We start from the raw sequence: 57,671 nt of genomic DNA on the forward strand, positions 1-57,671 counted from the left end.
AGAAATATAGGATTTAAAATGCGCTAAGAAGAATACATAACATATCACAATTTGACACATAGCGTTATGTCAATTTAAAAAAAGGAAACGCCTTTTTATGAAGAAAAGGAAAGCGAGATTGATAAAAGAATACATCCTATAAAACCTAAAAGTAACTGTAAAAAGTCATAAAACGTAACGCTATAAATCTGCTTAATCTGCGTGCTAAAAATTCAACACATAGAAATATAGGATTTAAAATGCGCTAAGAAGAATACATAACATATCACAATTTGACACATAGCGTTATGTCAATTTAAAAAAAGGAAACGCCTTTTTATGAAGAAAAGGAAAGCGAGATTGATAAAATAATACATCCCGGTCCTGCAAGGTCTTTTTCTGATCTTGTAGGTTTTAGGAATTTAAACGCATACCTACACGGTTTTAAAAACCTTGCAGGAATAAAAATACACCATGATAAAAGAAGTATACATCACTGCAACCAATTGTATCACCCCATTAGGATTTGATGTCGAATCGAACATTGATGCGCTGGTGAATGGTAAAACGGGTATTCAACAGCACGAAGATTCTTCTTTGATGCCTGTCCCCTTTTATGCTTCTATCATAAATAATGAAAAACTAAACAGCGCTTTTGAAAAAATTAGTGCTGACAAAAAATATTCCCGCTTAGAAAAAATGATGATTTTGGCTTTAGAACCCATCATCAAAAATTCAGGCGTTGAACTAAATTCAAAAACAGCTTTTATCCTTTCTACCACAAAAGGAAATGTTACCGCATTAAAAGAGGATTCTGAAACCAGCTTTCAAAACGCACATTTAGATGTTTTAGCCCAAAATGTTGCTGATTTCTACGGATTTAAAACACAACCCATCGTGGTTTCAAACGCCTGTGTTTCTGGAATTTTAGCTGTTTCCGTTGCCAAAAGATTAATTCAATCAGAGCTTTACGATACTATTTTTATCGTAGCGGGCGACGAAGTTTCTGAATTTGTTTTGTCCGGTTTTAATGCTTTTCAGGCCATGAGTGATGCGCCTTGCAAACCGTATTCTAAAAATAGAACCGGAGTAAGTTTAGGGGAAGCTACTGCAGCTGTTTTACTTTCGACGCAAAATAAAAATGCTAAAATAAAAGTTCTTGGAGACAGTTCAATAAACGATGCCAATCACATTTCCGGACCATCAAGAACCGGGGAAGGTTTGTTTAGAAGTATCCAAAATGCGATAAAAGAAGCACAAATAGATCCTGAAAAATTAGATTATATTTCAGCACATGGAACCGCAACTCCGTTTAACGATGAGATGGAAGCCATTGCATTGAACCGTTTAGGTCTGCAGAATGTTCCTGTAAATAGTTTAAAAGGTTTTTACGGGCATACGCTGGGTGCGTCGGGATTATTAGAAACGGTAATTGCTATTGAATCTGCCAATCAAAACATGCTCTTTGAATCGAAAGGGTATGATGAATTGGGTGTAAGCGAATCCATCAATATCATTGCAAAAAATGAAAAAGCCAACATTGATTACTTTCTAAAAACCGCTTCGGGTTTTGGAGGTTGTAATACAGCTGTAATTTTTGAAAAAGTGAGTTAAAATGGACAAAAAAATTAAACTATTAAATGAATTAATCCGCGAAGAACTGATCTCCTTTTAATTCTTTTTCTTTTAAAATGATAGCTACAATTTTTACAATCTTAGTCTTTGGAATTTGCTGGTTTTCTAAAGCCATTGTAGAAAACACAATACTTGTAAGCTTTCTTGACAAGAAGCTTTTATCTTTTAGTTGCGGATATTTTTCGTAGAATTTCATACCTTGGCTAAGATACAAAAAATTAAACCCAGCGCGTATTTCTAATGTATATTAAGATTGTAGTAATAAATTAGGAAATACAACGAATAAGACTGCAAAAACAAAAAATGACTCAAACCAAAACCTACATACACGATTATTGCACCATCGAAAACAACGAAATTGTTCTCAACGGCACTACTGTTTTCAAAACAGAGCCGACCTCTTTTGGTGATTTCTCTAAACAGGCTTATCGCAATTCTGATATGCAATACCCTAAGTTTTTCAAAATGGATGCTTTGAGCAAATTGGCTTTTTTGGGAGCTGAATTGCTTTTAAGTCCAATAACTTCACCGGAGACAGAAAACAATATTGCCTTGGTTTTGGCCAATAAATCCTCGAGTTTAGACACCGATGTAAAATATCAGGAATCGATTTCAGACCAGGAAAACTACTTTCCGAGTCCCGCGGTTTTCGTTTATACACTACCAAATATCTGTCTGGGCGAAATAAGTATCCGTCATCAGCTGAAAAGTGAAAATTCTTTCTTTATATTTGATGCCTTTAATCCTGATTTTATGTCGAATTATGCGAACATTCTTCTACAGTCAAACAAAGCCGATTTGGTACTTTGTGGCTGGGTTGAATACTTTAATGAGACTTACAAAGCATTTCTTTGTACCATAGGCACGCAGGAAAACACAAAATATACAAACGAAACGATCAATACATTATACAATAAATAATCATGGAAGCATTAAAAGCAGAATTAAAAAACAAAATCATTACTACCTTAAACCTTGAAGATATCGCAGTGGAAGATATTGCTGATAACGATACTTTATTTGGAGACGGTTTAGGATTAGACTCGATTGATGCGCTTGAATTAATCGTGATTTTAGACAAGGACTACGGTATTAAATTGGTTGATCCAAAAGAAGGAAAAACTATTTTTCAATCGATCGAAACAATGGCTGCCTACATTCAGGCAAACAGAACAAAATAATTTTAGACAGCAGATCAAACAACTTGAAAGAATCTTCAGAGATCATCTGAATGCTTTTTTCATAGTTTCAATCTAAAATCTAAAATCATAAATCTAAAATTAGATGAAAGGTGTTGCAATAACAGGAATGGGAATTATCTCTTCGATTGGAAATTCAGTTGAGGAAAATTTCAATTCATTATTAAGTGAAAAATGTGCCATTACTCGTGTTGAGTATATTAAGACGGTTCATGCCGACACAAATAAGGTAGGAGAAATCAAGAAAACCAACTCGGAATTGATTGATGAACTAAATCTTCCTGCTGATAATAACTTTTCAAGAACCGCTATGATTGGTGCTTTTGCTGCCAAACAAGCTGTTGAAAATGCCGGAATTACATCCATCAACGAATTTAGAACAGGCCTTATTTCAGCCACCAGCGTTGGCGGAATGGACATGACGGAGAAATATTATTACGATTACTTCGAAAAACCCGAACTGGTCAAATACATTAGCTGTCATGATGGTGGCGATGTAGCGGATAAAATCGCAGAAGAATTAGGCTTAAAAGGAATGGTAACCACAATAAGCACCGCCTGCTCCTCGGCTGCAAACTCGATTATGTTGGGTGCCCGATTGATTAAAAGCGGTAAACTGGATCGTGTTATTGTTGGCGGATCTGATGCTTTGGCAAAATTCACCATCAACGGTTTTAAAACCCTGATGATTTTATCTGACGATTACAACAAACCTTTTGACAACAATCGTAAAGGTCTGAACTTGGGAGAAGCCGCCGCCTATTTGGTTTTAGAATCGGACGAAATTGTTGCCAAACAAAATAAAAAAGTCTTAGCCAGAGTTTCCGGTTACGGCAATGCCAATGATGCCTTTCATCAAACCGCTTCTTCAGAAAATGGAGATGGTGCCTATTTGGCAATGAAAAAAGCTTTTGAGGTTTCAGGTTTAAAACCTTCCGAAATAGATTATATCAATGTACACGGAACGGCAACTCCAAACAATGATTTGTCGGAAGGAAGGGCTTTACTTCGAATTTACGAAAACGAAAACGTGCCCGATTTTAGTTCAACAAAACCATTCACGGGACACACTTTGGCAGCCGCAGCGGCTATTGAAGCGGTTTACAGTGTTTTGGCTATTCAAAATGGTGTTGTTTATCCGAACTTGAATTTTGAAACTCCAATGGAAGAGTTTGATTTGAAACCGCACACAACTTTAAAAAATAAAAATATAGAACACGTTCTCTCTAATTCTTTTGGTTTTGGAGGAAATTGTTCCACTCTTATATTTTCAAAAAACAAATGAAAAAGAGAACTTATATAAACGGAGTAAGTTGTATTTCGACTCAAAAAACATTTGATACTGTTTTTTTAGAAGAGGCAGTGTACAATCAAAATGACACTGTTCTTAACGTTGTTTCCCCGGTTTACAAAGACTTTATTTCTCCCGCTGCCGCCAGAAGAATGGCAAAAGGAGTAAAAAACGGAATTGTAGCTTCGGCGCTTGCCATGAAGGATGCACATGTTGAAAATGTCGATGCTATTATCACCGGAACAGGATTGGGTTGTATTGAGGATTCAGAAAAATTCTTAAAAAACATCCTTGATAATAACGAAGAATTTTTAACCCCAACTTCTTTTATTCAATCTACTCACAATACGGTTGGCGCTCAAATTGCCCTGACAATCCAATGCAAAGGCTATAATTTTACCTATGTAAATGGAGCTGTTTCTTTTGAATCTGCTCTTTTAGATGCCAAAATGCAGTTGGAAGAAAATGAAGCAAATTCTATTTTAACAGGTGGTGTCGATGAAAATGGCGATTATACCATGTCTCTTTTCAAACTGGCAGGGCGTGTTAAACAAGAAAGCAATGAACCTTTCAATCTTCTAACGCCAACAACAACTGGAGCTGTTCATGGTGAAGGTGCTTGTTTTTTCGTTTTGGAAAATGAAAAAAAAGCCAATACTTATGCTGAAATTCTCGACGTTGAAATTAAAAACACGATCGCTGAAAATGAAATTGAGGCTGAAATAACGGCTTTCTTAAAGGCTAACCATCTGGAAATTTCAGATGTCGATGCAGTCGTTTTAGGTTTTAACGGGGATATGCAATTTGATTCTTATTATAAAATACTGGCTGAAAATGCCTTTTCAAATACGCCTCAGTTGTATTACAAACATCTGTGTGGCGAATACGATACCGCTGCTGCCTTTGGTTTATGGATGGCATCAAAAGTTTTGCAACTACAGGAAGTTCCTGAAATTATAAAAGTAAATTCAGTCGAAAAATCAGTTTACAATACGATTTTATTATACAATCAATTAAGCGGAAAAAACCATAGTTTTACGTTACTATCCAAATGATAACGCACAAAAACATCTCGTTTTTCTTTCTCTTTCTCTTGCTTTTACTGGTTCTTCTGAATCTTTATACGGCAATTAGTTTCTGGTGGTTTCCAGTGATTATTTTAATTTGGTTGGGAATTAATGCCATTCAGTCCTCCCGAATTTCTTCCAATTATCATGTAAAAGCGTACTGCAATAATCCGCTCGAAACAGCAAAAAAAATTGCTTTGACTTTTGACGATGGCCCAAGTTCTTATACCGTAGAAATTTTGGCTCTTTTGAAAAAATACAATGCAAAAGCAACATTCTTCTGCATTGGAAAAAACATAGAAACGCATCCTGAAATCCTGCAACAAATCATAGCCGAAGGTCATCTGATAGCCAATCATTCCTATAGTCATTCTCCCTTTTTTGATTTTTATAATGCAAAAAAAATTGCAGCAGAAATTCAGAGAACAGATGCGTTACTCGAAAAATTCACTTCAAAAAAAATAAACTTTTTCAGACCTCCCTATGGCGTAACCACTCCATCTATACGAAGAGCACTCCAAGTAACCGGACACAAGGTAATTGGCTGGAACATTCGTTCGCTCGATGGTGGTACCAAAAACCGGGAATTAATTTACAATCGAATTATAAAACGTGTTTCTCCCGGCGGAATCGTACTTTTGCACGATACTGCTCCCCACTCTGTTTTGGTATTGGAACAGTTTTTGCAATTTCTGCAACAAAATAAATATACCGTAATTTCAACGGAAGAACTTTTGAATCTTAAAGCATATGAAAGCTAAACTATATCTTTTCCTTTTACTGTTAAATATTGGCAACACCGCGTTTGCTCAGGAACAAAAAATGACGGACTCCGAAATTGCTTCTTTTAAGCAGGACGTAAATGTGGTCTCCAAAAAAATCAAAAGCTTAACTACGGATTTTATTCAATACAAACACCTAGATTTTTTATCGAAGGACATTGAAACTTCGGGAAAAATGAACTTTAAAGAACCTGGTTTATTGCAATGGCAATACAAAAAACCCTACAACTACAGTATTGTTTTTAAAAACGGGAAAATCCTGATCAACGACGAAGGAAAGAAAAGTGCCGTTGATATTGGAAACAGCAAGATTTTTGGCCGTATCAATAAATTAATTATCGGAAGCGTGAGCGGAAATATGTTTGATGACAAAGAGTTCTCCATTTCTTATTTCAAATCGAAAGGACAAAACATCGCCAAATTTATTCCGAAAGATGCTACTTTGAAAAAATACATCAAACAAATCGAACTTACTTTCGACAAAGAAGAAGCGACAGTTGTTCAGGTTAAACTACTGGAATCCTCTGAAGACTATACCCGAATTGTACTTAAAAATAAAGTAATCAATGCAAAAATCGACGATTCCATTTTTACTAATTAATTGCTTTTTGGCGGTTGCTATACTTTCTTGTAGCTCGGTCTCAAAAAAGTATAGTCCAAAAAAATTAGACAAAACGTCTTACCAGGCAACGTATTTTTCAGACTCAAAAACAGACTACGTTTACAAAACCAATATCACGGTTTACGGAAATGAACTGAGCGGAATTTTTATTGCCAAAAAAATAAATGACACTACACATCGCGTTGTTTTTACAACAGAATTTGGCAATAAATTATTGGATTTTGAAATTTCTGAAACCACTTTTAAAGTCAATGCTATTGTATCTGAATTAGATCGCAAAATCCTGATCAATACTTTAAAAGAAGATTTCAGATTACTGCTCAAAAAAGAATACCAGATTCAGGAGCAATTTGAAAACGAATCAGATAATATTTACAAATCTGCAGATGGAAAACGATTTAATTATTTGTTTCTCTCTAAAAAAGACCAAAAATTAGAGAAAGTGGTCCATGCCTCTAAAACAAAAGAAAAAATAACCCTGACATTTAGTTCAGAAAACAATATTTTTGCTGAAAAAATTCAGATAATTCATCAGAATATTAAATTAAAAATTGAATTAAATTACTTTAAATCAGAATAATAAATCAAAACAAACACTATTTCAAACAAATGAGAAAAACGGTAATCATCGCCTTAGTATTATTTATCACGACTATAACATCGCAAGCACAAGTAAAAGTAAGCCCGGGGCTTCGCGCAGGTACAAATTTTTCAACATTAAGCAATATTGAAGATGCCAGCTTTAAAACTGATTTTTATGTAGGTGCATTAGTCGCTATAAAATTTAATAAATATTTTACCCTTCAACCCGAATTAACCTACTCCAGACAAGGCTCTGAAGGAATTTCTTATGATCCTCAAAATCCATATATTAGAAGTTATAAAAAAGACTATGAATTAAATTATCTTTCGGTTGGCGCTGTTGCCAAATATCATTTTAACGGAAGTGGTTTTCATATCTTAGGCGGTCCTTCTGCTGATTTCAAAACAAGTGATAATTTCAAACAAAATGAGTTTGACCCGATTGACTTTGATCTTTCGATTATTGGGGGATTTGGTTATTCGTTACCAAACGGATTAACGTTTGAAGCCAGAATTAAACAGGGTCTTATTGACATTTATGGTTATAACGAATATCAATATAATAACAACAATAATAATAACCGTTATGACGATGCCATCTTAAATCAGGTTTTCCAGATTGGTGTGAGCTACACCTTCAAAATGAAATAAAAACAAATAAAACACAAATAGAAAATAAATAAAAAACCAAATGAACAACAGAAATCTAATAATTGCAATAGCCCTCTTTTTTACAGCCCTAAACCTGCAAGCACAAGTAACGTTCAGACCCGGAGTTCATGCCGGACTAAACATTTCAAAATTCACAGATTCGGATTTTGGAAACAAAACTGATTTCTATATTGGAGCATTTGGAGCTTTAAAACTTTCTAAAGTGTACACTTTACAACCGGAATTGACCTACTCCAGACAAGGAGCTAAAGGAAGTAACGTTCCGATGGGATATACCAGCATTTATAACCCGTCAACAAATACATACACTACGGTTTATAACGAAGGTAGTGTCGATATTTCTTTGCAATATCTTTCTGCCGTTACCATTAATAAATTCAATTTAACAAACGATTTCTATTTGTTAGTAGGTCCGTACTTTGATATTCTTGTTGGCGATGATGTTAAAGTTAATCCTAAAAGCAGAGAAAGAGATTTTAAAAAAGGAGAGGATGTTGACTTAGGAATTGTAGGTGGTCTTGGATACAGTTTAAAAAATGGAATTTCCTTTGAAGGAAGAATCAAAAAAGGGCTTACCAATTCTTTTACCAACTATTATAGCTACAATTATTCAGATGCAACCAATTTAGTATTTCAATTGGGTGCCACTTATACCTTTGGAAAAAAATAAAAAATGATGAGTCAAAAAAAAATAGTTTTCCTCCTGTTTGTTTTTTTTACAATACTACAAACACAAGCTCAGGTTAGTTTTAAACCCGGCTTAAGGGGAGGATTGAGTCTTTCTTCCATTTCTGAAATGCATGGTGATTACAAACCTGATTTTTATGTTGGTGGTTTTGGTGAAATTAATTTAACCAAACGTTATGCACTTCAACCGGAAATCACGTATACCAGACAGGGTTCTAATGACGTTGCCCGAGATTATTTTGAGGCAGGTACTTCAATAGAAAAAGAGGAACGCCTGGATTTAAAACTCGATTATCTGTCGTTAAGTTTACTTAATAAGTTTACTTTTGGACCTGGTATTCAAATCCAATTCGGTCCCTCATTAGATGTGTTGGTAGAGGATAATTTAGCGATCACAAAAAATAGAAATGATATCGCTTTTATTTCCGGAGTTGCTTATCGCTTCCCTTCAGGTCTGACAATTGAAGCCCGTTTTAAAAAAGGTTTTCTTGACGTATTGGACAGCAGTTATTATTCCAACAACTCCAATAATTATTACTGGTTAGGGGAATACAATGTAAATAACAGTTTTCAGTTTGGTGTTTCTTATATATTCGGAAAATAGATACTATGGTTTTAAAAGATTTTTACAAGATTCTTTCGGAGGAAAAAATATCCGATTCGAAATACAATATCACGATTTTGGTCAATGAAAAACACGAAATTTTCAAAGGTCATTTTCCGGGAAACCCAATTATGCCAGGTGTCTGCATGATTCAGATTATCAAAGAACTTACAGAATCAATTACTGCAAGTTCTTTGATGATTCAAACCCTTTCTAATGTAAAATTCATGGCGCTTATCAATCCAGAAGCGACTCCTGAATTACGTTTAGAATTGGATATTGCCACTACAGAAGAGCAGTTGGTTAAAGTAAAAAACACTACGTATTTTAATGATACTGTTGCTTTAAAATTAAGCAACACTTATAAAAAAATATAATTATGAAACTTTTACTCTCCTTACTTTTATGGTTCAGTTTTGTCGGTAATCCGGATTTGGCTTCCATTCGCAAAGCATATCCTGACGTTAATAAATCAGAAGCTAATGCTAAAAGTTTTGTAGAAAAGCTCTCCGGTGTTTCAAACAATGACGACAAAATCTTAGTAGCTTACAAAGCTGCTGCGATCTTATTGGATTCAAAATTTGAAAAAAAACTGAAAGAAAAAATGAATCGCTTCAAGGAAGGGGCAAAATTGCTGGAATCAACCATTGTAAGCGAACCAAACAATATTGAAATCCGGATGATTCGGTTGAGTATTCAGGAAAATGTACCGGGAATTACGGGTTACAAAAAAAACATTAAGGAAGACAAAAAGTATATTACCACCCATTACAGCGAGCAAAATACAGCTTTAAAAGAATACCTAAAAGATTTTGTTTTACAATCTAAGAGTTTCTCCGATAAAGAGAAACAATTCGTAAAGTAAACAAAGAAAAATCTCCCACATGAAACCTACTTTACCACAGCAGGACCTGATTAATTCGACGCATTTTTGTGTGCTTGTTCCCACGTACAACAACCACAAAACTTTAAGAAAAGTCTTAGATTCTGTTTTGGATTTCACTCCCAATATCATCATCATCAATGACGGTTCTACTGATGAAACCAGCACTATATTAAAAGACTATTCGCAATTAACTCAAATTCACCACGCCAAAAATTCAGGAAAAGGGATGGCTTTGAGAAATGGTTTCAAAAAAGCAATTGAACTGAATTTTGAGTATGCCATTACAATTGATTCTGATGGTCAGCATTTTGCTACCGATATTCCAAATTTTCTTGCCGAAATTCAAAAGCAACCCGATTCTTTATTGATCGGAAGCCGAAATATGACACAGGAAAATGTGCCTAAAAAAAGTAGTTTTGGTAATAAGTTTTCCAACTTTTGGTTTTGGTTCGAAACCGGAATTAAACTCGACGATACACAATCGGGTTTCCGACTGTATCCTTTACGTCTCATCCCGAAAAAATACTATACCAATAAATTTGAATTTGAAATTGAAGTTATTGTTCGCTCTGCCTGGAAAGGTATTTTGGTAAAAAATATCCCAATTCAAGTTTTGTATGACCCAACGGAACGGGTTTCACACTTTCGTCCTTTCAAAGATTTCACCCGAATCAGTATTTTAAATACCGTTTTAGTTCTCAATGCCCTTTTGTACATTAAGCCGCGGGACTTCGTTCGAAAAGCAAAAAAAAAAGGTTTTAAAAGATTCTTTCTTGAAGACATTTTAGAAAGCAGTGATTCTAATTTCAAAAAAGCAGCTGCAATTGCACTGGGAATTTTTATCGGAATTTCGCCTTTTTGGGGATTTCAAACCGTATTGCTTTTGTTTTTTGCTACTCTTTTTAAACTCAACAAAGTCATTGCTTATTTGTCATCCAATGTGAGTTTCCCTCCTTTTATTCCATTTGTAATTTATGGATCATTAAAAATGGGCAGCTATTTTGTGTCCACAGACACGCCTTTGGTTTTAGACAGTTCCGTGACGTTTGATGATATTCAAAAAAATGCAACACAATATATCGTCGGAAGTCTTATTTTAGCATCCGTTTTAGCGCTTTCAGTTGGTCTTATCAGTTATTTACTTTTGACTGCTTTTAGCTCTAAAAAAAATAAATAGCAAATAAAGGTTCGCCACAGATTAAGAAGATTAAAAGGATTTCAAATCTGTGATCATTCGCCACGAATTTCACAAATTAAACGAATTAATTGGTGTCAATTCGCGTAATTCACGGCAAAAAAAATCCGTTTAATCCGTTTAATCTGTGGCAAAAAAAATAATAAAAAAATAATTATGCATCACTATTTCTACGCCATTCACTTATTTGTAAACCGAAGAAAAACCCTATCGGTTGTACTGGCTGTTGCGATGCTTTTTGTGTTTGGATTTTTTGCTTCTCAAATTAAATTTGAAGAAGATATTACCAAAATTATTCCAACAAACGACAAATCAGATGTTACGGCAAAAGTGCTTAAACAGCTTAATTTTGCAGATAAAATTACCGTTATTTTCAAACTCGAAAAAAACGGAACCGAAGAAGATTTAACCCAAATGGCCACTGCTTTTTCCGACAGTGTTGCTGTATCCTGTAAACCCTATATCACCGGAATTCAAGGAAAAGTTGACGAAGAAAACATTCAGGAAACTATCGATTTTGTTTACCATAATCTGCCACTTTTTCTGGATACTAAAGATTATGCCGCCATCGGAAACAAGCTCCAAAAAGACAGTATTGCAGCGACCGTTCAAGGCAATTACAAAGCAATTATTTCGCCTTCAGGATTTGTGACCAAAGATTTTATTTTACAGGATCCGTTGGGAATTTCTTTTATTGCTTTAAAAAAATTACAACAACTAAATGTTGGGGATGATTTCACCCTCAATAATGGTTTTGTTATGACCAAAGACAAAAAGAAATTATTGCTTTTTATCACCTCTAATCTTCCATCGAGCGAAACCGAAAAGAATACTCTTTTTGCCGCCAAGCTTCAATCGATTCAGGACCATCTAAATCAGAAATTCAAAACCAAAACTTCGATCAGTTATTTTGGTTCGGCTTTAATTGCGGTTGCCAATGCCAATCAGATTAAAAGCGATATTATACTAACAACATCTATCGCGATGATCACTTTGATGTTGATTCTGATTTTGTTTTACCGAAAAATCCTGATCCCTTTAATTATCTTTCTACCAACGGTTTTTGGAGGTCTCTTTGCTGTGGCTTTTCTGTATTTTATAAAAGACCAGATTTCGGCCATCTCCCTAGGAATTGGTTCTATTTTATTGGGAATCACAATTGATTATTCCATTCATATCCTCACCCATTACAAACACAACAGCGATGTAAAAACGTTATACAAAGACATTACAATGCCTGTTATTATGAGCAGTTCAACAACTGCTGTGGCCTTCTTATGTTTGCTTTTTGTAAAATCTGATGCTTTGAATGATTTGGGAATTTTTGCAGCCGTGATTGTAATGTCTTCTGCTTTTTTCTCGCTTTTAATTGTTCCGCACTTGTACAAACCAAAAGAGCATACTCCTGAGCATAAGAAAAACGTGATCGATAAACTCGCTCATTTCTCCTTTCACAATAATAAATTCTTAATCGGATTTTGTGTTCTCATTACGATTGTTTGCTGCTTTACTTATAATGATGTTGGTTTCAACAATGACTTATCGCAATTAAATTTCGTTCCAAAAGAAATAAAAGCGGCCGAGAAAGACCTCGAAGAAAGCACTAGTCTGACTTCAAAAACCATTTATGTTGCTTCGTACGGGAAAAGTATGGAGGAAGTGCTGCAAAACAACAGCCGTCTTTTTGCTCATTTGGCTAAAGAAAAACAGCAACAGAAAATACTAAATTTCAGTTCTGTCGGCGGTATTATGCTTTCAGAATCTGCTCAAAAACAAAAAATAGATCAATGGAATTCGTTTTGGGATATCCATAAAAAACAACTTCTGCAATCCGAATTAGTTGCCGAAGGTTCCAAATTAGGTTTCAAACCCACAACTTATGCGACATTTTTTGAGCATTTAGATTACAATTTCAAACCCATTACACCAGCTGATTATCTAAAAATTCAGGCGTTACAATTGCATGAATTTGTAACAGAAAAGAAAGGCTTTTATACCATTTCGACCTTAGTAAAAGTGACTCCCGAACAACGTGATCCTTTTATAAAAGCAGCGGAAACTCAAAAAGACCTGATTGCAATTGACCGTCAACAGATGAATGAAACATTCTTTAGCACTTTAAAGACTGATTTTAATTCCCTTGTAAATTATTCTTTTGTGGCTGTAATTCTGATTTTATTCTTCTTTTTCAGAAGAATCGAATTGGTAATCGTAAGCTGTATTCCGATTGTTTTAACGGGAATTGTTACCGCGGGAATTATGGGGATTTTTGGCATTCAGCTGAATATTTTCAGTATGATTGTCTGTACCCTGATTTTTGGCCATGGAGTCGATTTTAGTATTTTCATGACCAGTGCACTTCAAAAAGAATATACAACCGGAAAAAACGAAATTGCCATCTACAGAACTTCCATTATTCTGGCAGTAATCACGACTATCTTAGGAATTGGCGCGATGATTTTTGCACATCATCCTGCGCTTAGATCTATTTCGTCTATCTCCCTAATTGGGGTTTTTGCCGCACTCATTATCACCTTTATTTTTTATCCGATACTGTTCAAACTGTTTTTATCGAATCGTCCTAAAAAAGGAAATGCTCCTTTTGAATTGCGCAGTTTTGTTCACGGTGTTTTGTCTTTTGCCTACTACGGACTTGGTGGTCTTTTAATGTCTCTTTTCAGTTTAATTGTGATGCCGATTATTCCGTTAAACGAAAAAACAAAAATGAAAGGCTTTCGATATGCGATTTCAAAATTTATGAAATCGGTGTTGTATACCAATCCTTATATTCATAAAAAAGTCATTAACAACTTTAATGAAAATTTTGAAAAACCGGCTATTATTATCGCCAATCATTCTTCTTTTCTTGATATTTTATTGGTGGGAATGCTCAGTCCAAAAATTATATTTTTAGTAAATGACTGGGTTTACAATTCGCCAATCTTTGGTGCGACCGTTCGAAAAGCAGGCTTCTATCCGGTATCTGAAGGACTCGAAGGCGGTGTTGAACATTTGCGTCAAAAAGTAAACGAAGGCTATTCGTTAATGATTTTCCCGGAAGGAACACGCTCAGAAAGCAATCAGATTAAACGTTTTCACAAAGGTGCTTTTTATCTTGCCGAAGCATTTAATTTAGACATTCTTCCTGTTTTGATTCATGGTGCTTCAGAAGCCATTCCGAAAGGCGATTTTGTAATTCACGACACCACACTTACCGTTTCGATTCTGGAAAGAATTACACCTGATAATCTTTTGTTTGGCAAAAATTACACCGAAAGAACAAAACAAATCAGTGCTTATTTTAAAGACGAATTTGCTAAAATCCGTCAAGAATTAGAAGGCCCGAAATATTTTAAAAAAATGCTTTTGCACAGTTACGATTACAAAGAAATTGAAATCGTAAACAGTGTGAAAAACGATCTGAAAGTCAACTTAGGAACGTATCACAATCTGAACCAACATCTTTCGACGAACGCTAAAATATTGCATTTATCAAAAGATTATGGGCAATTGGATGTTTTGTTGACGCTACAAGAGCCACAACGAAAAATAGATGCATATAATAAAGACGAAGAAAAATTGGCCGTTGCAAAAACCAATTACATCGTTTCAAAAAGAAAAATTACTTATCTGGACCATTTCGATCTGACTTTACAAGATCAATACGATGCTGTTTTAATTTCTGACGAAAACTATAAAAATGACCTTGAGAAAATTGTTGCTACAACTTCTGTCGTTATTTTAATTGATGCTTCCGATTTAAAAGACACTTTGACTAACTTTGGCTTTAATTCGGTTTTAGACAAAGACTCCATAATTATATTAAAGAAAAACTAGGATGAAAGAGCATTACGACGTCGTAATTGTAGGAAGCGGTTTAGGCGGTTTAGTTTCGTCTATAATCCTGGCGAAAGAAGGCTATAGCGTTTGTGTCCTGGAAAAAAACAATCAATATGGCGGAAATCTGCAGACTTTTGTGCGCGATAAAACCATTTTTGATACCGGAATTCATTATATCGGAGGTTTGAGTGAAGGGCAAAATCTGCACAAATATTTTAAATATCTAGGGATAATTGACCATTTGAAATTAAAAAAAATGGACGAAAATGGTTTTGATATGATCTCATTTGAAGACGATCAAAACGAATATCCACATGCTCAGGGGTATGATAATTTTGTAAAACAATTAGAACCTTATTTTCCCGAAGAGAAAACCAACATTGAAAATTATTGCGATAAACTAAGAACAATCTGCGATTCTTTCCCACTTTATAATCTGGAATGGGGAGGCAAATATGACAATGCCATTTTAGAACTAAATGCGAAGGCAACCATAGAAGAATTTACACAAAACGAAAAGCTAAGAGCCGTTTTGAGTGGTTCTAATTTTCTGTACGCCGGAATTGCAGACAAATCTCCTTTTTATGTGCACGCGCTCTCGGTAAACTCCTATATCCAAAGTTCCTGGCGCTGTATTAATGGTGGAAGTCAGATTACAAAGCAACTGCTGAAACAGTTAAAAAAACACGGTGGAGAGTTTTACAAACACAAGGAAGTAATTCATTTTCCTGTTGAAAACAATAAGGTCACATCGGTAAAAATGAAGGACGGAACGGAAGTTTCGGGTACCTATTTTATTTCGAACATTGAACCGAAAACTACCTTGAAAATGGTCGGGGAAGAAAATTTCAGAAAATCATTCTACAGCAGGATTCAAAGTCTGGAAGGTGTAATTTCTGCCTTTAGTCTTTATATTGTTTTCAAACCAAAAAGTTTCAAATACATCAACCATAATTATTATCATTTTAAGAACAGCCAGGAAGTCTGGACCGCTCATGAGTATGATGAAAATTCATGGCCAAAAGCCTATATGGCATCCATGAATGCCTCAGCAAAAGAAGAAGAATGGGCAGACGGGATGACTTTTATTACTTACATGAAATATGATGATGTTTCGCCATGGGTAGATACCCATAATACGATCGTGGACAAAAAGGATCGCGGCGAAAGTTATGAAGAATTTAAAACCCGAAAGGCTGCTGCTTTTTTAGATCAAATCGAAAAGAAATTTACAGGAATCAAAGACTGTATCCAATCCGTTCATACTTCTACGCCTCTTTCTTATCGCGACTATATTGGCGGTGATAAAGGCAATATGTACGGTTACGTCAAAGATTCAAATAGTCCGATGAAAACCCTGATTGCCTCCAAAACAAAATTAGACAATCTTTATCTCACAGGTCAAAGCATCAACATGCACGGTGTACTGGGGGTAACAATCGGAGCTGTAGTAACCTGCTCGGAAATTGTAGGCAAAGAATATCTGGTTGACAAAATAAATCAAGAATCTGAATAAGTAAGCATTATGAAAAGCAGAAGAATACTTCTTTTCTTTATCGGTATTTCGATGCTGCTAACTTCTTGTGGTATCTCAAAATCAAAACATCATTTACCTGATGTTGTCCGTTATAATGCAACAAAACCGGTAGTGACAAAACAATCGGACAGTGCTTTTGTATCCGGAAGAAATTCGTTTTTAAAAAATAAACAAGGTCTTTGGGAATTGTATGTGGAAGGAGATCCACTTGAAATCGGTCTTAGTACCGGTGCTTTAACAGATTCCCTTTTAAAAAAACAGGAGCAGATTTTTTTCTCCCGAATTGAAGATATTGTTCCCTCTAAATTCCAGCAAAACTTGCTTCGTAATTTTCTAAAATGGTACAATCGAAAATTATATCTCAATGTTCCGAACGAATATCAGGCCGAAATCTATGGAATTTCACAATATACATCGCATACTTTTGACAATCTGGCGCCACAATATCAACGCAATTTGTACCTGCATGGAGCACATGATATTGGCCATGCCCTACAAGATTTGGCCTTGGTCGGTTGTTCTTCTTTTGCGGCCTGGAATGAAAAATCGGAAGACGGAAATCTGATTCTGGGACGCAATTTTGATTTTTATGTCAATGAGGCTTTCGCAGAAAATAAAATAGTTGCCTTTATTAATCCAAAAGAAGGATATCCTTTTATGATGGTAACCTGGCCCGGAATGATTGGTGCCGTTTCGGGAATGAATAAAGAAGGACTGACCGTAACCATAAATGCCGGAAAATCGAAAATTCCTTTGAGTGCCAAAACACCAATTTCTATTCTAACCAGAGAGATTTTACAACACGCACAAAACATAGAGGAAGCCATTGCAATTGTCAAAAAGAGAAACGTATTTGTTTCAGAATCCATCATGGTTGGAAGTGCACACGATAACAAAGCTATTCTGATTGAAGTCTCACCGAAAAAGATGGATGTGTACGATGTTCCCAACAGCGATCAATTAATTTGTTCCAATCATTTTCAGAGTGACGCTTTTAAAAATGACGAACGTAATAAATTTCAAATTGCCAACAGTCACTCGGAATATCGTTTTGAAAGAATGCAGGAGCTCCTTAGTCAAAACACAAAAATTAACCCTCAAATTGCTTCCGAAATTCTCAGAAACAAAGAAGGTTTACAAAATAGTACCTTGGGTTATGGCAATGAAAAAGCACTAAATCAGTTGATGGCGCATCACGGAATTATTTTCAAACCGAAAGAAAAAACGGTTTGGATTTCAGCAAATCCCTATCAATTAGGCGAGTTTGTCTGTTACAATTTAGATTCTGTTTTTAAAGAACGGAAAACAAATCCTCTTCTTTCGTTTGAAGAAGAAAACCGGAACATCGCCAAAGATCCTTTTTTACAAACAACAGCCTTCAAAAACTATAAAAAGTTCAAAACTGAAGATCATAAAATAGATGTATACCTAAAAAATAAAACAAAAATTCCTTTTGATTTTATTCAACAATATCAATCATTAAACCCTGATTATTGGGTTGTGTATTATAAAGCAGGGTTGTATTTTTACCAAAAGAAATACTTTAGACTTGCGCAGGAAAACTTTGAGAAAGCATTGACCAAAGAAGTCACAACAGTTCCTCAAAAACTGGCAATTGAAAAATATTTAAAAAAACTCAAAAGAAAATGAACATGATTCCATCAATAGAAAAGGATTCTTTAGAACAAATTAAAATTTTTCAAGAGCAAAAATTAGCCGACCTTTTAGCCTATGTCAGTCAACATTCTCCCTTTTACAAAAGACTTTTTTCAGGACAGAATATTGACCTTTCAAAAGTAAAAACGCTTGAAGATTTACAACATTTACCCGTAACTACAAAAGAAGATTTACAGCAATACAATGATGATTTTTTATGTGTCCCACAACATAAAATTATCGATTACGCCTCAACTTCAGGGACTTTAGGTGATCCTGTAACTTTTGGTTTAACCGATTCGGACTTGGACCGATTGGCTTATAACGAAGCCATTTCGTTTGCCTGTGCCGGAATCGCAGAAGGAGATGTTGTGCAACTTATGACGACAATTGACCGTAAATTTATGGCTGGTTTAGCCTACTTTTTAGGACTGCGAAAACTAAAAGTGGGTGTCATTCGGGTAGGCGCAGGAATCCCGGAATTACAATGGGATTCTATTTTAAAATACAAGCCTTCTTACTTAATAACGGTTCCTTCTTTTTTATTGAAATTGATTGAATATGCCGAAATTCACGGAATAGATTATAACAACTCCAGCATAAAAGGCGCTATTTGCATTGGAGAATCGCTGAGAAATCAGGATTTTTCGATGAATACGTTATCCAAAAAAATAACAGATCAGTGGAATATTCAGTTGTTTTCGACTTATGCTTCTACAGAAATGAGTACCGCTTTTACAGAGTGCGAGCATGGAATCGGAGGGCATCACCATCCGGAACTAATCATTACGGAAGTTTTAGACGAAAATAACAATCCCGTAAAAAATGGCGAAGCAGGCGAATTGACCTTTACTACTTTGGGCATTGAAGCCATGCCATTGCTGCGCTTTAAAACCGGGGATATTGTACAGCTTCATGATGAACCTTGTGCTTGCGGAAGAAACACTTTTCGAGTAGGTCCGGTAATTGGTCGTAAAAAACAAATGATTAAATATAAAGGAACAACCCTTTATCCGCCGGCAATGAATGATGTGCTAAGCGATTTCGACAATATAGAAAATCACCTTATTGAGATCTCTACCAATGATTTGGGAACAGATGAAATCCTTATAAAAATAGCCGTAAAAAATCAGACTCCTGAGTTTTTACAGGAAATAAAAGACCATTTCAGAGCCAAATTAAGGGTTACACCAAAAATTGAATTTGCGTCAAAAGAAGTTTTAAACCCACTGGTTTTTAACCCAATGAGCAGAAAACCTATTCGCTTTTTTGATTTTAGGAAGACAACTGTTTAGTTTTTTTTAAACCATATAAGTGATGTAAGTTCATATAAACTGGGTGTTTTGCCTCGCTTAACTTGTATCACTTAGATGGTGAAGGTAACGTTTGTAGCTTTGCAACTCTGAACCTTTGCAACTCCCTTCTACTGCAATGAACTTACATCACTTATATGGTGAAACCAACCTACAGCTTTGCAACTCCCTTCTACTGCAATGAACTTACATCACTTATATGGTGAAACCAACCCACAGCTTTGCAACTCCCTTCTACTTCACTGAACTTATATCACTTATATGGTGAAACCAACCTACAGCTTTACCCCCTTTCTCCCTTTGCCCCTCTAAATAGCAATCAATTAAACTAAAAGTTGTAATTTTGCACAAAATATTGAAGATGGTCAAGATTGGCAACATAGAATTACCCGAATTTCCTTTATTACTAGCACCGATGGAAGACGTGAGCGATCCGCCGTTTCGCAGATTATGCAAAACGCATGGCGCTGACTTAATGTACTCTGAGTTTATTTCGTCGGAAGGATTGATTCGTGATGCTATTAAAAGTAGAATGAAGTTGGATATTTTTGATTACGAACGTCCGGTTGGTATTCAGATTTTTGGCGGTGATGAAGAAGCAATGGCCCTTTCGTCTAAAATTGTTTCTGCCGTAAAACCCGATTTAGTAGATATCAATTTTGGATGTCCTGTAAAAAAAGTAGTTTGTAAAGGTGCCGGTGCGGGAGTTTTAAAAGATGTTGACTTGATGGTGCGTTTGACCAAAGCTGTTATTCGCAGTACTGATTTACCGGTAACTGTAAAAACACGTTTAGGTTGGGATGACAACTCTATCAATATCGATGAAGTCGCCGAAAGGCTTCAGGATATTGGCGTTCAAGCTCTAACCATTCACGCCAGAACCCGTGCCCAAATGTATAAAGGTCATGCCGACTGGTCGCATATTGCACGTGTAAAAAACAACCCAAGAATTACAATGCCCATTTTTGGAAACGGCGATATCGACAGCCCCGAAAAAGCATTAAAATATAAAAACGAATACGGCATTGACGGTATCATGATCGGTCGAGCTGCCATTGGTTATCCATGGATTTTCAACGAAATCAAGCATTATTTTAATACCGGTGAACACTTAGCTGCTCCAACGGTCGGAGATCGCGTTGAAGCCGCCAGAAACCACCTGCAATGGTCTATGGACTGGAAAGGCCAGCGTTTGGGAATTGTAGAAATGCGTCGTCATTATACTAATTATTTCAAAGGAATTCACTCTTTTAAAGAATACAAACAAAAATTGGTTACAACCGATGAACCTGAAATTTTATTCGCTATTATGGATGAAATTAAAGACGTTTATGCCGGATACGAATTTGTTTAAAAGTAAAAAGACCTTCAAATGAAGGTCTTTTTTTATGCAATCTATTTATTGTATGGACTGTAAAATTTTAGCAGCCATCTCATTTTGTCCATTTTCACTGGTGATGTAAGCTCTGTCTTTTTCGTTTGATAAAAATCCCATCTCTAACAGTACAGCAGGACAATTAGCATTTTTCAAGATATAAAAAGGAGCTTCGTTTATTCTTCTTTTCAAAAGATTTTCACCCGAAACTTCCGTAAGGATCTTCTCTGCTTTTTCTTTCGACTTTCCGTGAAACTCTTCTCTTGATGTGATATAAGCGTCAACTCCGTTGGTTTCAAAACTTTTCGAAGAATTGATATGCAATGAAATGACCAATTCAGGTTTGATGTTATTGATTATGGAAACTCTTTCGCTAAATTCCATAAAATGATCCCCATCACGAAGTAATATGATTTCGAGATTTGCATCTTTATTGAGTTCTTTTACTTTTTTAGCAATCGTTTCTGAAATGATCTTTTCCTGAAAACCATACATCGCTACACCAAAATCATGACCGCCATGACCTGCGTCAATAACAATTACTCTTTTTTCTGCAGCTGGCTTAAAAGCAAAAAGGGTAAATAACAATGCTGTACTAAGGATTCCTAAAATTCTAGTGCTGGTTTTCATGCTAGTTTATTTTTTTGGTTTATTAATCAATTCTAACGAGACTGATTAAGAAATATTGTACAAAAATAAAACTTACACCTGAACACGTTTCCACTTTCCACGTTTGTAAAAGAAAATACCTGCCAATGTTATAGCGGTTTCAGCAACCGGAATTGCGATGAAAACACCTGTTGGTCCCATCTGATAATGCTTCGCCAGTAAAAAAGCCAATGGTATCTGGAACAACCAAAATCCAAAGAAATTAATTCCCGTTGGTGTCCACGTATCTCCTGCTCCGTTGAATGTATTTATTAAAACCATTCCGATTCCGTAGAATACAAAACCAATGCTCATAATTTGTAAAGCCTCGACTGCGATGGTTTTTACACTTTCGTCATTGGTGAAAAAAGAAATAATATATTTTCCCAAAACTAATGTAACTACCATAATTGTTGCCATAAAAATGACATTGTACTTCGCTGTTGTCATAACCGATTTCTCGGCGCGATCAATTCGCTTGGCTCCTAAATTTTGTCCAACCAAAGTGGCCGCTGCATTACTCAGTCCCCAGGCCGGAAGTATAAAAAACATCATGATTCTAAGAGCGGTCTGATAGCCCGCAGAGCCGTGATCACCTCCTGTTGTTGCTACCAATTGCGCCAGAAAAATCCAACTGCAAGAGGCAATTACAAATTGTAAAACACCCGGAGCAGCAATTTTTACCAATGCTTTTATTTGTGTAAAGTCAGGAATAAAATAAGCGGCATAAATTCTCAGTACCCCTTTCCCAAAAAACAAATGATACAATTGGTAAAAAACCCCGATACTTCTTCCTAAGGTAGTTGCTATCGCGGCACCAGTAAGTCCAAAAGCGGGAATTGGGCCAAAGCCGTTAATCAAAATTGGACATAAAATGATATTGCAAATATTGGCCAGCCAAAGACTTTTCATGGCAATAGCCGCATTTCCGGCACCACGAAAAATTCCGTTAATCAAAAACAAAAGCATAATACATAAACTTCCGCCGATCATAATTTGTGTAAATCGATAGCCATGTTCAGCCGCATCAACTGAGGCTCCCATGAATATCAGAATATCTTTGGCATAAATAAAACCTAAAATACTCATTACACTGTTGATTACAAAGGCGATAATTATAGCCTGCATTCCGGCTTTCGCAGCTGCAATCGGATCTTTCTCTCCAATACGCCTCGCTACAACAGCTGTTGCTGCCATACTAATTCCTATTGCAATCGAGTATACAATTGTTATTACAGATTCTGTTAAACCAACGGTTTGAATGGCAAAACTACTGTGTTCCAAATGGCCAACGAAGTACAAATCGACAAGCGCAAATACCGATTCCATCATCATTTCTAAAACCATCGGTATGGCTAGTAATATGACTGCTTTTTTGATACTTCCTTCGGTATAATCAAAAGACTCGTCTCCTTTGATTGCTAATTTTAATGTGGTGAAAATTTTAGAAAATAAACTCTTCTTTATGGTTGTTTCTGTCATGATATATTAAGATAAATGTAAAAATGAGCCCAGATGCAAAGACCTGAACTGAAGAAAAAAAACGTAAGTATCCTAATTATTCTAAAAAAATAAAAATAGGACTAGGCAGAAACAATCATAAACTTGAATTTTTAAGACGATAAATATAGGTATTATTTTCTTACTAAGAAAACACTAATCTAATAGTCTTTTACTTACCCGGCTACTGGCAATTAAAGAAGCTACAAAACCAAGAGAAATAATGGTTCCCATTACGATCAGTACGTTTTCTAAAGTAAAAACGACCGGATACGCCAAAGTTGGTGTAATCATAATTAACTCATATTGCTGTTGCAGTACGACCAGGATAATACCCAGCACAAGGCCAATAACGCCACCAAAAACACTTAGTAATGTTCCCTGAAGTAAAAATATTTTTCTCAGATGATTGATTTCCGTACCCAGATTAAAAAGGGTTTTAAGATTTCCTTTTTTATCTAAAATCATCATAATCAAAGCCCCGATCAAATTAAAAAGAGCCACAATAATCACGAGGGTAAAAATAAGATAAACCGCTATATTTTCGGTATTGAGCATTTTATACAGAGACTCGTTAAGTTGCGCTCTGTTTTTTACAGTAATTTTATTTTTGAAAATAGATTCTAATTGAAGGTTAATTGCTTTTTCATCGGCATTTTCCTTTATACTAAATTCAATTCCCGAAATCTGATTCGGTTTGTACAGCAATAATTCCTGTGCTAAACCTAAGTCGGCAAACACATATTTTGAATCTAAATCTTCGCTAATGGAATAAATCCCGACCGGTAAAACATCTGTTTTATTAAACGCTTCTTCGGGATTTTCAAAAGCTCCTTTTCCCGGTTTAGGCGCGAATATTTGCAAGGGATTTTCGAAATCTAATATGCCCATCGAAAAATCTCTTGCAATTCCATAACCAACGACTACCTGATAAGTGTCCGGTTTTAGCCATTGTCCGTTAAAAAGTTTTTTTCTGATATCGTTTACAGCAACATAATTGCTGTCAACTCCTTTTATGTAAGTAACTTGTTGTTTGTCTTTAAACAGAAACAAAACCCGTTCCTCAATAATTTTTGTATACGAAACGACCCCATTAATTTCTTTAATCTGTTTTTCCTGATCGGGTGTAATCAAAAATGATTTTCCATAGGTACTGGTCATTTTTAAATCAGGGTCGATTTCATTTGTAAACGAAAGACTAAATACTTTTAATCCGCTAAAAACGGATAACACCACAAACAAAGCCATCGTACCAACAATAATCCCCATGCTGGCAATATAATTGATAATATTTATAGCATTGTTTTTACTTCTGCTAAAAATATAACGCTTGGCTATGTAAAATGGGAAATTCAATTTATGATTTTCTTCTTTTTTCTAAAAGATCACGATTTTCAATTGGATTTTCTCTGTTAGATAAGGCATTATCAATTTTCTCAATATAATCTAAAGAGTCATCGATAAAAAATACCAAATTAGGTACACGACGCAATTGCAAACGAACGCGTTGTGATAAATCGTGCTTAATTAAAGTGGAGTTTGATTTTATACCCTCTAAAGTTTCTTTGGCTTTCTCCTGAGGAAAAATGCTTAAATATACGGTAGCCACCGATAAATCTGAAGTAACACTTACTTTGGATACTGAAATTACTAAATTATTAATTCCGTTTTTTCTCACTTCACCTTGCAAGATATCAACCAAATCTTTTTGGATGACACCGCCTATTTTTTTCTGTCTATTTGTTTCCATACTGCAAAAATACTATTTTAAATTTCAATCAATACCATTTCAAATAAACAATAGGCTGATTTTTGCATTCGCGGTGGTTTTAAGGTGTTTTTACTCTTCTTTTTTTTAAAGTTTTTCATTCATTACCCTTAGCAGATAATGGAATCTTTAGTTGCATTTTTTTGACCATCGCTATGATGAGACCTTTATTAGAGTGATATGATTAAAAAAAGTTCATAAAAAAAGGGAGCCGAGCTCCCTTTTTTTATCTATTCTGCAACCACCCTTCCGGATTGTTATTTGATGTATTTTGAAGAATCAAAAACTTAATGATTGTTTTCCCGGTATCTCCACTGGTTCTTACTTTCCCGATACTTTGTTTGATATTTACTTTATCTCCTTTATTTACAAATACCTGACTTAAATTCTGGTATACGGTAAAATAATCTCCATGCTGAATCATAACAGCTCTGTTAATTGGAGATAAAACCATGATACTCGCTACTTCTCCCGCAAATACGGCACGGGCATTTGCTCCTTGTTCGGTCGTAATCTCTACACCTGAATTGTGCACGGTTAATGACGGATAAAGCGGGTGCGGCTGATCTCCGTAACCAAGAGAAATAAATCCTTTTTCTACTGGCCAAGGTAATTTTCCTCTGTTTGCTTTGAAATCGGCAGCTAAAATTTTTCCTTCCGGTGTCAAGGCAATTTTAGAAGAGGAAACTGGTACATTTGATGCTGTAGATCCCGGATTTTCTTTTGCTCTTTCCAGCGCTGCTTTTCTGTTGGCCTCCGCAATAGCTTCACGAATCAAACGATCGATTTGTCTGTCGATTCTTTTTGCTTCCTGCTGCTTGCTTTTGGTATCGGCAATAATTTTATTTTTATCTTTTTTAATTGAGTTAACCAGCTTTTGTTGCTCTTTTTTCTCAATCTCTAAAGCAGAACGCTCTTTCTGATTTTCGGCAATAATCTTTTTCTTGACTTGTCTCTGACCGTTTAGTTTTGTGTTGAAATTTTCTAATTCTGCCGTTTTAGATTGAATTTCCAAGCCTTGATTTTTTCTGAAATTCGTGTACTGTTTTAAATACTGCGCTCTTTTATAAGCTTGCAAAAAACTTTCCGAAGACAAAATAAACATAGCCCTACTCTGCTCTGAACGGCTTTTATACGATTTAAGAATCATCTTGGCATAATCCTCTTTTAGAATCGCCAATTCCTTTTTCAGTTTATTAACCTTAACTTGGTTAATATACATATCGTTACTTAAAAGTTTCTCCTGTTTTGCCGTGGTATTAATCAGCTTTTCTTTCAGCTTAATTTTATTGGCCTGAATTAAAAATACATTTACCGCTGATTTTTCTTTTTTCTTTACGGATTGCAACATCTTTTCGTTATCTCTAATTTCTTGCTGAATCTGAGCTTTACGCTGTTCCAGCTTTTCTTGTTGCGAATCTTGTGCCCACAGCATTGTAGAGGCACATATAAAAATCAGACTTAGGAGAAATTTCGGCATGTTTCTTTTTTCTTTTTGCAAATTTACTTAATTATAACCTTTTTATAGCCACTTGGTACGCTATACGGAAAAGAAAGTTGTTCGTTGAACGAAATAGTGTTGTAATTTAAATTAATATCTGTTTTTCCTTTCGGCTGAATCGCATTAATTTCGATTGCGGTTGGAAGAACTCCCTGATCAAAAACTTTAGTGTCAGAATATTTAATTTCTAACATTCTGTTTTCTGATGGTTGTGAAATTTGTTCCTTTTGCAACAAATATTTTTCCGGCTCCAGAAAGAATACTTTTTTGATATTCGCTTCTTTTTGATCTTCCAAACGAAAGAGGTTTTCTACAATGGTTTGTGTGTAGTCTCCTTTTCTCAAATCTTCTAAAGCCTCACCTACCAATAAGTTTTGTACTTTACTGTAATTCAATTCTGTACCCAACCATTTACTCAAACTTGTAAAATCGCCTTCGTAGTAAGTACTGTTTATTTTTTCGTAATAACTTACAGCTGTCGGCGTTATCAACGCTTTTGCCATAGTAATTCCCAGAAAACGAACACTTATTAAAATCTGTTTGTCTTTTTCGATTTTTATCTCGGCCGAAACATTTTGACTTTGTTTTTCATCGACATACCTCGCACTTGCTTTTATGTATACGGTTGAAAAATCTAATTTATTATCGTAATGTTTTTCTATTGCTTTTTTGTCTTTTTTTGCCTCAACTACTTCCGTTTTATTGTTTTGTACGGCAACAGCTTTAGATTTACAAGAAATCACAAAAACGGACATCGATAGTATTATTATATACTTTTTCATTTACTCTTTACTTTTTTTTCTTCAATAACTCATTTGCCTTCAAAAAGTATTCCTCTTTTTTCTTGGCATCTCCTAACCCATTGTAAGCCTCTCCTAACTGAATATTAAAATTCGATTCCAGTTTTATATCGTCAACTACATAATCCAGTCCCATTTCTAAAACCGTTTTTGCATTTTTAAATTGCTTCAATTGATTGTTCCCTAAACCGGCATAATAATAAAATTGCGGTTGACTCGGGTACACTTCAATCATATACATGGCTCTTTTTGTCATAGGTTCAAATTGTTTTGCCTGTGTATAAGCCTCCAGCAAAAGTAAATTGGTCTCGCGATCGGTATCTGAGTTTGATTTTAGATCTTTCTCATAATACTTAATGGCGTTTTCAAATTGATTTTTGCTGTGATAAAACTTTCCTATTTCTTTTGCAACATCAATTTCTTTATCATTATCAAAATAAGAAATCGCTTTTTCCAGATCTGGAGCGTACTGCGGATTTTTATTCACATAGATCAAAAATTCATTTAAGGTACGATGTTTTATTTTTGAATCAATTTTTGCACTGGACAAAATTACATTCATCGCCTTAATCGCTTTATCAGCCTGATTGGCATCTAAATACCCTTTAAACAAACTGACCTGCGCCCAATCTGAAGTCGGAATTTCTTTTGCCAATTGTTTGGCAACGTCTATAGCCTTGTCTGTTTCTTCTCCTTTCGAATACAGAAAAATCAGGTTTACATAGTTGGATTCTTCTTTTGGGTTCTTCTTAATCTGATCAATCAAATTGCCAATCTCTGCATTTTGATATTTCCCCTGAGACATGATCTGGTTTTTATAAATTTCACGATCTGATGATTTCCCAAACTTGTCGTTCATTTCATTAATCGCAACCAACGCTTTATCGTATTGATTGGTTATCATGTATATCGAAATCAAATCGTCCTTGTACTCTTCATCAAACAAAATGATTCTTTGAATGGTTTCAATTGCGAGATTGTAATTTTTAGTTTCAAAACTTACATCATAAATCCCAAGCCAAAACCATTTATTTTTTGGATCTAACTGAGTCGCTTTTTCAAAAGAATCCTGGGCATTTTTATAATCTTTTAAAGCCAGATAATTTTTGCCTAGTTCGAAATAAGCAACTGCATCATTGGGTTTTAACTTGATACATTTCTGCAACGAAACGATCGCCTTATCATAATTTTCAATTCCTTTTTGCTTTAATGATTCGAAAAAAGAGTCTTTATATTCGTCTGTAACCATAGCAATATCCTCCGGTTCTGTCTGAGCCATAACCGACATCGTATTACCAAAGAAAACAGAAAACAAAATTACTAAAACTCCCTTTTTCATCATTTTTATAATTTCATTTAAAACAAAAGAATACTACCTGTCTATTCTAAAACCGAATAATCACCAATACTAATACTGGTAAACTTACCATCATAGCTAACGTGATTTCCGATCATCGCATTGTCTAAATTAGCATTTTTTATTTGAGAAAACGTTTGTACCAGACTATTTTTAATGGTACTGTCAATCACGTGACATCCTTTTCCTAATGAAACGTTTGGTCCTACCGTTGCGTTTTTCAACACTACGTTTTCACCAATATAACAAGGCGGAATAATTGTTGCGTTTTCTAATTTCACATCAAAATCTACCAAATGTTCTCCATCGTTATGCAAAAATCCGAGCATTCTCGTATTTGTTTCAACAGTCACATCTTTGTTTCCGCAGTCCATCCACTCATCAACACTTCCGGTTTTAAAAACTTTTCCGTTTGCCATCATGGCTTTAATTCCGTCGTTAATCTGATATTCACCTCCATTTTGGATGTTATTGTCCAAAACATTCTGAAGTTCTTTTTTCAAATCACCCACTTCTTTGAAGTAGTAAATTCCGATAACAGCTAAATCGCTCACAAACTCTTTTGGTTTTTCAACCAATTCAATAATTTCATTGTTTGCGTTTAATTTTACAACACCAAAAGCTTCAGGTTGTTCTACTTGTTTTACCCAAATTACCGCATCAGCTGATGGATCTAATTCGAAATCAGCTCTGATTAAAGTATCGGCATAGGCAATAACTGCCGGGCCTGACAACGATTCTTTTGCACACATAATAGCATGTCCCGTACCTAAAGGTAAGTCCTGACGGTAAATAGATGCTTTTGCTCCTAAACTACCTGCTAACTCTTCCAGACTCTCTACAAGGTCCTCTCCAAAAAAGGCAGGATCTCCAAGAATAAAAGCAACTTCATCGATTGGTTCTTTTAATATCTCAGCAATGTCTTCAACCAAGCGATGAACGATTGATTTACCTGCAACTGGAATTAATGGTTTAGGAACAGTTAAAGTATGTGGTCTAAGTCGTGATCCACGACCTGCCATTGGAACGATTATTTTCATTTGTTTTTTATTTTTTATGGGAAGATTTAAAATCTTCAATTGGTTTGGTTTGTTGTAAAGTTTATAAACGGAAAACCGAGACTGTAAATTATTTTACTCCCGTACTTCCAAAACCGCCTTCACCTCTGGAGGTTACAGAAAGTTCTTCTACTTCTACCCATTCTGCTCTTTCATGTTTGGCGATAATCAACTGTGCAATTCTTTCTCCGTTTTCGATTACGAAAACTTCATTTGATAAATTTACTAAAATTACACCTATTTCTCCTCTATAATCGGCATCTACAGTACCCGGTGAATTTAAAACCGTAACTCCTTTTTTTGCTGCAAGACCACTTCTTGGTCTTACCTGTGCTTCATATCCGATTGGTAATTCAATAAAAAGTCCCGTTTTTACGATGGTTCTTTCTAGTGGTTTTAAAGTTATTGATTCTGTTAAATTAGCGCGCAAATCCATTCCAGCCGAAGCAATTGTTTCGTAGTTTGGTAAATCGTGCTGTGATTTATTTATAATTTGTATTTTCATTTTTATATTAAATTCTAAAAAAATAAAATTGGATTTAACCCGATTCTATTTTCTATTCATAATTCCTTTGATTGTATCTTTTTCATTGTGATAAACAAAATAAATAAAGATTAAAAGTAATGGGATTCCAACGTAATATTTCTCTCTGAATCCGTAAAAAGAAATAGCAGAAAATGCGATTGAAATTCCTAAATAAGCCCCTATTTTCTTCATGTCGTAAGGAATAGGATAATATTTATTTCCTAAAACATACGATATTAACATCATACTTCCGTAGGCTGAAATAGTTGCAATAGCGGATCCGTAATAACTGTACTTTGGAATTAGAAAGTAATTCAAAACCAACGTTACTATAGCACCAACGATAGAAATATAAGCTCCAATTTTGGTTTGATCTGTCAGTTTATACCAAACCGACAAATTGTTGTAAATTCCTAAGAAGAAATTCGCCAGTATGATTAAGGGCACGACCTTCATCGCTTCCCAGTAGGATTTATTGTCCAATAAAAGGAATTTCAGGAAATCGGCAAAAACAATTACACCCAATAAAATCAGTGAACCAAAAATAACGAAATACTTCGTGATCACGGCGTAGGTCTGTGGGGCGTTGGCGTTTTTGGCGTGACTAAAAAAGAACGGTTCAATACCCAATCTAAAGGCAGTTGCAAACAAAACCATAAACAAACCTAACTTGTAACAGGCAGAATAAGCTCCAACCTCAGATTTAGCCAAATTTTCAGGCAGTAAATAACCTAGTAAGATTTTATCAAAATGTTCGTTAACGGCAAACGCTAGTCCGGCAACCAGAATAGGTAAACCATATTTCATCATCTTTTTCCAAAGTACCGGATCGAATTTTCGTCCAAGCGAAAGATAATTTGGAGATAATACAACAAAAGTGGCCAAACTGGCTAATAAGTTGGCTATGAAAATATAAGCGATCTGGAAGTTTTCAATATATAAATTATCCCAAACTGAATTTGGATTTGCGATGGCGAGTTTGGGTAAGTATATTAAAAAGAAAAAATTTAATACCATGTTTATTACCACATTTCCAATCTTTATTGCCGCATAAACCATCGGTCTCTGATTGGCTCTAAGTTTAGAAAACGGCACTAAAACCAGCGCATCCAAAACCAAAATCCAAACTGAATACGTAATATATTGTGAGTCTACTTCAGCCCAATTTGCCAGCGTATTTCTAAAAATTAATGCGGCAAACAAAAAGCCAATTGAAGACCAGAATATTGATATTGTAGCTGTAGCGATAACATTCTTTTTATCGTCTTCTGCACTATAAAACCTAAAAAATGCCGTTTCCATTCCATAAGAAAGCACTACGTTAAAGAAGACCATCCAGGATAAAACGATAGAAACTTCCCCGTACTCCGCCGTTGGTAAAATACCGGTATACAAGCGTACTAATAAAAAACTTAGCATTCGCGGTAACACCGTCGCTAGTCCATAAATAGCCGTTTGTTTGAATAGATTTTTATATAATCCCAAAATATACTTGTAATAAAGTTCGTAAAACAAAAATAACCAATTCTTTCGTTTATTATTGCTTTTGTTGATTCAATAAAAAACGCAACAGGTCTTTTTAGTGTGTTAATTTTGTTTCGTCCAAAATTTTAACAAAATGAAAGCCTTTGGGCCCATAACCTTGATTATAATAGAAACGATGCGCTGCAAAATTACCTGTAAAAGCATCTAGAACAATGCTGCTACAATCAGAATCTAAAGCCTTTTGCTCGATATAATCTGTTAATAATTTTCCAATTCCTTTAGATCGTTGTCCGGGATCAACAACAAAATTATCTATTTCGAGATATTTACCGGTCCATAATTTAGTTGCGGTCCAACAACCGGTAATTCCCACACATTGCTCTTCTTCAAAGACGCCTATTTGGATATAATTACGCGGTACCATCTCAGAAAGATAAGCTTCGTATTTTTCAACAGTTAGATTCGGATAAAGAAATCGCATGGTTACAATTTGTGCCAGCATTTCCGGGATCGTAGTAAGTTCTTGTATTTGTAGTTTCATTGGTGTAAAAATAGAGGACAAAAATACTTATTTTTTTTTCATTGCCTGTTATATAATTCACAGCCCATGGTGCGAAATATATAAATAAAGGCTAAAAATTCTGTAATTCTTTTTATCCATACTTTTCTAAATTTGCTAAACAGGGATTGATAACAGCTGATCTGTAACCCTACAAAAACAGAGCATTGGGACTAATAAAGCTTGTTTGTTCCCACAAAAGACAAAGCATTGCGGATTTTAAGGTTTCTGCAACTCAATTCTAAAATGGTGTCGATTCTTATTTTTTGAGTAAAATGAGAATCACCATTTTATAACTATACAGAAAGAAAAACAGTTCTATAAAAAAAGAGCAGACAATCGTATGACTGTCTGCTCTTTTTATTTCTCTTAAATAAATTATCCGTTCAAAGCTTCTGCTCCACCAACGATCTCTAAGATTTCGTTAGTAATCGATGCCTGACGTGCTTTATTGTAAGTCAATTTTAATTGGTTTCTCAATTCAGTTGCGTTGTCAGTTGCTTTGTGCATGGCTGTCATACGCGCTCCATGTTCTGAAGCAAATGAATCACGAATTCCTTTATATAATTGTGTTTTTAATGATTTAGGAATCAAAGTCAACACGATTTCTTCTTTTGAAGGCTCAAAAATATAATCTCCAGTTGAAACCGGTACATCAGATTTAATTGGAGCTAACGGTAAAAATTGCTCAACCTGAACGATTTGAGTAGCGGCATTTTTAAATTGATTGTATATCAATTCGATTCTGTCGTACTCTCCTGTCAAGAATTTTTCAGTTAAGTTATCTGCAATTGCAGCAACATTATCAAAAGTTAAATGATCAAAAATTGCATTATGATGACCGTGAACTTTATGCGTTTTAACTAAAACATCGTTTCCTTTTTTACCAATAGGAAAAACATCTACTTGTTTTCCTGCGTAAAACTGAGTACGGTTTTTAGTCTCTTTAATAATGTTAGTATTAAAAGCGCCACATAAACCTCTGTTCGAAGTTATCGCAACAAGTAATACTTTTTTTACTTCACGTTGTGTTGTATAATCTCCTCCTACTTCACCATCAAGTGTAGCCGAAAGATTTTGCAACAACTCCGTTAATTTCTCGGCATAAGGGCGCATCGCAGTGATTGCATCTTGTGCTTTCTTAAGCTTTGCAGCAGAAACCATTTTCATAGCCGATGTAATCTGCATCGTCGATGAAACGGAAGTAATTCTATTACGGATTTCCTTTAAATTTGCCATCTATTAATTAGAAAATGTGACAATTTGAAAATTAGATAATCAGAAGTATCCGGAGATATTTTCTAATTATCTAATTGACTAATTCTCTTATTAGTTATATTTTGCTGAAATTTCTTTTGCTGCTTTTTCGATAACATCAGTGATGTTGTCATCTAACTTACCAGCTTTTAAAGCATTAAGAGTATCTTTATGCTTGCTGTTTAAGTATGCTAAGAAATCAGCTTCGAATTCTTTTACTTTATTTACAGGAACGTTTCTTAATAAGTTTTTAGAACCAGCGTAAATAATAGCTACTTGATTTTCTACTGTATAAGGATCGTTTAAACCTTGTTTCAAGATTTCAACGTTTCTTTTTCCTTTTTCAATTACGTTTAAAGTAACAGAATCTAAGTCAGAACCAAATTTAGCAAAAGCTTCTAATTCACGGAATTGAGCTTGATCTAATTTTAAAGTTCCAGAAACTTTCTTCATAGATTTAATCTGTGCATTACCTCCAACACGAGATACTGAGATACCTACGTTGATCGCAGGACGTACTCCAGAGTTGAACAAATCTCCATCAAGGAAAATCTGACCATCTGTAATCGAGATTACGTTTGTTGGGATATAAGCAGAAACGTCACCAGCCTGAGTTTCGATAATTGGTAAAGCAGTTAATGAACCACCACCTTTTACGATAGGCTTAATAGAGTCTGGTAAATCATTCATGTTTTTAGCAATTCCGTCATCAGCAATTACTTTACAAGCACGCTCTAATAAACGAGAGTGTAAGTAGAAAACGTCTCCAGGATATGCCTCACGTCCCGGTGGTCTTCTTAATAAAAGAGAAACCTCACGGTAAGCAACTGCTTGTTTAGATAAATCATCATAAACAATTAAAGCTGGACGACCTGAATCTCTAAAATATTCTCCAATTGCAGCACCTGCGAAAGGAGCATAAACTTGCATTGGAGCTGGATCAGAAGCATTAGCTGCAACAATAACGGTATACGCCATTGCACCTTTTTCTTCTAACATTTTAGCAATTCCTGCTACAGTTGAAGCTTTTTGCCCAATTGCAACATATATACAGAATACAGGTTTTCCTGCATCGTAAAATTCTTTTTGATTTAAGATTGTATCGATACAAACAGTTGACTTACCTGTTTGACGGTCACCGATTACAAGCTCACGTTGTCCACGACCAACCGGGATCATAGCATCTACTGCCTTGATACCTGTCTGTAATGGCTCCGTAACTGGCTGACGAAAGATAACTCCAGGAGCTTTTCTTTCTAACGGCATTTCGTATAAGTCTCCACCGATTGGTCCTTTTCCATCAATTGGAAAACCAAGCGTGTTTACTACACGTCCTACCATTTGCTCACCTACTTTAAGAGAAGCGATACGTTGTGTTCTTTTTGCAGTTGATCCTTCTTTGATACCTGTTGATGGTCCTAAAAGTACCACACCAACATTGTCTTCTTCAAGGTTCAATACAATTGCTTCAAGTCCGTTATCAAATTCAACTAACTCACCGTATTGTACGTTAGATAGCCCGTAAATACGAGCAATACCATCTCCAACTTGAAGTACTGTTCCTACTTCCTCTAGCGTAGCACCAGATTCAAAACCTTCTACTTGCTTTCTTAATATTGCTGAAATTTCAGCAGGTTTGATTTCCGCCATCTTAATTTATAATTTAGACACTTTTATGTGTAATAAAACTAATTACTTAACTCTCTTTTTAATACTTGCAATCTGTTTGCAACAGAAGCATTGTATTGTTGATCTCCTATTCTTAAAATAAACCCTCCAATAATTGAAGCATCTACCGTATTTTCTATTGTTATTTTTTTATCTGACAATGTTGCGATTTTAGCTAAAACTTTAGCTTCTAATGCCGCATCCATAGGAATTGCTGTTGTAACTTTTGCTACTTCAACTCCGTTTCCTTCGTCAAATAATTTATTGTATTCTACAGCTATTGCTTCTAGAATCTCAAATCTTTTGTTCTCAAACAATAAATGAAATAAACCTTTAGTAACTCCATTTACATCTGCGAAAACTTCTAAAAGAGCACTTTCTTTAACTTCAACTTTTGTTGTTGGGTTTTGAATAAAAGTACTTAATTCTGTATTGGTATCAATTGCAGAAGCAATTGATTTCATGTCGTTATTGACAACTTCGGCAACACCTTTAGAGTTTGCTAAGTCCAGAATTGCTTTTGCATAACGAATTGCTGCTCTTGTACTTGCCATAATCTTAGTTTAACTTTACGTCACCTAACATTTTCTCAACTAATTTAGTTTGAGCTTCTTTGTTAGATAATTCATCTTTCAACAATTTTTCAGCAATGCTTAATGATAACGTTGAAACTTGAGATTTCAATTCTGCCATTGCAGCATTTTTTTCGCTTTCGATAGCCGCTTTAGCTTGCTCGATCATTTTAAGACCTTGCTCTTGTGCTTCGTTTTTAGAATCAGCAATCATTTTATCTTTGATCTCACGAGCTTCTTTCAACATTGCATCACGCTCAGCACGAGCTTCATTCAAAATTCTTTGATTGTCTGCTTGTAAGTTCTCCATTTCTTTCTTTGCATTTTCTGCAGAAAGTAATGCATCTTTAATTCCTTCTTCTCTATCTACGATAGATTGCATAATTGGTTTCCAAGCAAATTTTACTAAAAGCAAAATTAACACCAACAAGATAAGAGCTTGCCAAAAGAATAAACCGAATGAAAAATCGTTAATTAACTTATCCATTTTATAACTATATTAAATATTTAATTTCTTTTTAAAAAGGTAACAACATCTTTAACCAACCGTTAAAGATGCTGTTATTTTTTTCTTTATTATTTTCCTAAGATTAAAGCAGCAAATGCTAAACCTTCTAATAAAGCCGCGATAATAATCATCGCAGTTTGAATTTTACCAGCAGCTTCTGGCTGACGAGCAATAGCGTCCATAGCAGATCCACCGATTTTACCTAAACCTAAACCTGCACCGATTACTACTAAACCAGCACCTACTAAAGTTGGAATTGTTCCCATAACTATTTATATATATAAAATTAAACTTCTAAATTAAATAATAACATTCTCGTCTTTGTGACCGTGATCGTCATCATGATGATGATCTTGAACTGCCATACCAATAAACAATGATGATAACATTGTAAAGATAAAGGCTTGCAAAAATGCAACTAAAACTTCAATAACCGAAATAAACAATGTTAATCCGAATGAAATTGGTAAATCTGCTGCTAAATTTTTTCCTAAGAAAATCATAGCGATCAAACTCATAATTACTACGTGACCTGCTGTAATATTTGCATACAAACGAATTAATAATGCAAATGGTTTTGTCAACATACCTAACACCTCAATTGGTGCTAAAATAATTTTCATTGGAACTGGTACTCCTGGCATCCAGAAAATGTGTCCCCAATATTCTTTGTTTGCACTGAATTGTGTAATTAAGAATGTAAATAATGCTAAACAAACTGTGATTGCAATATTTCCGGTAACGTTAATTCCAAGTGGTGTCATCCCTAATAAGTTTAACAACCAAACGAAGAAGAATACAGTTAATAGGTAACCCATATATTTTCTGTATTTTTTCTCTCCAATATTAGGAAGAGCAATTTCATTTCTGATGAAAATGATTAGCGGCTCTAATACTCTACCAAAACCAGTTGGGATTGGTCCTTTTTTATATGATTTTGCTAAACCTGTAAACATTAACAACATTAATATTGACACGAAAAGCATTGCAACTACATTTTTAGTAATTGAGAAATCTAATGGTTTCTCATTTGTTGGATGTCCGTGCTCGTCAAAATTAATTGTACCGGCAGCATCTGTTTTGTAAATTTTACCGTGAGCTAATTTGTAAAAGCTTCCGTCAACTTCTGCAACTGCTTCACCGTGGTGTAATTTTGAAGAAGAGAAAATTTTCAAACCGCCATCAATAAGGATAACAGGTAATGGGAAACCATAATTTTTATTTTCTTTCTCATCTGAAAAGAAAACAAAATCGTGAGAATCTTGCAAGTGATGATCAATAAAAGCATCAACTTTAGCCTTTGGGTCCTGAGCTACATGCTCTCCTCCCTCATGACTTTCATGTGAAACTACTTTCCCTTCATGCACTGCCTCGGTTTGTACATTTGTTGAGTCGTTCTCTGCGTTAGCAAAGCTCGTTACTGGAAGACAAGCTACTAAAGTGGCAAGAATAAATTTAAGAGGTTTGTTTGAAATCACCATATCTGTTAAAAATCTTATTTTTTTACGTTTCTAAAATTTGGTGCAAAGGTACATTTTTTATTAATATTCAAAAGGATATCAAAAATTATTTTTGAGTCTTCTTTTGAAGAATCCCTATTTTATTGCTTTTCGTTTAATAATCGGATAGTTAAAAACGTCTCAAATAACAAAAATAAAATAAATGTTATAAAAAAACTTATTTTCTCCATCATAACCTCCTCTGATTTATTTGCCAAAATGGGCCTCAAAATTAAATATCCCAATAACATCTGTGCAAAGGTGCCAAATAAGAAAACCATCCCGACAATTTCGAAATTCTTGTTTTTTACTATTAATAGTATACCATATAATAATGTGGCTAATCCAAAAAATATTAGATACAGAAATTCTAAACTATAAAAGAAGTTTTGAGTGTTTATTGCAAAAGCAAAAAACGCCGCTTTGTGTAAAATATAAGCTGTTAAAGCAAATAAAAATAAATGTAGAATTGATTTGTAATTTTTTAAAAGCATCTTAAAATAATTTTTATACAAAGATGCACTATTTATTTAAAGCTGCTTTTAAAAGATAAATTACTTTGTTTTATTGATGTCGTTTACCTGGCGAATGACATTATACAAAGCCAAGCCTACACCAAGCATCACAAAAATGGTGTTGTAATAAACTTTAGGGCTGGGATGATTTTCATCTAACCAATTACCAAAATAGGAAAACAGAAAAATGATGACTCCCATTTGGACAGGAATATTAATCAGCGGTAACCACTTATTCCTTCTGTTTTTGTTCGGCTCCTTTTCCATTTATTAGTTTTACTTCGTTGGTATTGGTTAACATACTGCAAGTCGCTGTAAAATCGGCACCAGGTTCTATCGAAAGTTTTCCAACGGTAACTTCGCCGTGAATTTGCGCTGTGGCTTTTATATTAAGAACTTCCAAAACCTTTATTTTTCCTTGAAATTCTCCTTCAATATCAGCATTATTACAAACGATTTCACCTTTTACAACACCGGAAACTCCGATAACTAATTTTCCTTGTGAGGTAAAATTACCTATTAATTCGCCATCTAATCTAAAATCTGCTTTTGAAACGATGTCGCCTATAATCGAGGTTCCTTCTACTATTCTATTGGTTTTTCCTAAAAGTTCTGTTCCGTTTTTTTTTACTTTATCAAACATTAGATTATGGGATTTTGGGGGCTGTGTAAACGTCAATATTTTTTTTAATTTGAACTATTTTATAATTGTCGCTCGAGATAATAATTGCCTTATTTGAGATCTTGTATTTTTTATCGTCCCTGAAAACACCGGCAAGATCATTAGCATAAGCTTCCGACTTTATACCATGAATAACCACAAAACTCTGGGTTTTATTGTACCTATCGATAGATGTTCTAAGTTTTAGGAAATTCTCTATGTCTAAAAACTTGTGAATTGCTTCCTCGACTTTTTTACCGGTCTTAGTATCTTCATTAGCAATTGGATAGATAATTTTCCAATTCTTTGCATCAACAGTTGTAAAATCAAGTTTTTCTAAGTTTGGAACTTGTTTTTCCAAAATTTCACGCGCATTTTTCCCTTCTACGCTATTCGGATAATTATCGGCAACATTTTCTAAGCCTTTCTTATACGCTGCCAGACCATTTACTTTTCCTAATGTATTCGCTTTCAATAACTCATACTTAGAAACGATCTCATCTCCGGAATATTGATTGATTAAATTATCAATATTATCCAAGACCAAATCAAATTGTTCTTCCTGGAATAATTTATACCATTTTTGATATTCTTTTTCCGGGAGTGCCAAATCATCATTACCTGTGTTATTTAAGATTTGTGCATATCTTGAATTTGGATAGTTTGTGGTAATTTTCGATTTTATCTCTTGAGCTTTTCGCGGATCCGTAATTTCGTAAATCTTGTACAAATTGTACATGGCTGGTAAAACCAATTTTTCTTCTGGATTATTTTTCAATAATTGCTCCAATTTACCACTCGCCAAATTGTATTCTTTAAACTTTTCCTTGTAAATAAGCCCTAATTGATAGTACGCAAAATTGCGCTCTTTTCCAATGCTATCCATAGCCAACTCAGTAGTCGGAAGCTGTTTTTCATAAAAATCTGTTGTGTATTTTTCGATAACAATGGTGTCTTTTACCGCATTTAAAGAATCCTGAGTCATCTCTGCTGCTTCTTTTGCTATTGCATCATCATTTGCCGCTTTTGATGAAGCCATTCTCCAATAACCTCCTAAGATTCTGTTCCCCCAAGACTTTCTAAATTGCAACTTACCGTAAGCAACCGTTGTTGGATTGTAAAAATAAAAGGTACTTGTTGTCTCATTAGCAGATGGCGGATTAAAAACTCCAACACCAGGCGGAACGATGCCTGGTTGAGATTGTGGATTAACAGCCGTTGGTTCACTATCTGCTTTTGTATTACGCTCTACATTAGCCAGTTTTTCTTTTTCTTTTTCCTCCAGAATACGTTTGGCTTCGTCTTTCTTTTTAAGCTCAACAATATAGTTTTCAAAATATAACTTTCGGTCGGGAGCCGGTAAACCATACACGGTAATAATACTGTCATTGCGTTTGGCAATGGCCTCGTATTTTATAACATTGTCTAAGTTTTTTCTGTTTTTTTCTATAAATGTAAACTCTCTGCTTTTAGGATCTAATTTTACCAATGTACTGTCATAGTATTTCGCAGCCATGGTATAATCTGTATTTTTAAAGTACATATTTCCGATATTCCGATAGGTGGAAGCAATCAGATAAGGATCTTTGGATTTTCTGTCCAATGATTTGTTGTAGAATTCTAAGGCATTTTCCTGTTCTTTTCTTTTATCAAAAAAGACACCCATTTCGAAAAACAGTACATCATAATAGGGTCTGTTCTCACGATCTGCTACCAGCTTATTGTATTTTTCAATAAAAATGGTATCATTACCCGTTTCATAATCATACAGTTGTGCCTTTTTTGCATAAGCATGCATCATATATTTTCGATCGGCTTTTCGATTCATATCAATAACCCCATCGTAATAATAAATAGCGCTGTCTTTTTTACCCTCTTCCTGATACAACTGTCCTAAAATAAAACGGTATCGGGCTTTGTCTTCATTTATTCGGCTAAACTCTTCCGCAATTTTAAGTTTGGTAACGGCACTGTCTCTCTTTTCTAAATTTAAGAAAGCCTCTGCCAATAATGCATTGGCATCCGAAAAAGTTTGTTTTTTTAGATCTGTATTTTTTAGTAGTTTGTTAATGTTTTTTACAACAATCGCATCATTTCCCAGGCGCATATTGGTTTTCTCGCGCCAGATTTTTGCGGTATAAATATTACTGCTGTTGGGATATTTGTATAAAATATAATTGAATGCTTCTAAAGCTGGAATAAAACGCTGATCATAATATCTCGCTTTTCCTAGCATTAGATAGGCCTCGTCTATCTGAGAATTTTTTTCCCGTCCGCCAATATTCATGGAATGCTTCTGAATGGCTTTTGTTGCTTTTGTTTCGGCCTTCTCGAAATCCGCATTTTTAGCTTTGGTATCATCCGCGAAACTCTCATCGACCTGCATTTTCTCAATAGGCAGCATTTTCCAGAAATTATCCTGATTATTGCCTTGAATTGATTTTAATCCCTTGTCTAAACCTATACCCCCATTGTACAGAATATTATATTTTGTACTTAAAGCATGAGAATTTCGAGACAAAAAAGTGTTGTTTTTGGTAGAGCAGGCTATCAAAAGGAAGAAAAACACCAGAAAAAAGCTATATTTAAGAGTATTCTTTTTCAATAGAAAAGAGTTTAAATCATTTAACTTCTAAAAACGATTTTTAGTATAATGACTTGTAAAAATACGCTTCTTTTTGTAATATCGAAATTTATACTGCAAAAAACGATTCCAATTCTTGTAAGGTTTCTTTTGAAGTTTGAATATCTTTAACTATTTCTCCTTTATTGAGTGCCACAATTCTATCGCAAACCTCTACCGTGTGCTGCAAATCATGACTGGAAACCAGAACGGTTACGTTTGGATCTTCGGCTAATTCTTTGATAATTTTTTTCAATCGACTTACGGTTGTAGGATCTAAATTTGCAAAAGGCTCATCCAGAATAATCACTTCAGGATTACCGATAAGTGTGGCAATTATCCCCACCTTCTTCTGATTTCCCTTAGATAAATCGCGCAGGTACTTTTTGTTTTTCAAGATTTCTCCATTAAAAAACTCTTCCTGTTTTGCCAACAAGGCATCTACATCTGCTTTATTCTGGTGACGTAAATCTCCAATAAAATAAAAATATTCTTCCGGGGTTAAATACCCAATCAGGAAACTTTCGTCGAGAAAAGAACCTGTAAACGATTTCCAATTTTCATTGGTATTAACCTGAATATCATTGCTTTTAATATTTCCCGTCGAAGGCTGAATCAAATCCAATAATAAACTGAAAAAAGTGGTTTTTCCGGCTCCGTTATTTCCAACTAATCCGAAACTTTGCCCTTTTGGAATCTCAAGATGTTCAATATTTAAAACTGTTGTCCCGTTGTATTTTTTTGAAAGCTGACTTACTTGTATCATTGTGATTGTGGATTTTAGATTTTAGATTGTTGATTTTAGATTAAAAAAGTGATTGTTTTCATCCGATAAAAATTATCTCATTATCAAATTGACACATTTTCTAATTAATTCTTTTGTTTATAAGCACTTATCGTACTGTATTTTTCTATTTTGTATCTTTTTTCAATTAAAGAAAAGACCTTGTTTCTAAAAATAAAACCTAAAAAACCGGCTCCGGCAACTAATACTAATCCGAGCGTTTTATCTCCCAAATAAAGTCCGATACCATACAATCCCAAAGGCAATAATATTTTTGGTAAAGTCAATAACATGGCATTAACATTGAACGCTTTTTTATCGCTAAAGGCTCCTCCTGCATTACTCAAATCAATTGGCGTTTTGGTAAATGCACCTCCTAAAAGTACCATGTGAGAATTAACTCCAATATTATAAATCGCTCCAACAACGATTGTTAAGTACACTTCCCATCCGTAAAAAAGATAAAAAGAAGCAATAATTGTTGAAACAAAAGTGGCAATCACGATCAACCACCATTTTGAAGTAATATAACCGCGATACGGAATATTCTGCGTCATCATCAATTGATAATACGAACTGTCCCAACTCGGTACAAATTGTCCGAAAACAAATAGAAATCCACCCGAAACAAATATCCCGGCAAAAATATACATCACAGCCGGCTGGTGTGAATTTCCAAAAAAGATAAGCCCGTAAAACAAAAAGAGAACACTCATTAAAATAGTTGTTTTTGATCTCTTGTTCCTCTTAATCAATTTAATATCATTCTTAAGAAATGTCCCCAAAGTACCAAACTGATTCAGCCACGAAAGATTTTCTGTGCTGGCAATGTCTTCTTTTTTAGAAAGTCCTGCATCTAAATATAAATTGTTTTTAAAATATTTAAATGTAAAAACATACAAACTAACTAATACCAAGACCGGAATAAAGACCATTCCCTTTGTGTTATAAAACCCTTGAAAAAAGGGAGCTGTAAAAGTTGTAATGTCGAATATCTTGTAGTATTGTGCTGCTCCTAAGGCCACAATTACAGCTACAAAAACAACAAACAACTTGTCGATATTACTCAAAATGATATTCAGAAAGTTGTTGATATATACTAACGAAAGAACCGCCAGATGCCAAAAAATAATACCCACAATATCATACCCTTCAATAGCTAATACGATCGAAAAAGGAAGAAAGAAAAGCGCATGGACCCAATTAAAAAAAGACAAAGCTGTTTTGCCCAGCGAAAAATGAACAATTGTTGGTTTCTTAAAAGGCAAAACCAATAACGGTTTTATGTTAAGCACCGGTATAGCTTGCATCAGCAATCGAATAACGAGGTCGAACAGAAAATAATAAATTAGAAATCTGTTAACCGTAACTAATGGTTCCAGATTCATTTCTTTAAGCATATAAAAGGCTCCAACACCCATCCCTATAAAAAGGATTGAAAAATAGATCATCAAGAAACCAATCAGAATTTTCATGGCCAAATTGGAACCAAATGACGCAGATCGAATAAAGGCTTTCCATTCCAGGTAAATAAACTTTTTAATCATGGTTCTTTGGTTTTCAGTTTTATAGTAAGAGATCAAATGTAAGTAAACGTTACAAAAAAAGTTAAAAAAAATAATTTCATTACCATCAATTAGCTGTTGTTTGCTACTTTTGCAGAAAATATCATATCATGCCTTCATTCTTAAAACTTATAATTAAAGAGGTAAAACGTGAAACTGCCGATGCTGTTTCTGTTCTTTTTAATGTTCCCGAAGAACTAAAACCGGATTATAAATTTGTTGCCGGACAATATATAAACTTAAAACTAACCCTTGACAATCAAGAGATTAGACGTGCTTACTCAATTTGTTCCGGACCGGAAAGCGGTGAATTAAGAATTGCGGTAAAAGCGGTTAAAAATGGTTTGTTTTCGCAATTTGCAAATACCAAATTAAAAGCCGGAGATGTTCTTGAAGTAGGTCACCCTGAAGGAAAATTTACTTTTGAACCAGATGCTGAAAGACAAAAAAATTACGCAGCTTTTGTAGCAGGTAGCGGAATCACTCCTGTACTTTCTATTATAAAGTCCGTTTTAAAAAGTGAACCAAAAAGCTCATTTGTATTGGTTTATGGAAATAAAACACCTGAAGAGACGATCTTTCATCAGGAATTACATGATTTACAATTGCAATATGTAGGGCGCTTATTTGTGCATTATGTATTTAGTCAGGCTAAAGCTGAAAATGCTTTATTTGGCAGAATTGACAAATCGGCTGTGAATTTTGTATTGAATAACAAACATAAAGAATTACAATTTGATAAATTCTACTTGTGTGGTCCTGAGGAAATGATCAATACGGTTTCGGGTATTCTAAAAGAGAAAAACATAAAAGAATCTGCTATTAAGTTTGAACTTTTTACTTCTTCTACTAAAGAAAATCAAATCAATACCTCATTAGAAGGACATACAAAAATTACGGTTTTAGTTGATGATGATGAAGTTACTTTTGAAATGTCTCAAAAACAAACGATTCTTGACGCAGCACTAAAACAAGGAATCGATGCGCCTTATTCTTGCCAAGGCGGAATTTGCAGCAGCTGTCTAGCACGTATCACAACAGGAACGGCAGAAATGACTAAAAATTCTATTTTAACTGACCGAGAAATTGCTTCCGGTTTAGTCTTGACCTGTCAAGCACACCCAACATCGGAGACTATTTACGTAGATTTTGATGACGTTTAGGAGAGTTTCTTAGTCGCAGTCGCGGTTTTCAGTCGCAGTTTACAGATATAAAAAAAGAGTTTGCTTTGCAAACTCTTTTTTTTGTTGTTATTTATTGTGACATATAAACAGTAAGATGTGACTAAAAACTGTGACTGAAAACTGAGACTGTCAGGCTGAGCGAAGTCGAAGCCCCTTTTAATTAATAGGCCTTCGACTTCGCTCAGGGTGACATAAATGCTGTCGAGTTGTAACTATAAACTGTGACCGCAAACTGCGACTGAGACTGCGACTGCAAACTGAGACTACAAACCGAAACTACTTTTTTTCTTCCAAAAGCGACTGAATCCTCTTAACCACTTTCTTAGGAGAAATGGTTCTCATGGCATCTTCATAACCTTCTATTATTTTATTTCCATATACAGAAGACGGTAAATTAGGATACAGATTTCGATCCGAAACCAAAGCATTATCAAGACTTTGATTAAACGGTAAAAATCCTGCATACGGATGCGTTGCGCCCCAGAGCGTAACCACTTTTACACCCAACATCGCTGCAATATGTGCATTTCCGGAGTCCATGGAAAGCATTACGTCCAGATTGCTTATTATTTTTAGCTCTTGTTGGAATTTAATTTTTCCGGCTACATTTATTACATTTTTAAAGGGCTTTGAAAGAGACTCTAAAATTTCGATTTCTTTCTTTCCTCCTCCAAAAAGCAAAATGGTTTGCTCTTTATTATCGGCCAGTTTTGCAATTACTTCCTCCATGAAATCCAACGGATACACTTTAGAATCATATTGTGCAAATGGTGCAATTCCGATTAGTTTTTGGTAACTTTCTCCCACTAAATCGGTAATTTCAGCACTTAATACTGCTCTTTTCGGAAATTCGGGATTCGTTAAGTTGACGGGAAAACCCAGTTTTTCAAACACTTTTGCGTGTCTCTCAAACATCGTAGGTAATTGCTTGAAAATTTTATTCTCGACGCGTGTCAATTCCTTTTTACCTTCTCGTCCTTTGTCGACTGTGGCTCTCTTTTTTCCGGTTAAAGCAAAAAGAAAACTCACAATTTTAGATCTTAAAACATTATGTAAATCTGCAAAAGCATCAATTTTGAGTTTTTTGACATCTGAAAATAATCTCAAAAGCCCCAGAAAACCTTTGTGGCGTTCCTTTTCATCAAAAGCAAAAAAATCAAGATTGGGAATTCCTTCAAAAAAAGGCTTAAAAAACGGACGTGAAATCACCGTAACTTTTACCGTCGGATACTGTTTTACAAAAGCACGTAAAACAGGAACCGTCATGGCAACATCTCCCATTGCAGAGAGTCGCATGACGGCTATATGTTGAATAGTCTTAGACAATTTTGCTGTCAAACTATTTTTTGTTTTGGTATAAAACCGGATTCAAATCATCGTCGTTGTACATTTTCATTTGTTTGTACACTTTCATGAATTTATCTCCATTTTCGATATCTGTCAGCAAATCATCGATGGCTGTAGATAAATCACTTCTTTGTTCTAAAAGAATATTTAATTTTTCCTGACACTTATCTCTGTGCTCTTGTGAAGCCTCTGCACGAGTAGCTTCTTCATGCATATGATAAATTTTTAATGCCAAAATAGACAATCTGTCAAATGCCCAAGCCGGACTTTCAGAGTTGATTTTCGCACCGTCTTTTACTTTTACTTCGCTGTATTTTTGCAAAAAGTAACTGTCGATATATTCTACCATATCGGTACGTTCCTGGTTAGAAGCATCAATTCTTCTTTTTAATGTTAATGCTGCTACCGGGTCAATTTGCGGATCACGAATAATATCTTCAAAATGCCATTGAACAGTGTCAATCCAGTTTTTTAAGTATAATAAATGTTCAAATTTATCTTTTGGAAACGGATTGTTTATAGGTTGATCAACATTATCAAACTCGTGATAATCTTTGATGCTTTGTTCGAAAACCGAATATGCTAATTTTGAAAACATGTCTTTATTTTTTAGAGAGACAAAGATACTTTTTATACTTTTATAGTTCGAAAAAAAACTTTACTTTTTCGTCATTAATAAAGGTTATATCCTAACAATTCTAAAAACTCCTTATGAAAATTCATTATATATCGGAAGATAACAGTGTTTTAAACCATTTTTTAGGTCAAATTCGAAATATAAATGTTCAGAACGACAGTATGCGTTTTCGAAGAAACATAGAGCGAATTGGTGAAATTATGGCCTATGAACTGAGTAAAACTTTGGCTTATAAAAGTGTCGAAATTCAGACTCCGCTTGGGATTAAAAAAACAACTGAAATAAGCGAAGATCTGGTTTTATGTTCAATTTTAAGAGCTGGATTACCCCTGCACAATGGGTTTTTAAATTATTTTGATCATGCAGAAAATAGTTTTGTTTCTGCTTGCAGACATCATCCGAATAATGATGATGCTTTTGAAATTTTAGTTGAATATCAGGCGCTTTCAAACATAAACAATAAAACGGTTTTGCTTCTTGACCCGATGTTGGCCACAGGTCAATCTATCGTTGCTGTTCATGAAAAATTAGTACAGAACGCAACTCCAAACGAAATTCATATTGTAGTCGTGATTGCTGCTCCGGAAGGCATACAGTATCTGGAAAAGAATCTTCCCGAAAATTGCCACTTATGGGTTGCTTCGCTGGACGAGAAATTAAACGAAAAAAATTACATTATTCCGGGTCTTGGTGATGCCGGTGATCTTGCTTATGGCAGTAAATTATAATTGGGACAAAAATGTAAATAAACTACAGGCAATGAGCGCGTAAAAAACAATTTCGTTATTTAACTTTTGCTGTATATATTCTACATGTCCTGATGCCATAATGGTTAAAGGCGCAATACTAAACAACAATAAATCATTGCTTTTGTTTGGTGAAACAATAAAAACGATAACCGCTATAAAAAAACAGGCTACTACTTTTTTGTATGATGAATGCACAATTTGTGGCCTGTTTGAAAAGGTTGTTAACATCGAAAACACAAAAAACAAGGCTACCGCAGTGTAGATTGAAAGTGCAGCGTTTTCGTAATTGTTCTTAAAATAATCAATACTGAAATCAACTACAGCACGTTTTTCAAAAAACTGAATGGCATCGATATGAAAGACCAAAGAGATTAATAAAAAAATCACGCTAACAGCCAAAAGTGCTATAAAAGGCAATACCCAATTTCTATAATCACGTGAAACGTGAAAAATAATCGATATAAAAACCAATATCAGGAAAAGAATACACCAAAATTGAAATAAAGAAGCTACTAAAATCCAAAAAGAAGCGTCAAATATTTTTTCTTTTGAAGCCTTCAGAGATTGCAGTGAGATTAACCTTCTAAGGGCTAACAGAATAAAAAAGTTCGCATATATTACATTCGAATCATTAAATATTGTGGGGAAAAACAATAAGAATAATAAGTAGAAAAATATCGAATAACCGTTGTCTTTACTGAGTCCGTTCTTCTTTACGATAAAATTAATCAGGAAAAAAGAAGCAAAAATAAAACACAAAAGACTTATTTTTTGAAATGCCAAAAACGGGGAACTGATCCAGGATGGTTCCTGAATTTGAAAAAGAAAAAAGAAAACCAGTATTAAAATTACGACCAATGAATAATTTAATGGCGTAGATTTTTTAAAAACACTTGTTATCATAAGGATATTTTATACTTTTGTGACTGTAAATATAATACTTGTTTAAAAGGAAAACCAACAAGTTGAAAAAGATTCGATCAATTGAATTTTGTTTTCAATGCGTTACAAAACAATAAATAACATATAATTTTATAAATTATGACAGCTTTTTTTGAAGGAATACAATACTTATTCGTTAACATTTTATTTGCTCCACTTGACTTTTTACGTCGTTTAGAGCTAATTACTTGGTTTGGTGCAAACACAATTAACTGGATATTTATGATTATTTGTTCTGCAGCAATCGTATATTGGATTAAACAATTACGCATTTTTGACGCTGCAGGAACAGAAAATCAAGATACTACGGCTCACTCTTTCTTAAAGTAAGTCGAAGCCGATATCTTTTCTAAAATACATCTTATCAAAATTTAGTTTATCTATGTTTTGGTAAGATTTTTTTATGGCTTGTTGGAAATCATCTCCGTAAGAAGTAATCGTCAATACACGACCTCCGTTACTCAAAACTGCTCCATCTTCTAATTTAGTTCCCGCGTGGAAAACAATAGAATCAGTAATATTTTCTAAACCGGTAATTACTTTTCCTTTCTCGAAATCTTCCGGATATCCGCCTGAAACCACCATAATTGTTGTGGCACTTCTTGGATCAACCTCTAATTCAAAAGAATCTAATTTCTGATCTGCTACGGACAAGAACAGTTCAACTAAATCAGATTTTAATCTTGGTACTACAACTTCTGTTTCCGGATCACCCATTCTCACGTTGTATTCAATAACGATTGGTTCGTTTTTCACATTGATCAAACCAATAAATACAAATCCTTTGTATTCGATTCCATCTTTCTGAAAACCTTCAATTGTTGGTTTAACGATACGTGTTTCGATTTTTTCCATCAAAACCGCATCTACATAAGGAACCGGAGAAACAGCTCCCATTCCGCCTGTATTTAATCCTGTATCACCTTCTCCAATTCGTTTGTAATCTTTAGCTGTTGGCAAAATTTTATAGCTTTTCCCGTCAGTTAAAACAAAACAGCTTAATTCAATTCCGTCTAAAAATTCTTCTATAACTACTTTTGAACTTGCCGCACCAAATTTTTGATGAACCAGCATGTTTCTCAATTCAGTTTTAGCTTCTTCTAAATCCTGAATAATCAAAACTCCTTTTCCGGCAGCTAAACCATCTGCTTTTAAAACGTATGGCGGTTGTAATGTTTCTAAAAAGTCACATCCTTTTTCAACTGTTTCAGCCGTAAAACTGTCGTAAGCTGCAGTTGGAATGTTATGTTTCATTAAGAATTCTTTAGCGAATTCTTTACTTCCTTCTAATTGTGCCCCTAATTTAGATGGTCCAATAACCGGAATATGCTTTAAACTTTCGTCATTTTTGAAAAAATCGTAAATACCTTTTACCAACGGATCTTCAGGTCCAACGACTACCATACCTACTTTTTCCTGTAGTACAAATGTTTTTATAGCATCAAAATCGGTTGGAGACATTGCAACATTTGTGGCAATACCGGCAGTTCCGGCATTTCCCGGTGCAACAAAAAGTTTTTCGCAAAGCGGACTTTGAATCATTTTCCATGCAAATGCATGCTCTCTTCCGCCTGATCCCAATAGTAAAATTGTCATGTGTTGTTGTATTTAGTTGTGGTGCAAAAATAATTGCTTTTGAACGTAAAAAATAATTAAATCTTAAAAAGTTGTTGATTCATCACTGTTAGTAATTGGATAATATTATTTTTGATGAAAATTCAGTCTTCAAATGATTTCTCTTTTTGATCTTTCGCTTCAATTAAATGGTTTTCCGATAAAGAAAGCAAAGGCTCATTTAGATGCAATCACTCGTCTTTCTGAAAAGGAGTTTTTACAATTTCTTCAAAAACAAAAAGATGATATTGTTGGTTTTCACTTGCAAAACAATCCATTTTATAACGAATTAGTTGGAAACAAAATTGTTCAAAAATGGGAAGATTTACCCGTTCTGAATAAGCAAAATTTGCAAAAGCCACTCGAACATAGACTTTCAAAAGGCTATACTTTAAAAAATGTCTATCGCAACAAAACGTCCGGATCCAGCGGGACGCCTTTTGTTTTTGCTAAAGATAAATATACTCATGCCTTGACCTGGGCTTCCAATAGTATGCGTTTTGGCTGGTTCGGAATCGATTTTAATCACTCTTATCAGGCGCGATTTTACGGAATTCCAATGGACTTCGTTGGCTATCAAAAAGAGCGCTTTAAAGATTATTTAGGGAACCGGTTCCGATTTCCTGTTTTTGATTTATCGGATGAAGTTTTGGAAAGATTTCTACAGAAATTCAAAACAAAAAAATTCGATTACCTCAACGGCTACACCAGTTCTATTGTTTTGTTTGCTAAATTATTAGAGAAAAAAAATAGTGTTTTAAAAGACATTTGCCCAACACTAAAAGCCTGTTTTGTGACTTCGGAAATGCTTTTTGAATCGGATAAAAAACTATTAGAAAAGCAATTCGGAATTCCGATTATCAATGAATACGGGGCTTCGGAACTGGATTTGATTGCTTTTGAAAATCCAAAAGGCGAATGGCAATTAAACTCCGAAACGCTTTTTATTGAAATTTTGGATGAACATAATCAGGTTTTACCTTATGGAAAAGAAGGTCGAATTGTGATTACTTCTTTATTTAACAAAGCAAATCCATTTATAAGATACGACATTGGCGACATTGGAATTTTAGATGAAAAAAGTACGCTTCAAAAACCGATTCTCAAAAAACTGGTTGGCAGAACCAATGATGTTGCTATCCTGCCAAGCGGGAAAAAATCCCCCGGATTGACGTTTTATTATGTCACCAAAAGCATAATTGAAGACGATGGTAATGTAAAAGAGTTTATCATCAAACAAATCCAATTAGATACGTTCGAAATTGAATATATCAGTGAACATGAATTAGATACCCATCAGATTCAAAAAATAGAGGAGGCAATTTCTCTGTATTTAGAACCTAATTTAAATTTCCGTTTTATTCGAAAGACGGTTTTAGAAAGAACGAACCGTGGAAAACTAAAACAGTTTAATTCTTATTTATAAATAAAATCTTACATTTGTTTTTCAATTAAAAACTTATGGACGATCTATCTTTACTTCCGGAAGAAACAATTTCTAACAAAATATACTTTATTCGCAATCAAAAAATAATGCTTGATCGTGATCTTGCGATGCTCTATGGTGTTGAAACAAAGGTTTTAAAACAAGCTGTTAAAAGAAATTTATCTCGATTTCCAGAAGATTTTATGTTCGAACTTAATGAATCAGAGTTTAAAAATTGGAGGTCACAATTTGTGACCTCCAATTCTGATAAGATGGGTTTACGTTATGCTCCAATGGCATTTACAGAACACGGAATTTTAATGCTTTCAAGCGTTTTGAAAAGCGATAAAGCAATTCAGACCAATATTCAAATTATGCGCATTTTTACAAAAGTGAGAGAATTGCTTTTAGGTACCACAGAAATGAAAATTGATATTCTCCAAATTCAAAAGAAATTAGAAAATCACGATAAAAATATAGAATTGGTTTTTAGTTACTTAGATGAATTAACGGAGAAAAAGGAAAACGAAAGTGAAAGAATTAAAATTGGTTATAAAAAATAATATTCTTTAAGGCTACAAATTACAACCTCCGATCTTACTCTATTTATTCTTTATATATCGTGGTTTTATAACCAACTGCGTAAATAAAAATCTTGTCATCAACAAAAGAGAAAATACAAAGTTATAACCGTGAAATCCTCTGTAAACGCCAAAATTGTGTTTAATCAATTTGAATTTTGAAGATGAAATAGAATCCTTTCTAATTCTATAAAAAGCCAAAGGTTCCGGTATAGGTTTCGTCGCTTTGATTTGTTTTAAAATCGTCAGCCATAAACGCCAATCCTGTCTTTTCTGAGAGGCTGGCAAGGCAATTTTTCCAAAATAAGCGGTATCGTAAATTGCCGTTAAATTGCCTACATAATTGCAGTAAAATAGTTGCTTATATGTTAGCTTTAATGGTGCTTCTACTCTTCTGTTTAAATGGTTACCTTCTTCGTCTATGCAATCATAAAATGAAAAGGTAAAAGGCAAATTGTTTGCTTTTAAAAACCGGATTTGTTTTTCCAGCTTTTCCGGAAACCATAAATCATCGGCATCGAGATAGGCAATATATTTTCCTGTTGCTTTTTCTAAGGCTACATTTCTCGCAAAACCATTTCCGGAGTTCTTCGCTAACTGAAAAAATTTTACTCTGTTGTCGTTTCGAGCAAATTCCGCAATAATAGCAACCGTTTGATCCGTTGAAGCATCATCAACCAAAATTGCTTCCCAGTTTTGATAACTTTGATTCTGGACTGATTCTAAAGTTGCTCTGATGAACTTTTCAGTATTATAGGTGGGTATTATAATCGATACTAATTCATTCATTTGAAGACGACTATCGGAATTTATATTTTTTAATTTAAAAAAAATCAGTCCGAATTCAATTAAGAAATCCGGACTGTATGAAGTGCATTATTTTATATAACTCGAGAAATCTTTGTGTTCTTCTTTAGAAAGTTCTTCCGGAGAAAGGGATCTGAAATAATCATACGTAATTTTCATTCCTTCCGAACGATTTACTTTTGCTTCCCAGCCCAATAGTTCTTTTGCTATTGTGGTGTCTGGTTGACGTTGTAAGGGATCATTTATTGGTAATGGATGGTAGACTACCTTTTGATTGGTTCCTGTCAATTTAATGATTTCTTCTGCAAAATCTTTAATTGTGATTTCATCCGGATTTCCAATATTTACAGGATACACATAATCAGAATGCAATAATCTGAAAATACCTTCTACCTGATCATCCACATAACAAAACGAACGTGTTTGCATTCCATCGCCAAAAATCGTCAAATCTTCTCCACGAAGTGCCTGTCCAATAAATGCAGGAATTACACGACCGTCATTGAGTCGCATTCTTGGTCCATAGGTATTAAAAATACGCACAATTCTGGTTTCTACACCATGGAAAGTATGATATGCCATAGTGATCGACTCCTGAAAACGTTTCGCCTCGTCATAAACACCACGTGGCCCGATTGTATTTACGTTTCCGTAATATTCTTCTGTCTGAGGGTGAACCAACGGATCTCCGTAAACTTCTGAAGTTGATGCAATCAGAATCCTGGCTTTTTTTACTCGGGCTAAACCTAACAAATTATGTGTTCCTAACGAACCTACTTTTAAAGTCTGAATCGGAATTTTTAAGTAGTCAATAGGGCTCGCCGGTGAAGCAAAATGTAGTATATAATCTAAATCACCCGGAATGTGAACAAATTTGGTAATATCGTGATGGTAAAATTCGAAATGTTCTAATTTGAATAAATGCTCAATATTTTTAAGATCTCCCGTAATCAGATTATCCATTCCAATAACATAATAGCCTTCTTTGATGAATCGATCGCACAAATGCGATCCTAAAAATCCTGCTGCCCCGGTGATAAGTATTCTTTTCATAGTAATTATTTATACATCGCAAATGTAACTTATTTGAAAATTATAAAAACTATTCTAAAAAAAAACTGTCTAAATTAATTTGGACAGTTTTATCAATCTTTAAAAAAAAGAATATTTTATTGTTTTATGAACTTGATTGTTTCTTTGTAATTATCGCCTGTAAGCTTAATTAAATAAACACCTGCTGGTAAATATGGTAAGTTTACACTAAATATCGATTTATCTGTACTCTCAGAAAATATTTCCTTGCCTGTGCTATCATAAATCACACAATCAATTTGTTTTCCTCCAGCTGCTCCGGAATATATTGTAAAAACACCATTATTAGGATTTGGTGAAAGAGAGACTCTACCAACTGGTTTAATACTATTCTCAGATTCTGTTACATTTAAATGATCATCGTTCAAATCTAATTGGTCAGTACTCTTTTTTGAAGTTACAATTGAATTACAAAGGCCATAAATATCTGTGATTTTTAAATTGACCGTTGAACCTCTTGCTAATGTTGTACCCGGTTTTAATACAATACTATTGTTTGCGATGAATTCTTTTTCGACATAATTAAACTCTACTTTACCGGATTCTCCTATTGTTATTTTTTGAGCAGATGTTGAATGATTATCAGGTATAATGTTTATCTTTTTATTATAAAAATCTGAATTATCGATAAAAGTCTGATCAAAACCTTCTCTTTTCAGAATATCAGACATGTTGTAAACGTTTATTGTATATTCTGAATTTCCATAATACAACAAGTTACCAAATACTTCAAAATCATCTGAAGTACTAGATGGATTCGAACACCCAATTATCTTTGTTGTTCTTTTTTCCCAATTGGGAAAATTACCCGATCCGTAATTTAAATTATAAAATAGAGTCGGGGAAATATACTTTATATTATCGATAAGCAAAAATTGATCATTAAACAATTGCATTTTAGTGTCTGAATATATTTGGCCGGGATTATAGACTATTGCCTGTCTGGTATAAATATTTTGAAATGGAAAATTACTACCCGATCTGTCGGTAACTCTATATGAATAGAAATAAAGTACATCCTCGTTCGGTGTCCCCTCCGTATGAGCACTCGTGAGTATATAAATAAAATCTTTAGATAATTCGATATCCAGTGTTCGTTCTGCGCTTGACATTCCTACAGGCTGTATTGTACTGGCAAGACTCCACATATTGTTATTACCTAGCTCCAGTAAAACAAGACCTACTCCGAAAGTTCTTGAAACTAAAATTTCAGGTGGATCATAAGATCCTGTAAAAGTGTCTGAATTAAAATCTACATTTTTTTTGATAAAATTACCTGATTGCAAAAATTTCCCCAAAGTAGGCAAACTAAATCCTTGTATTGCAATATTTTGATGAAAAACATAAGTTCCAACATTGTTTTTATAGTAGACTCTAAAAATGTTGTCTGAAGTAGTACTCCTCTCTAAAATAAATAAAAATTTACCAATTGTATAAACACTATTTCCTACTTCACTATCCGACGAATTATTTTTGATCTGCTGAACAAGGCTCCACATGTCACTAGATTCATTTAAACGATAAATATAAACTTCATCAAGTATACTTGAAGTTACTATTATTTCATCACCATTCAAAAGTAGACCAAAATCTGTTCTCAGTTGCAAATTACTTAATTCCAAATCTATCATTTGATGTAAGGCATATTTACAACCTTCTCTCTTATATATAACCACTTTATTAACTAACATAGTTGGTGGTTTGGGTGTCCCTGTCTCGTAATAACCATTTGTGTCGTATACTGTTACCAACCATTTATCATTTACTTCAAATCTTTCACCAAATTTTATACTTGGATTAATAACATGTGTAAAATCCTGATATATGTTGGGCCTAGGCAATCTTTGTACCGGAAGGTTTTGGTCCAAACTGCACGGAGTACCACTACTTCCACCACCTAAAGACGTAGATTTACATGCTGTAAGATCAAAGGAAGTACCTTGATTATAAAATGAAGATCGATAAAAAGAAATTATATCTCTCATTCTCTTTTTCTGACCTGCTGTGAATTTTGTTCTGCAATATAATCTTGCTCCAGATTGATAATCCATAAAATTCTGAACCACAGTAGTAGTTTGTCCATTGCAATTATTTCCTAAACAGTTTCCTGATGCTACGACATTTGTGATACCTGACTCACGAACACTTTCGGTATCACAAATCATATCTCCCTGATTTTCACAAGAAGTTTCATTACATTCTATTGTATCATCATCTTGAAAAATATGAAAAAGTCCCAGCCAATGGCCTATTTCATGTACAACTGCAGTTCCATTAGAAGACGTGTTATCAGGTGGATTTACAGTGTTAATTCCAACTTGGAGATAATCTAAAACAATACCGTCTAGACCATTAAAGATACTCTCATCCTCGTCAACAGTTAATGGATTATCTTCTAAAAAAAATGGAAAACTGGAATATCCACGTAACGTATTGAAACCATTGTGTTTCAAATCCGCTATCCAAATATTTAAAAATAGATTGTTTGGAAAACCAGCAGATATATTCTTTTTTATTTGATCGTCCGTATTTAAACTAAAGCCTGTATTAATATCATACAGATCATACGAAGCATTACCCACAAAACGATTAACGCCAGTTGTTACTTGTCCAAGTACATTTTGCTTTGCTAAACAAAATCTAATTTTGGTATCAACGCCACCATACTTCCCACTATAGGCTTCATTTACTATAGTGACTAATTCATCTATTTTGTTTTGTCCTATATTTCTCCCTGTTCCTATAGCTTCTCCATTATGAATAACGTTAAAAACAATAGGAACTACTACTATTTCTTCACCTATTATTTCCTGAGCGCTCAGTTGTTTATTCGTTAAGTTTTTTTCATTACTATTGAACGTGGATATGACTTTCTTAATTCTATTTTCTAATCCCGAATTTTTACTTTTAATTCTTTTTAAATAGTGGTCCGATAAACACTCTTGAGCATAACAAAATGTACCTGTGAAAATAAAAACAATAAGAGTTATTTTTTTAATCATTTTTAACTAATTTTTTAAAACGTAAAACATACGATTCGTGAACCATAATTCTTTTTTTCAGCACCAAAGTATCCTTAAGTAACAGCATGGAGAAAGACCTCTTAGTACTGTCAATAAATAATATGGAGCACTCCTCCTCTAATTTAAAAGTACTTTTTTTACCATTTATCGTAACAGTTCCATCCTCACTAAAAACCCATATTTCGTTTTTATTGGGTGGCTCCATTGCAAAAGGAAGTTCTATATAATATGTTTCCCATTTACCGTAAATTTGTTTACATAAATTGCTCGTTTCTGTTTGGGCAGCAACAGTAAAACCAATTAAGAAAGTAAACACACCGATTGCTTTAAATACAAATCTTATGAAAGATCCATATTTATAATAATTACTTGGCATTTACTTTTGCTTCTAGTACTTCAATTCTTTTATTTTGTTCTATAATATAAAGCGTTAATTCTTCTATTTTTTGCAATAGCACATTACTCATTTCTCCCAATTGCAATCCTTTCTCTT

The 57,671-nt window shown here is 34.4% G+C and carries 57 protein-coding genes (1 of these 57 running past the window's edge); 24 read left to right on the top strand and 33 right to left on the bottom strand.

The features are described from left to right. Positions 1-453 precede the first annotated feature (453 nt). On the top strand, positions 454-1,593 hold the full coding sequence (locus ACHRV5_RS06675) for a beta-ketoacyl synthase N-terminal-like domain-containing protein (RefSeq protein ID WP_395426206.1): 1,140 nt from the start codon (positions 454-456) through the stop codon (positions 1,591-1,593). Between the two features lie 31 nt (positions 1,594-1,624). Here the strand turns inward: ACHRV5_RS06675 and ACHRV5_RS06680 are convergent, their stop codons facing one another. Next, positions 1,625-1,810: a hypothetical protein gene (locus ACHRV5_RS06680; protein WP_395426207.1), complete on the bottom strand. Its 186-nt coding sequence runs from the start codon at positions 1,808-1,810 to the stop codon at positions 1,625-1,627. 107 nt (positions 1,811-1,917) lie between these two features. Between ACHRV5_RS06680 and ACHRV5_RS06685 the strand changes: the two genes are divergently transcribed. The 18 genes from ACHRV5_RS06685 (at position 1,918) to dusB (ending at position 20,901) form a co-directional block, all read left to right on the top strand. After that, entirely contained in the window at positions 1,918-2,535 is a 618-nt protein-coding gene (locus ACHRV5_RS06685; protein ID WP_395426208.1) for a 3-oxoacyl-ACP synthase, read from the top strand. A gap of 2 nt (positions 2,536-2,537) precedes the next feature. Next, the gene (locus tag ACHRV5_RS06690) at positions 2,538-2,795 is read left to right on the top strand and encodes a phosphopantetheine-binding protein (RefSeq protein ID WP_047774715.1); all 258 of its coding nucleotides are present in this window, start codon (positions 2,538-2,540) and stop codon (positions 2,793-2,795) included. A 103-nt stretch (positions 2,796-2,898) separates the two neighbouring features. Beyond that, a complete protein-coding gene (locus ACHRV5_RS06695; RefSeq protein WP_230004152.1) occupies positions 2,899-4,098 on the top strand; it encodes a beta-ketoacyl synthase in 1,200 nt (399 codons plus the stop codon). Then, entirely contained in the window at positions 4,095-5,159 is a 1,065-nt protein-coding gene (locus tag ACHRV5_RS06700) for a beta-ketoacyl synthase N-terminal-like domain-containing protein (protein ID WP_395426209.1), read from the top strand. Before ACHRV5_RS06695 ends, ACHRV5_RS06700 begins: the two co-directional genes overlap by 4 nt. Continuing rightward, positions 5,156-5,932, top strand: a complete 777-nt coding sequence (locus ACHRV5_RS06705) for a polysaccharide deacetylase family protein (protein ID WP_395426210.1) — start codon at positions 5,156-5,158, stop codon at positions 5,930-5,932. Before ACHRV5_RS06700 ends, ACHRV5_RS06705 begins: the two co-directional genes overlap by 4 nt. Next, positions 5,922-6,554: an outer membrane lipoprotein carrier protein LolA gene (locus ACHRV5_RS06710; RefSeq protein WP_395426211.1), complete on the top strand. Its 633-nt coding sequence runs from the start codon at positions 5,922-5,924 to the stop codon at positions 6,552-6,554. Before ACHRV5_RS06705 ends, ACHRV5_RS06710 begins: the two co-directional genes overlap by 11 nt. Beyond that, positions 6,520-7,155: a hypothetical protein gene (locus ACHRV5_RS06715; RefSeq protein ID WP_047774706.1), complete on the top strand. Its 636-nt coding sequence runs from the start codon at positions 6,520-6,522 to the stop codon at positions 7,153-7,155. Before ACHRV5_RS06710 ends, ACHRV5_RS06715 begins: the two co-directional genes overlap by 35 nt. Positions 7,156-7,184: 29 nt before the next feature. Continuing rightward, positions 7,185-7,808: a porin family protein gene (locus ACHRV5_RS06720; RefSeq protein WP_047774704.1), complete on the top strand. Its 624-nt coding sequence runs from the start codon at positions 7,185-7,187 to the stop codon at positions 7,806-7,808. A 40-nt stretch (positions 7,809-7,848) separates the two neighbouring features. After that, positions 7,849-8,499 (top strand): porin family protein, encoded by a 651-nt coding sequence (locus ACHRV5_RS06725; RefSeq protein WP_230004143.1) that lies wholly within the window; start codon positions 7,849-7,851, stop codon positions 8,497-8,499. Between the two features lie 3 nt (positions 8,500-8,502). Continuing rightward, positions 8,503-9,120, top strand: coding sequence for an outer membrane beta-barrel protein (locus tag ACHRV5_RS06730; RefSeq protein ID WP_395426212.1), 618 nt, complete (start codon positions 8,503-8,505; stop codon positions 9,118-9,120). Positions 9,121-9,125: 5 nt separating this feature from the next. After that, complete coding sequence (locus ACHRV5_RS06735; protein ID WP_047774694.1) at positions 9,126-9,497, top strand: 3-hydroxyacyl-ACP dehydratase; 372 nt, start codon at positions 9,126-9,128, stop codon at positions 9,495-9,497. Positions 9,498-9,499: 2 nt separating this feature from the next. Next, positions 9,500-9,985 carry a hypothetical protein gene (locus ACHRV5_RS06740; protein ID WP_395426213.1) on the top strand — a complete coding sequence of 162 codons (486 nt, stop codon included), beginning with the start codon at positions 9,500-9,502 and terminating at the stop codon, positions 9,983-9,985. Between the two features lie 19 nt (positions 9,986-10,004). Then, entirely contained in the window at positions 10,005-11,183 is a 1,179-nt protein-coding gene (locus ACHRV5_RS06745) for a DUF2062 domain-containing protein (RefSeq protein ID WP_395426214.1), read from the top strand. Positions 11,184-11,357: 174 nt separating this feature from the next. Next, complete coding sequence (locus ACHRV5_RS06750; protein WP_395426215.1) at positions 11,358-15,038, top strand: 1-acyl-sn-glycerol-3-phosphate acyltransferase; 3,681 nt, start codon at positions 11,358-11,360, stop codon at positions 15,036-15,038. 1 nt (position 15,039) lies between these two features. Beyond that, the gene (locus tag ACHRV5_RS06755) at positions 15,040-16,557 is read left to right on the top strand and encodes a phytoene desaturase family protein (RefSeq protein ID WP_395426216.1); all 1,518 of its coding nucleotides are present in this window, start codon (positions 15,040-15,042) and stop codon (positions 16,555-16,557) included. Positions 16,558-16,566: 9 nt separating this feature from the next. Continuing rightward, positions 16,567-18,228 carry a C45 family autoproteolytic acyltransferase/hydolase gene (locus tag ACHRV5_RS06760; RefSeq protein ID WP_395426217.1) on the top strand — a complete coding sequence of 554 codons (1,662 nt, stop codon included), beginning with the start codon at positions 16,567-16,569 and terminating at the stop codon, positions 18,226-18,228. A 2-nt stretch (positions 18,229-18,230) separates the two neighbouring features. Then, positions 18,231-19,529 (top strand): phenylacetate--CoA ligase family protein, encoded by a 1,299-nt coding sequence (locus ACHRV5_RS06765; RefSeq protein ID WP_395426218.1) that lies wholly within the window; start codon positions 18,231-18,233, stop codon positions 19,527-19,529. 379 nt (positions 19,530-19,908) lie between these two features. After that, positions 19,909-20,901, top strand: a complete 993-nt coding sequence (gene dusB / locus ACHRV5_RS06770) for a tRNA dihydrouridine synthase DusB (protein ID WP_047774678.1) — start codon at positions 19,909-19,911, stop codon at positions 20,899-20,901. A gap of 45 nt (positions 20,902-20,946) precedes the next feature. On the opposite strand, the gene ACHRV5_RS06775 is transcribed toward dusB, so the two are convergent. The 23 genes from ACHRV5_RS06775 to ACHRV5_RS06885 form a co-directional block, all read right to left on the bottom strand. Then, positions 20,947-21,552, bottom strand: coding sequence for an N-acetylmuramoyl-L-alanine amidase (locus ACHRV5_RS06775; RefSeq protein WP_395426219.1), 606 nt, complete (start codon positions 21,550-21,552; stop codon positions 20,947-20,949). A 72-nt stretch (positions 21,553-21,624) separates the two neighbouring features. Beyond that, complete coding sequence (locus ACHRV5_RS06780; protein WP_047774672.1) at positions 21,625-23,052, bottom strand: MATE family efflux transporter; 1,428 nt, start codon at positions 23,050-23,052, stop codon at positions 21,625-21,627. Positions 23,053-23,226: 174 nt separating this feature from the next. Then, complete coding sequence (locus ACHRV5_RS06785) at positions 23,227-24,426, bottom strand: ABC transporter permease (RefSeq protein ID WP_395426220.1); 1,200 nt, start codon at positions 24,424-24,426, stop codon at positions 23,227-23,229. Position 24,427: 1 nt separating this feature from the next. Then, complete coding sequence (gene rbfA, locus ACHRV5_RS06790; RefSeq protein ID WP_047774669.1) at positions 24,428-24,820, bottom strand: 30S ribosome-binding factor RbfA; 393 nt, start codon at positions 24,818-24,820, stop codon at positions 24,428-24,430. Between the two features lie 244 nt (positions 24,821-25,064). Beyond that, positions 25,065-26,318, bottom strand: coding sequence for a murein hydrolase activator EnvC (locus ACHRV5_RS06795; protein ID WP_230004118.1), 1,254 nt, complete (start codon positions 26,316-26,318; stop codon positions 25,065-25,067). Between the two features lie 23 nt (positions 26,319-26,341). Beyond that, complete coding sequence (locus ACHRV5_RS06800; protein ID WP_395426221.1) at positions 26,342-27,121, bottom strand: DUF4292 domain-containing protein; 780 nt, start codon at positions 27,119-27,121, stop codon at positions 26,342-26,344. A gap of 7 nt (positions 27,122-27,128) precedes the next feature. Beyond that, complete coding sequence (locus ACHRV5_RS06805) at positions 27,129-28,478, bottom strand: lipopolysaccharide assembly protein LapB (RefSeq protein WP_230005138.1); 1,350 nt, start codon at positions 28,476-28,478, stop codon at positions 27,129-27,131. Positions 28,479-28,519: 41 nt separating this feature from the next. After that, positions 28,520-29,536, bottom strand: a complete 1,017-nt coding sequence (locus tag ACHRV5_RS06810; protein ID WP_395426222.1) for a sugar phosphate nucleotidyltransferase — start codon at positions 29,534-29,536, stop codon at positions 28,520-28,522. A gap of 88 nt (positions 29,537-29,624) precedes the next feature. Next, positions 29,625-30,059: a dUTP diphosphatase gene (gene dut, locus ACHRV5_RS06815; RefSeq protein ID WP_395426223.1), complete on the bottom strand. Its 435-nt coding sequence runs from the start codon at positions 30,057-30,059 to the stop codon at positions 29,625-29,627. A gap of 45 nt (positions 30,060-30,104) precedes the next feature. Then, positions 30,105-31,565, bottom strand: coding sequence for a lipopolysaccharide biosynthesis protein (locus ACHRV5_RS06820; protein ID WP_047774658.1), 1,461 nt, complete (start codon positions 31,563-31,565; stop codon positions 30,105-30,107). Positions 31,566-31,659: 94 nt separating this feature from the next. Then, complete coding sequence (locus tag ACHRV5_RS06825; protein ID WP_395426224.1) at positions 31,660-32,106, bottom strand: GNAT family N-acetyltransferase; 447 nt, start codon at positions 32,104-32,106, stop codon at positions 31,660-31,662. Positions 32,107-32,502: 396 nt separating this feature from the next. Next, a complete protein-coding gene (gene atpG, locus ACHRV5_RS06830; protein ID WP_047774654.1) occupies positions 32,503-33,363 on the bottom strand; it encodes an ATP synthase F1 subunit gamma in 861 nt (286 codons plus the stop codon). A 90-nt stretch (positions 33,364-33,453) separates the two neighbouring features. After that, a complete protein-coding gene (gene atpA, locus ACHRV5_RS06835; protein WP_047774652.1) occupies positions 33,454-35,031 on the bottom strand; it encodes a F0F1 ATP synthase subunit alpha in 1,578 nt (525 codons plus the stop codon). Between the two features lie 38 nt (positions 35,032-35,069). Next, complete coding sequence (gene atpH, locus ACHRV5_RS06840) at positions 35,070-35,603, bottom strand: ATP synthase F1 subunit delta (RefSeq protein WP_395426225.1); 534 nt, start codon at positions 35,601-35,603, stop codon at positions 35,070-35,072. Positions 35,604-35,607: 4 nt separating this feature from the next. After that, the gene (locus ACHRV5_RS06845) at positions 35,608-36,108 is read right to left on the bottom strand and encodes a F0F1 ATP synthase subunit B (protein ID WP_395426226.1); all 501 of its coding nucleotides are present in this window, start codon (positions 36,106-36,108) and stop codon (positions 35,608-35,610) included. Positions 36,109-36,197: 89 nt separating this feature from the next. Beyond that, positions 36,198-36,395 carry an ATP synthase F0 subunit C gene (gene atpE, locus ACHRV5_RS06850; RefSeq protein ID WP_008465835.1) on the bottom strand — a complete coding sequence of 66 codons (198 nt, stop codon included), beginning with the start codon at positions 36,393-36,395 and terminating at the stop codon, positions 36,198-36,200. Positions 36,396-36,428: 33 nt separating this feature from the next. Next, entirely contained in the window at positions 36,429-37,610 is a 1,182-nt protein-coding gene (gene atpB / locus ACHRV5_RS06855; RefSeq protein WP_395426227.1) for a F0F1 ATP synthase subunit A, read from the bottom strand. A 119-nt stretch (positions 37,611-37,729) separates the two neighbouring features. Then, positions 37,730-38,122, bottom strand: a complete 393-nt coding sequence (locus ACHRV5_RS06860; RefSeq protein ID WP_395426228.1) for a hypothetical protein — start codon at positions 38,120-38,122, stop codon at positions 37,730-37,732. Positions 38,123-38,182: 60 nt separating this feature from the next. After that, complete coding sequence (locus ACHRV5_RS06865) at positions 38,183-38,410, bottom strand: AtpZ/AtpI family protein (protein ID WP_395426229.1); 228 nt, start codon at positions 38,408-38,410, stop codon at positions 38,183-38,185. Further along, positions 38,376-38,786: a polymer-forming cytoskeletal protein gene (locus tag ACHRV5_RS06870; RefSeq protein WP_395426230.1), complete on the bottom strand. Its 411-nt coding sequence runs from the start codon at positions 38,784-38,786 to the stop codon at positions 38,376-38,378. Before ACHRV5_RS06870 ends, ACHRV5_RS06865 begins: the two co-directional genes overlap by 35 nt. Before the next feature lie 4 nt (positions 38,787-38,790). Further along, the gene (locus ACHRV5_RS06875; RefSeq protein WP_395426231.1) at positions 38,791-41,409 is read right to left on the bottom strand and encodes a tetratricopeptide repeat protein; all 2,619 of its coding nucleotides are present in this window, start codon (positions 41,407-41,409) and stop codon (positions 38,791-38,793) included. An 88-nt stretch (positions 41,410-41,497) separates the two neighbouring features. Continuing rightward, on the bottom strand, positions 41,498-42,193 hold the full coding sequence (locus ACHRV5_RS06880) for an ABC transporter ATP-binding protein (protein ID WP_230004100.1): 696 nt from the start codon (positions 42,191-42,193) through the stop codon (positions 41,498-41,500). Between the two features lie 104 nt (positions 42,194-42,297). Then, entirely contained in the window at positions 42,298-43,758 is a 1,461-nt protein-coding gene (locus ACHRV5_RS06885; RefSeq protein WP_047774636.1) for a DUF5687 family protein, read from the bottom strand. Positions 43,759-43,886: 128 nt separating this feature from the next. Here ACHRV5_RS06885 and ACHRV5_RS06890 point away from each other — a divergent pair, with 128 nt between their 5' ends. Then, positions 43,887-44,939 (top strand): ferredoxin--NADP reductase, encoded by a 1,053-nt coding sequence (locus ACHRV5_RS06890; RefSeq protein ID WP_305070196.1) that lies wholly within the window; start codon positions 43,887-43,889, stop codon positions 44,937-44,939. Between the two features lie 297 nt (positions 44,940-45,236). Here the strand turns inward: ACHRV5_RS06890 and ACHRV5_RS06895 are convergent, their stop codons facing one another. Beyond that, complete coding sequence (locus tag ACHRV5_RS06895) at positions 45,237-46,256, bottom strand: glycosyltransferase family 9 protein (protein WP_395426478.1); 1,020 nt, start codon at positions 46,254-46,256, stop codon at positions 45,237-45,239. 43 nt (positions 46,257-46,299) lie between these two features. Further along, complete coding sequence (locus ACHRV5_RS06900) at positions 46,300-46,905, bottom strand: DUF4254 domain-containing protein (protein WP_395426233.1); 606 nt, start codon at positions 46,903-46,905, stop codon at positions 46,300-46,302. A gap of 113 nt (positions 46,906-47,018) precedes the next feature. On the opposite strand from ACHRV5_RS06900, the gene upp reads away from it, so the two are divergent. Further along, positions 47,019-47,672 (top strand): uracil phosphoribosyltransferase, encoded by a 654-nt coding sequence (upp, locus tag ACHRV5_RS06905; protein WP_047774631.1) that lies wholly within the window; start codon positions 47,019-47,021, stop codon positions 47,670-47,672. Here upp and ACHRV5_RS06910 read toward each other — a convergent pair. Next, positions 47,667-48,596 (bottom strand): DUF6427 family protein, encoded by a 930-nt coding sequence (locus tag ACHRV5_RS06910; protein ID WP_047774630.1) that lies wholly within the window; start codon positions 48,594-48,596, stop codon positions 47,667-47,669. The genes upp and ACHRV5_RS06910 overlap by 6 nt on opposite strands. A 138-nt stretch (positions 48,597-48,734) precedes the next feature. Here ACHRV5_RS06910 and ACHRV5_RS06915 point away from each other — a divergent pair, with 138 nt between their 5' ends. Continuing rightward, positions 48,735-48,965 carry a hypothetical protein gene (locus tag ACHRV5_RS06915; protein ID WP_047774628.1) on the top strand — a complete coding sequence of 77 codons (231 nt, stop codon included), beginning with the start codon at positions 48,735-48,737 and terminating at the stop codon, positions 48,963-48,965. Here the strand turns inward: ACHRV5_RS06915 and purD are convergent. Beyond that, positions 48,957-50,231 carry a phosphoribosylamine--glycine ligase gene (gene purD / locus ACHRV5_RS06920; protein ID WP_395426234.1) on the bottom strand — a complete coding sequence of 425 codons (1,275 nt, stop codon included), beginning with the start codon at positions 50,229-50,231 and terminating at the stop codon, positions 48,957-48,959. The two genes, ACHRV5_RS06915 and purD, sit on opposite strands and share 9 nt — an antisense overlap. A gap of 133 nt (positions 50,232-50,364) precedes the next feature. On the opposite strand from purD, the gene ACHRV5_RS06925 reads away from it, so the two are divergent. After that, positions 50,365-51,675 carry a phenylacetate--CoA ligase family protein gene (locus tag ACHRV5_RS06925; RefSeq protein WP_395426235.1) on the top strand — a complete coding sequence of 437 codons (1,311 nt, stop codon included), beginning with the start codon at positions 50,365-50,367 and terminating at the stop codon, positions 51,673-51,675. 35 nt (positions 51,676-51,710) lie between these two features. Continuing rightward, on the top strand, positions 51,711-52,238 hold the full coding sequence (locus ACHRV5_RS06930) for an ORF6N domain-containing protein (RefSeq protein ID WP_230004093.1): 528 nt from the start codon (positions 51,711-51,713) through the stop codon (positions 52,236-52,238). A gap of 39 nt (positions 52,239-52,277) precedes the next feature. Here the strand turns inward: ACHRV5_RS06930 and ACHRV5_RS06935 are convergent, their stop codons facing one another. The 5 genes from ACHRV5_RS06935 to ACHRV5_RS06955 all read right to left on the bottom strand — a co-directional run. Beyond that, the gene (locus ACHRV5_RS06935; protein ID WP_395426236.1) at positions 52,278-53,045 is read right to left on the bottom strand and encodes a glycosyltransferase family 2 protein; all 768 of its coding nucleotides are present in this window, start codon (positions 53,043-53,045) and stop codon (positions 52,278-52,280) included. A gap of 87 nt (positions 53,046-53,132) precedes the next feature. Further along, the gene (locus tag ACHRV5_RS06940; protein ID WP_395426237.1) at positions 53,133-54,116 is read right to left on the bottom strand and encodes a UDP-glucuronic acid decarboxylase family protein; all 984 of its coding nucleotides are present in this window, start codon (positions 54,114-54,116) and stop codon (positions 53,133-53,135) included. A 116-nt stretch (positions 54,117-54,232) separates the two neighbouring features. Beyond that, positions 54,233-57,157 (bottom strand): zinc-dependent metalloprotease, encoded by a 2,925-nt coding sequence (locus tag ACHRV5_RS06945; protein ID WP_395426238.1) that lies wholly within the window; start codon positions 57,155-57,157, stop codon positions 54,233-54,235. Continuing rightward, the gene (locus tag ACHRV5_RS06950) at positions 57,150-57,554 is read right to left on the bottom strand and encodes a hypothetical protein (RefSeq protein ID WP_395426239.1); all 405 of its coding nucleotides are present in this window, start codon (positions 57,552-57,554) and stop codon (positions 57,150-57,152) included. The genes ACHRV5_RS06945 and ACHRV5_RS06950 overlap by 8 nt, the downstream gene beginning before the upstream one ends. Next, positions 57,544-57,671: the 3' portion of a hypothetical protein gene (locus tag ACHRV5_RS06955; protein ID WP_395426240.1), read on the bottom strand. The gene runs 586 nt beyond the window's last position; only the last 128 of its 714 coding nucleotides appear in the window; its start codon lies off the right edge, out of view; the stop codon is at positions 57,544-57,546. Before ACHRV5_RS06955 ends, ACHRV5_RS06950 begins: the two co-directional genes overlap by 11 nt.

This window comes from Flavobacterium sp. FlaQc-52, assembly GCF_044007495.1.
In the GTDB taxonomy this organism is placed as follows: Bacteria; Bacteroidota; Bacteroidia; order Flavobacteriales; family Flavobacteriaceae; genus Flavobacterium; species Flavobacterium cupriresistens.

Coding starts and splice junctions, on each gene's coding strand:
- atpG (WP_047774654.1), bottom strand. CDS start 33,363: ATGGCAAATTTAAAGGAAATCCGTAATAGAATTACTTCCGTTTCATCG.
- ACHRV5_RS06900 (WP_395426233.1), bottom strand. CDS start 46,905: ATGTTTTCAAAATTAGCATATTCGGTTTTCGAACAAAGCATCAAAGAT.
- dusB (WP_047774678.1), top strand. CDS start 19,909: ATGGTCAAGATTGGCAACATAGAATTACCCGAATTTCCTTTATTACTA.
- dut (WP_395426223.1), bottom strand. CDS start 30,059: ATGAAAATACAAATTATAAATAAATCACAGCACGATTTACCAAACTAC.
- ACHRV5_RS06895 (WP_395426478.1), bottom strand. CDS start 46,256: ATGCGACTCTCTGCAATGGGAGATGTTGCCATGACGGTTCCTGTTTTA.
- ACHRV5_RS06800 (WP_395426221.1), bottom strand. CDS start 27,121: ATGAAAAAGTATATAATAATACTATCGATGTCCGTTTTTGTGATTTCT.
- ACHRV5_RS06750 (WP_395426215.1), top strand. CDS start 11,358: ATGCATCACTATTTCTACGCCATTCACTTATTTGTAAACCGAAGAAAA.
- ACHRV5_RS06675 (WP_395426206.1), top strand. CDS start 454: ATGATAAAAGAAGTATACATCACTGCAACCAATTGTATCACCCCATTA.
- ACHRV5_RS06885 (WP_047774636.1), bottom strand. CDS start 43,758: ATGATTAAAAAGTTTATTTACCTGGAATGGAAAGCCTTTATTCGATCT.
- ACHRV5_RS06935 (WP_395426236.1), bottom strand. CDS start 53,045: ATGAATGAATTAGTATCGATTATAATACCCACCTATAATACTGAAAAG.
- ACHRV5_RS06865 (WP_395426229.1), bottom strand. CDS start 38,410: ATGGAAAAGGAGCCGAACAAAAACAGAAGGAATAAGTGGTTACCGCTG.
- ACHRV5_RS06755 (WP_395426216.1), top strand. CDS start 15,040: ATGAAAGAGCATTACGACGTCGTAATTGTAGGAAGCGGTTTAGGCGGT.
- ACHRV5_RS06880 (WP_230004100.1), bottom strand. CDS start 42,193: ATGATACAAGTAAGTCAGCTTTCAAAAAAATACAACGGGACAACAGTT.
- ACHRV5_RS06795 (WP_230004118.1), bottom strand. CDS start 26,318: ATGCCGAAATTTCTCCTAAGTCTGATTTTTATATGTGCCTCTACAATG.
- ACHRV5_RS06950 (WP_395426239.1), bottom strand. CDS start 57,554: ATGCCAAGTAATTATTATAAATATGGATCTTTCATAAGATTTGTATTT.
- ACHRV5_RS06780 (WP_047774672.1), bottom strand. CDS start 23,052: ATGACAGAAACAACCATAAAGAAGAGTTTATTTTCTAAAATTTTCACC.
- ACHRV5_RS06775 (WP_395426219.1), bottom strand. CDS start 21,552: ATGAAAACCAGCACTAGAATTTTAGGAATCCTTAGTACAGCATTGTTA.
- ACHRV5_RS06740 (WP_395426213.1), top strand. CDS start 9,500: ATGAAACTTTTACTCTCCTTACTTTTATGGTTCAGTTTTGTCGGTAAT.
- ACHRV5_RS06810 (WP_395426222.1), bottom strand. CDS start 29,536: ATGAAAATAATCGTTCCAATGGCAGGTCGTGGATCACGACTTAGACCA.
- atpH (WP_395426225.1), bottom strand. CDS start 35,603: ATGGCAAGTACAAGAGCAGCAATTCGTTATGCAAAAGCAATTCTGGAC.
- ACHRV5_RS06825 (WP_395426224.1), bottom strand. CDS start 32,106: ATGAAACTACAAATACAAGAACTTACTACGATCCCGGAAATGCTGGCA.
- ACHRV5_RS06915 (WP_047774628.1), top strand. CDS start 48,735: ATGACAGCTTTTTTTGAAGGAATACAATACTTATTCGTTAACATTTTA.
- purD (WP_395426234.1), bottom strand. CDS start 50,231: ATGACAATTTTACTATTGGGATCAGGCGGAAGAGAGCATGCATTTGCA.
- ACHRV5_RS06860 (WP_395426228.1), bottom strand. CDS start 38,122: ATGCTTTTAAAAAATTACAAATCAATTCTACATTTATTTTTATTTGCT.
- ACHRV5_RS06725 (WP_230004143.1), top strand. CDS start 7,849: ATGAACAACAGAAATCTAATAATTGCAATAGCCCTCTTTTTTACAGCC.
- ACHRV5_RS06715 (WP_047774706.1), top strand. CDS start 6,520: ATGCAAAAATCGACGATTCCATTTTTACTAATTAATTGCTTTTTGGCG.
- ACHRV5_RS06910 (WP_047774630.1), bottom strand. CDS start 48,596: ATGATAACAAGTGTTTTTAAAAAATCTACGCCATTAAATTATTCATTG.
- ACHRV5_RS06720 (WP_047774704.1), top strand. CDS start 7,185: ATGAGAAAAACGGTAATCATCGCCTTAGTATTATTTATCACGACTATA.
- ACHRV5_RS06730 (WP_395426212.1), top strand. CDS start 8,503: ATGATGAGTCAAAAAAAAATAGTTTTCCTCCTGTTTGTTTTTTTTACA.
- ACHRV5_RS06890 (WP_305070196.1), top strand. CDS start 43,887: ATGCCTTCATTCTTAAAACTTATAATTAAAGAGGTAAAACGTGAAACT.
- ACHRV5_RS06925 (WP_395426235.1), top strand. CDS start 50,365: ATGATTTCTCTTTTTGATCTTTCGCTTCAATTAAATGGTTTTCCGATA.
- ACHRV5_RS06700 (WP_395426209.1), top strand. CDS start 4,095: ATGAAAAAGAGAACTTATATAAACGGAGTAAGTTGTATTTCGACTCAA.
- ACHRV5_RS06690 (WP_047774715.1), top strand. CDS start 2,538: ATGGAAGCATTAAAAGCAGAATTAAAAAACAAAATCATTACTACCTTA.
- ACHRV5_RS06685 (WP_395426208.1), top strand. CDS start 1,918: ATGACTCAAACCAAAACCTACATACACGATTATTGCACCATCGAAAAC.
- atpB (WP_395426227.1), bottom strand. CDS start 37,610: ATGGTGATTTCAAACAAACCTCTTAAATTTATTCTTGCCACTTTAGTA.
- ACHRV5_RS06940 (WP_395426237.1), bottom strand. CDS start 54,116: ATGAAAAGAATACTTATCACCGGGGCAGCAGGATTTTTAGGATCGCAT.
- ACHRV5_RS06705 (WP_395426210.1), top strand. CDS start 5,156: ATGATAACGCACAAAAACATCTCGTTTTTCTTTCTCTTTCTCTTGCTT.
- ACHRV5_RS06735 (WP_047774694.1), top strand. CDS start 9,126: ATGGTTTTAAAAGATTTTTACAAGATTCTTTCGGAGGAAAAAATATCC.
- ACHRV5_RS06680 (WP_395426207.1), bottom strand. CDS start 1,810: ATGAAATTCTACGAAAAATATCCGCAACTAAAAGATAAAAGCTTCTTG.
- ACHRV5_RS06765 (WP_395426218.1), top strand. CDS start 18,231: ATGATTCCATCAATAGAAAAGGATTCTTTAGAACAAATTAAAATTTTT.
- ACHRV5_RS06745 (WP_395426214.1), top strand. CDS start 10,005: ATGAAACCTACTTTACCACAGCAGGACCTGATTAATTCGACGCATTTT.
- atpA (WP_047774652.1), bottom strand. CDS start 35,031: ATGGCGGAAATCAAACCTGCTGAAATTTCAGCAATATTAAGAAAGCAA.
- ACHRV5_RS06870 (WP_395426230.1), bottom strand. CDS start 38,786: ATGTTTGATAAAGTAAAAAAAAACGGAACAGAACTTTTAGGAAAAACC.
- atpE (WP_008465835.1), bottom strand. CDS start 36,395: ATGGGAACAATTCCAACTTTAGTAGGTGCTGGTTTAGTAGTAATCGGT.
- ACHRV5_RS06945 (WP_395426238.1), bottom strand. CDS start 57,157: ATGATTAAAAAAATAACTCTTATTGTTTTTATTTTCACAGGTACATTT.
- upp (WP_047774631.1), top strand. CDS start 47,019: ATGAAAATTCATTATATATCGGAAGATAACAGTGTTTTAAACCATTTT.
- ACHRV5_RS06930 (WP_230004093.1), top strand. CDS start 51,711: ATGGACGATCTATCTTTACTTCCGGAAGAAACAATTTCTAACAAAATA.
- ACHRV5_RS06845 (WP_395426226.1), bottom strand. CDS start 36,108: ATGGATAAGTTAATTAACGATTTTTCATTCGGTTTATTCTTTTGGCAA.
- ACHRV5_RS06760 (WP_395426217.1), top strand. CDS start 16,567: ATGAAAAGCAGAAGAATACTTCTTTTCTTTATCGGTATTTCGATGCTG.
- ACHRV5_RS06710 (WP_395426211.1), top strand. CDS start 5,922: ATGAAAGCTAAACTATATCTTTTCCTTTTACTGTTAAATATTGGCAAC.
- ACHRV5_RS06695 (WP_230004152.1), top strand. CDS start 2,899: ATGAAAGGTGTTGCAATAACAGGAATGGGAATTATCTCTTCGATTGGA.
- ACHRV5_RS06805 (WP_230005138.1), bottom strand. CDS start 28,478: ATGAAAAAGGGAGTTTTAGTAATTTTGTTTTCTGTTTTCTTTGGTAAT.
- rbfA (WP_047774669.1), bottom strand. CDS start 24,820: ATGGAAACAAATAGACAGAAAAAAATAGGCGGTGTCATCCAAAAAGAT.